Source organism: Rhizobium sp. AAP116 (assembly GCF_001295785.1).
Taxonomy (GTDB): domain Bacteria; phylum Pseudomonadota; class Alphaproteobacteria; order Rhizobiales; family Rhizobiaceae; genus Allorhizobium.
In genome coordinates this window covers 57,170-114,701 of the sequence record NZ_LJIB01000027.1, presented here as the reverse complement: position 1 = coordinate 114,701, position 57,532 = coordinate 57,170, and the positions used below count along the sequence as shown (strand labels likewise).

The 57,532-nt window shown below is 61.9% G+C and carries 48 protein-coding genes and 1 tRNA gene (1 of these 49 only partly in view); 22 read left to right on the top strand and 27 right to left on the bottom strand.

Annotated features, from left to right (window positions below):
- From zwf to IP85_RS16715, 3 genes are all read right to left on the bottom strand, one after another.
- A protein-coding gene (gene zwf, locus IP85_RS16725; protein WP_054150813.1) for a glucose-6-phosphate dehydrogenase crosses the window boundary here: on the bottom strand, nt 1-1,107 show its 5' portion. The gene continues 366 nt to the left of window position 1, outside the view; 1,107 of the gene's 1,473 nt are visible here — the first part of the coding sequence; its start codon is at nt 1,105-1,107; its stop codon lies off the left edge, out of view.
- A gap of 184 nt (nt 1,108-1,291) precedes the next feature.
- On the bottom strand, nt 1,292-2,578 hold the full coding sequence (locus tag IP85_RS16720; RefSeq protein WP_054150812.1) for an FAD-binding oxidoreductase: 1,287 nt from the start codon (nt 2,576-2,578) through the stop codon (nt 1,292-1,294).
- Between the two features lie 13 nt (nt 2,579-2,591).
- Entirely contained in the window at nt 2,592-4,028 is a 1,437-nt protein-coding gene (locus tag IP85_RS16715; RefSeq protein ID WP_054150811.1) for a glutamine synthetase family protein, read from the bottom strand.
- 122 nt (nt 4,029-4,150) lie between these two features.
- Here IP85_RS16715 and IP85_RS16710 point away from each other — a divergent pair, with 122 nt between their 5' ends.
- The 3 genes from IP85_RS16710 to IP85_RS16705 all read left to right on the top strand — a co-directional run bounded on the left by IP85_RS16710 (nt 4,151) and on the right by IP85_RS16705 (nt 8,467).
- Nucleotides 4,151-5,332: an NAD(P)/FAD-dependent oxidoreductase gene (locus tag IP85_RS16710; protein WP_156322943.1), complete on the top strand. Its 1,182-nt coding sequence runs from the start codon at nt 4,151-4,153 to the stop codon at nt 5,330-5,332.
- A gap of 175 nt (nt 5,333-5,507) precedes the next feature.
- Nucleotides 5,508-5,657 carry a hypothetical protein gene (locus IP85_RS22235; protein ID WP_153761431.1) on the top strand — a complete coding sequence of 50 codons (150 nt, stop codon included), beginning with the start codon at nt 5,508-5,510 and terminating at the stop codon, nt 5,655-5,657.
- Between the two features lie 281 nt (nt 5,658-5,938).
- A complete protein-coding gene (locus tag IP85_RS16705; RefSeq protein ID WP_054150809.1) occupies nt 5,939-8,467 on the top strand; it encodes a HAMP domain-containing methyl-accepting chemotaxis protein in 2,529 nt (842 codons plus the stop codon).
- Between the two features lie 54 nt (nt 8,468-8,521).
- On the opposite strand, the gene IP85_RS16700 is transcribed toward IP85_RS16705, so the two are convergent.
- Nucleotides 8,522-8,746 (bottom strand): hypothetical protein, encoded by a 225-nt coding sequence (locus IP85_RS16700; RefSeq protein ID WP_054150808.1) that lies wholly within the window; start codon nt 8,744-8,746, stop codon nt 8,522-8,524.
- A gap of 89 nt (nt 8,747-8,835) precedes the next feature.
- Between IP85_RS16700 and IP85_RS16695 the strand changes: the two genes are divergently transcribed.
- Nucleotides 8,836-9,711, top strand: a complete 876-nt coding sequence (locus IP85_RS16695; protein ID WP_054150925.1) for a LysR family transcriptional regulator — start codon at nt 8,836-8,838, stop codon at nt 9,709-9,711.
- A gap of 126 nt (nt 9,712-9,837) precedes the next feature.
- Here the strand turns inward: IP85_RS16695 and IP85_RS16690 are convergent, their stop codons facing one another.
- A complete protein-coding gene (locus tag IP85_RS16690) occupies nt 9,838-10,086 on the bottom strand; it encodes a hypothetical protein (protein ID WP_054150807.1) in 249 nt (82 codons plus the stop codon).
- Between the two features lie 100 nt (nt 10,087-10,186).
- On the bottom strand, nt 10,187-11,476 hold the full coding sequence (aceA, locus tag IP85_RS16685) for an isocitrate lyase (protein ID WP_054150806.1): 1,290 nt from the start codon (nt 11,474-11,476) through the stop codon (nt 10,187-10,189).
- 241 nt (nt 11,477-11,717) lie between these two features.
- Here aceA and IP85_RS16680 point away from each other — a divergent pair, with 241 nt between their 5' ends.
- The 5 genes from IP85_RS16680 (at nt 11,718) to IP85_RS16660 (ending at nt 17,374) form a co-directional block, all read left to right on the top strand.
- A complete protein-coding gene (locus tag IP85_RS16680; protein ID WP_054150805.1) occupies nt 11,718-13,145 on the top strand; it encodes a helix-turn-helix domain-containing protein in 1,428 nt (475 codons plus the stop codon).
- Nucleotides 13,146-13,283: 138 nt separating this feature from the next.
- On the top strand, nt 13,284-14,384 hold the full coding sequence (locus IP85_RS16675) for a polyamine ABC transporter substrate-binding protein (protein ID WP_054150804.1): 1,101 nt from the start codon (nt 13,284-13,286) through the stop codon (nt 14,382-14,384).
- A gap of 87 nt (nt 14,385-14,471) precedes the next feature.
- Complete coding sequence (locus IP85_RS16670; RefSeq protein ID WP_054150803.1) at nt 14,472-15,626, top strand: ABC transporter ATP-binding protein; 1,155 nt, start codon at nt 14,472-14,474, stop codon at nt 15,624-15,626.
- Between the two features lie 10 nt (nt 15,627-15,636).
- Nucleotides 15,637-16,542: an ABC transporter permease subunit gene (locus tag IP85_RS16665; protein ID WP_054150802.1), complete on the top strand. Its 906-nt coding sequence runs from the start codon at nt 15,637-15,639 to the stop codon at nt 16,540-16,542.
- A 10-nt stretch (nt 16,543-16,552) separates the two neighbouring features.
- A complete protein-coding gene (locus IP85_RS16660; protein WP_054150801.1) occupies nt 16,553-17,374 on the top strand; it encodes an ABC transporter permease subunit in 822 nt (273 codons plus the stop codon).
- Between the two features lie 19 nt (nt 17,375-17,393).
- Here IP85_RS16660 and IP85_RS16655 read toward each other — a convergent pair whose 3' ends face one another.
- Nucleotides 17,394-17,627, bottom strand: coding sequence for a DUF6460 domain-containing protein (locus tag IP85_RS16655; RefSeq protein ID WP_054150800.1), 234 nt, complete (start codon nt 17,625-17,627; stop codon nt 17,394-17,396).
- A 91-nt stretch (nt 17,628-17,718) separates the two neighbouring features.
- A complete protein-coding gene (locus IP85_RS16650; protein ID WP_054150799.1) occupies nt 17,719-19,530 on the bottom strand; it encodes an AsmA-like C-terminal region-containing protein in 1,812 nt (603 codons plus the stop codon).
- 225 nt (nt 19,531-19,755) lie between these two features.
- Between IP85_RS16650 and IP85_RS16645 the strand changes: the two genes are divergently transcribed.
- Complete coding sequence (locus IP85_RS16645) at nt 19,756-21,708, top strand: acetoacetate--CoA ligase (protein ID WP_054150798.1); 1,953 nt, start codon at nt 19,756-19,758, stop codon at nt 21,706-21,708.
- 250 nt (nt 21,709-21,958) lie between these two features.
- On the opposite strand, the gene IP85_RS16640 is transcribed toward IP85_RS16645, so the two are convergent.
- From IP85_RS16640 to IP85_RS16630, 3 genes are all read right to left on the bottom strand, one after another.
- Nucleotides 21,959-23,581: an iron ABC transporter permease gene (locus tag IP85_RS16640; RefSeq protein WP_054150797.1), complete on the bottom strand. Its 1,623-nt coding sequence runs from the start codon at nt 23,579-23,581 to the stop codon at nt 21,959-21,961.
- Nucleotides 23,582-23,735: 154 nt separating this feature from the next.
- The gene (locus tag IP85_RS16635; RefSeq protein ID WP_054150796.1) at nt 23,736-24,377 is read right to left on the bottom strand and encodes a LysE family transporter; all 642 of its coding nucleotides are present in this window, start codon (nt 24,375-24,377) and stop codon (nt 23,736-23,738) included.
- A gap of 35 nt (nt 24,378-24,412) precedes the next feature.
- Entirely contained in the window at nt 24,413-28,138 is a 3,726-nt protein-coding gene (locus IP85_RS16630) for an ATP-binding protein (protein WP_054150795.1), read from the bottom strand.
- A 247-nt stretch (nt 28,139-28,385) separates the two neighbouring features.
- On the opposite strand from IP85_RS16630, the gene IP85_RS16625 reads away from it, so the two are divergent.
- The 3 genes from IP85_RS16625 to IP85_RS16615 all read left to right on the top strand — a co-directional run bounded on the left by IP85_RS16625 (nt 28,386) and on the right by IP85_RS16615 (nt 29,558).
- Complete coding sequence (locus IP85_RS16625) at nt 28,386-28,826, top strand: phasin (RefSeq protein ID WP_054150794.1); 441 nt, start codon at nt 28,386-28,388, stop codon at nt 28,824-28,826.
- 164 nt (nt 28,827-28,990) lie between these two features.
- Nucleotides 28,991-29,067, top strand: a tRNA-His gene (locus IP85_RS16620).
- A 188-nt stretch (nt 29,068-29,255) separates the two neighbouring features.
- The gene (locus IP85_RS16615) at nt 29,256-29,558 is read left to right on the top strand and encodes a PilZ domain-containing protein (RefSeq protein ID WP_054150793.1); all 303 of its coding nucleotides are present in this window, start codon (nt 29,256-29,258) and stop codon (nt 29,556-29,558) included.
- A gap of 34 nt (nt 29,559-29,592) precedes the next feature.
- On the opposite strand, the gene IP85_RS16610 is transcribed toward IP85_RS16615, so the two are convergent.
- From IP85_RS16610 to IP85_RS16595, 4 genes are all read right to left on the bottom strand, one after another.
- A complete protein-coding gene (locus IP85_RS16610; RefSeq protein WP_156322941.1) occupies nt 29,593-30,456 on the bottom strand; it encodes a DUF6671 family protein in 864 nt (287 codons plus the stop codon).
- A gap of 166 nt (nt 30,457-30,622) precedes the next feature.
- Nucleotides 30,623-31,726: a branched-chain amino acid aminotransferase gene (locus tag IP85_RS16605; RefSeq protein WP_082347778.1), complete on the bottom strand. Its 1,104-nt coding sequence runs from the start codon at nt 31,724-31,726 to the stop codon at nt 30,623-30,625.
- A 159-nt stretch (nt 31,727-31,885) separates the two neighbouring features.
- Nucleotides 31,886-32,491: a HupE/UreJ family protein gene (locus tag IP85_RS16600; protein WP_054150791.1), complete on the bottom strand. Its 606-nt coding sequence runs from the start codon at nt 32,489-32,491 to the stop codon at nt 31,886-31,888.
- A gap of 97 nt (nt 32,492-32,588) precedes the next feature.
- Nucleotides 32,589-33,470: a LysR family transcriptional regulator gene (locus tag IP85_RS16595; protein WP_054150790.1), complete on the bottom strand. Its 882-nt coding sequence runs from the start codon at nt 33,468-33,470 to the stop codon at nt 32,589-32,591.
- A gap of 375 nt (nt 33,471-33,845) precedes the next feature.
- Between IP85_RS16595 and IP85_RS16590 the strand changes: the two genes are divergently transcribed.
- The 4 genes from IP85_RS16590 to IP85_RS16575 all read left to right on the top strand — a co-directional run bounded on the left by IP85_RS16590 (nt 33,846) and on the right by IP85_RS16575 (nt 38,080).
- Nucleotides 33,846-35,342, top strand: a complete 1,497-nt coding sequence (locus IP85_RS16590) for a CoA-acylating methylmalonate-semialdehyde dehydrogenase (protein WP_054150789.1) — start codon at nt 33,846-33,848, stop codon at nt 35,340-35,342.
- Between the two features lie 105 nt (nt 35,343-35,447).
- On the top strand, nt 35,448-35,840 hold the full coding sequence (locus IP85_RS16585; RefSeq protein ID WP_054150788.1) for a GFA family protein: 393 nt from the start codon (nt 35,448-35,450) through the stop codon (nt 35,838-35,840).
- A gap of 124 nt (nt 35,841-35,964) precedes the next feature.
- Nucleotides 35,965-37,032 carry a DUF898 family protein gene (locus IP85_RS16580; protein WP_054150787.1) on the top strand — a complete coding sequence of 356 codons (1,068 nt, stop codon included), beginning with the start codon at nt 35,965-35,967 and terminating at the stop codon, nt 37,030-37,032.
- On the top strand, nt 37,022-38,080 hold the full coding sequence (locus IP85_RS16575) for a M48 family metallopeptidase (RefSeq protein ID WP_054150786.1): 1,059 nt from the start codon (nt 37,022-37,024) through the stop codon (nt 38,078-38,080). Before IP85_RS16580 ends, IP85_RS16575 begins: the two co-directional genes overlap by 11 nt.
- Nucleotides 38,081-38,177: 97 nt before the next feature.
- Here the strand turns inward: IP85_RS16575 and IP85_RS16570 are convergent, their stop codons facing one another.
- Nucleotides 38,178-39,215, bottom strand: a complete 1,038-nt coding sequence (locus IP85_RS16570; RefSeq protein ID WP_054150785.1) for a Fe(3+) ABC transporter substrate-binding protein — start codon at nt 39,213-39,215, stop codon at nt 38,178-38,180.
- Nucleotides 39,216-39,387: 172 nt separating this feature from the next.
- Here IP85_RS16570 and rirA point away from each other — a divergent pair, with 172 nt between their 5' ends.
- From rirA to IP85_RS16555, 3 genes are all read left to right on the top strand, one after another.
- On the top strand, nt 39,388-39,876 hold the full coding sequence (rirA, locus tag IP85_RS16565; RefSeq protein WP_054150784.1) for an iron-responsive transcriptional regulator RirA: 489 nt from the start codon (nt 39,388-39,390) through the stop codon (nt 39,874-39,876).
- A 181-nt stretch (nt 39,877-40,057) separates the two neighbouring features.
- Nucleotides 40,058-41,725 (top strand): GMC family oxidoreductase N-terminal domain-containing protein, encoded by a 1,668-nt coding sequence (locus IP85_RS16560; protein ID WP_054150783.1) that lies wholly within the window; start codon nt 40,058-40,060, stop codon nt 41,723-41,725.
- Between the two features lie 50 nt (nt 41,726-41,775).
- The gene (locus IP85_RS16555; protein WP_054150782.1) at nt 41,776-42,309 is read left to right on the top strand and encodes a gluconokinase; all 534 of its coding nucleotides are present in this window, start codon (nt 41,776-41,778) and stop codon (nt 42,307-42,309) included.
- Nucleotides 42,310-42,312: 3 nt separating this feature from the next.
- Here IP85_RS16555 and aguB read toward each other — a convergent pair whose 3' ends face one another.
- The 4 genes from aguB to IP85_RS16535 form a co-directional block, all read right to left on the bottom strand.
- Nucleotides 42,313-43,182: an N-carbamoylputrescine amidase gene (aguB, locus tag IP85_RS16550; RefSeq protein WP_054150781.1), complete on the bottom strand. Its 870-nt coding sequence runs from the start codon at nt 43,180-43,182 to the stop codon at nt 42,313-42,315.
- 11 nt (nt 43,183-43,193) lie between these two features.
- On the bottom strand, nt 43,194-44,492 hold the full coding sequence (locus IP85_RS16545; RefSeq protein ID WP_054150780.1) for an FAD-binding oxidoreductase: 1,299 nt from the start codon (nt 44,490-44,492) through the stop codon (nt 43,194-43,196).
- A gap of 9 nt (nt 44,493-44,501) precedes the next feature.
- Complete coding sequence (locus IP85_RS16540; protein WP_054150779.1) at nt 44,502-45,860, bottom strand: glutamine synthetase family protein; 1,359 nt, start codon at nt 45,858-45,860, stop codon at nt 44,502-44,504.
- Between the two features lie 284 nt (nt 45,861-46,144).
- Nucleotides 46,145-47,398, bottom strand: coding sequence for an FAD-binding oxidoreductase (locus IP85_RS16535; RefSeq protein ID WP_054150778.1), 1,254 nt, complete (start codon nt 47,396-47,398; stop codon nt 46,145-46,147).
- A gap of 165 nt (nt 47,399-47,563) precedes the next feature.
- Here IP85_RS16535 and IP85_RS16530 point away from each other — a divergent pair, with 165 nt between their 5' ends.
- On the top strand, nt 47,564-47,926 hold the full coding sequence (locus tag IP85_RS16530) for a YbaN family protein (RefSeq protein ID WP_054150777.1): 363 nt from the start codon (nt 47,564-47,566) through the stop codon (nt 47,924-47,926).
- Here IP85_RS16530 and IP85_RS16525 read toward each other — a convergent pair.
- The gene (locus IP85_RS16525; RefSeq protein WP_054150776.1) at nt 47,901-50,735 is read right to left on the bottom strand and encodes an EAL domain-containing protein; all 2,835 of its coding nucleotides are present in this window, start codon (nt 50,733-50,735) and stop codon (nt 47,901-47,903) included. The genes IP85_RS16530 and IP85_RS16525 overlap by 26 nt on opposite strands.
- Nucleotides 50,736-50,774: 39 nt before the next feature.
- Nucleotides 50,775-51,704: a FecR domain-containing protein gene (locus tag IP85_RS16520; protein WP_054150775.1), complete on the bottom strand. Its 930-nt coding sequence runs from the start codon at nt 51,702-51,704 to the stop codon at nt 50,775-50,777.
- A gap of 272 nt (nt 51,705-51,976) precedes the next feature.
- Between IP85_RS16520 and IP85_RS16515 the strand changes: the two genes are divergently transcribed.
- Nucleotides 51,977-52,309, top strand: a complete 333-nt coding sequence (locus IP85_RS16515) for a helix-turn-helix transcriptional regulator (RefSeq protein WP_150127448.1) — start codon at nt 51,977-51,979, stop codon at nt 52,307-52,309.
- Nucleotides 52,310-52,322: 13 nt separating this feature from the next.
- On the opposite strand, the gene IP85_RS16510 is transcribed toward IP85_RS16515, so the two are convergent.
- From IP85_RS16510 to IP85_RS16490, 5 genes are all read right to left on the bottom strand, one after another.
- Nucleotides 52,323-53,375 (bottom strand): siderophore-interacting protein, encoded by a 1,053-nt coding sequence (locus IP85_RS16510; protein ID WP_054150773.1) that lies wholly within the window; start codon nt 53,373-53,375, stop codon nt 52,323-52,325.
- Nucleotides 53,372-54,202, bottom strand: a complete 831-nt coding sequence (locus tag IP85_RS16505) for an ABC transporter ATP-binding protein (protein ID WP_054150772.1) — start codon at nt 54,200-54,202, stop codon at nt 53,372-53,374. The genes IP85_RS16510 and IP85_RS16505 overlap by 4 nt, the downstream gene beginning before the upstream one ends.
- A complete protein-coding gene (locus tag IP85_RS16500) occupies nt 54,199-55,212 on the bottom strand; it encodes an iron ABC transporter permease (RefSeq protein WP_054150923.1) in 1,014 nt (337 codons plus the stop codon). The genes IP85_RS16505 and IP85_RS16500 overlap by 4 nt, the downstream gene beginning before the upstream one ends.
- Nucleotides 55,213-55,244: 32 nt before the next feature.
- The gene (locus tag IP85_RS16495; protein ID WP_156322939.1) at nt 55,245-56,222 is read right to left on the bottom strand and encodes an iron ABC transporter permease; all 978 of its coding nucleotides are present in this window, start codon (nt 56,220-56,222) and stop codon (nt 55,245-55,247) included.
- Between the two features lie 62 nt (nt 56,223-56,284).
- Complete coding sequence (locus IP85_RS16490; RefSeq protein ID WP_054150770.1) at nt 56,285-57,280, bottom strand: iron-siderophore ABC transporter substrate-binding protein; 996 nt, start codon at nt 57,278-57,280, stop codon at nt 56,285-56,287.
- Nucleotides 57,281-57,532 lie beyond the last annotated feature (252 nt).

Below are 57,532 nucleotides of genomic sequence, written 5' to 3'. Positions count from 1 at the left end.
CTCGATGCGGCCGGCTGCATCGCCGAAGATCGAATGCGGGATCGGCTTGAAGGCGATGACGATCTCCGACATGCGAGTTGCCAGACGCTTGCCGGTTCGCAGGTAGAAGGGCACGCCCGCCCAGCGCCAGTTGTTGATCTCCGCCTTGATGGCGACGAAGGTTTCCGTGTCGGACACGGAGCCCAGCTCTTCCTGGTAACCATTGACGGCACCACCGGCGGAAGCGCCAGCGCGATATTGGCCGCGAACCGTCTGCTTCTCGACATTGGCCGGCGTAATCGGCTTCAGCGAGCGCAGCACTTTGAGCTTCTCGTCGCGCACGGCCTCGGCGTCGAGCGAGGAGGGCGCTTCCATGGCCACAAGGCAAAGCAGCTGCAGGATATGGTTCTGCACCATGTCACGCAGCGCGCCGGCCTTGTCGTAATAGGTGACGCGGCCCTCGAGGCCGACGGATTCCGCCACCGTGATCTGCACATGGTCGATATGGGCCGAATTCCACAGCGGCTCGTAGAGCGCGTTGGCGAAGCGCAACGCCATCAGGTTCTGCACCGTCTCCTTGCCGAGATAGTGGTCGATGCGGAAGATCTGCTCTTCCTTGAACACCTTGCCGATCGTGTCGTTCAGGATCTGCGCCGAGGCGAGATCACGGCCGATCGGCTTTTCGACGACGATGCGGGTCGACTTGGTGATCAGCTTGTGGTCGCGGATCTTGTCGGCAATGTCGCCAAAGATCGACGGGGACACGGCGAGATAGAAGGCCCGAACGATATCTTTGCCCTGGTCGAGCAGCTTCTTCAGATCTTCCCAGCCCTGGTCCGACTTGGCATCGACAGATACGTAATGGACGCGATCGAGAAACTTAGCGACTTCGCTCTCTTCCAGCTCCTCGGCCTTCAGGTGCTCATGAAGCGCGTCGAGCGTGAACCTGCGATACTCTTCATGCGTCATCGCCGTGCGTGAAGCACCGATGATACGGGTCGGCTCCGTCAACTGACCCGCGAGCTGGCGGTGGAACAGAGCCGGCAGAAGCTTGCGCTCGGCCAAGTCGCCGGTGCCGCCGAAGACGACGTAGTCAAAGGGTTCAACGGGGATGATCTGGCTGCTCATGCGCATCTCTCGTTCGGCAAATTCGTTGGACAGGTTCTAATCTAATCGATTTAAAAAAGCCACCCCGACCGGGTGGAAATTGTCTTTGGATGGCGCTGGAAGGATGAACAAAGTGTGTTCTGCGACAATCAAACACACCTGCCAGCGCCCAGTGTGAGCGGCTCCGGCAGGTGGCACTCACGTATCAGAAACGGTCCCGGAGCGCATACCAGGTGAGCGCGAGGAACAGCAGCGGCTTGCGCAGGCTGGCACCTCCTGGGAAGGGCGGGATCTTCAGGTCCTTGAGCACGTCCAGCTCTCGGGCATTGCCGGCCACCATGTCGGCATACATCTTGCCGCAATAGTTGGAGAGCATCACGCCGTGTCCCGAATAACCCGCAAGTGAGGTTACGCCGGGCATCACATCCCGGGCAAAAGGCTTGCGCGGCAGGGTAATGCCAACCGATCCGCCCCAGCCATGGGTGATCTCGATGGTCTTGAGATCGGGATAGATCTCGGCGATTTGCCGGCGGATATGGGTCGAGATATCGCGGGGGCTATCGGCGGTATAGGCCTCGCGCCCGCCGAACAGAAGCCGCCCATCGCGACTCTTGCGAAAGTAGCGCACCACGAACCGGCTGTCGGCAACGGCCTCCGAGCCCTTGAGCACCTGCGGGAACATGTCCAGCGGTTCCGTCGCCCCGATGAAGGAGCGGATCGGCATCACATGGGCCGCCGTCACCGGCTCCAGATTGCCGATATAGGCATTGGTCGCGATCAGCAGACGGTCGGCAGTGATCGTGCCACGCGGCGTGTCGATTAAGGTCTTGCCGCCTTCCTGACGAATGGCGTTCGCGGGCGTCATCTCGTGGATGCGAGCGCCGGCCGCCGCCGCGACCCTTGCCAGACCAACCAGCAGCTTCAGCGGATGGATGTGCCCCGTGCCGGTATCGCGCACGCCGTAGTGATAACGCGTCGAGCCGACACGCTCATGGGTTTCTTCCCGGTCCATGAAGGAAATATGCGGATAGCCATAGCGAACGGCCATGATCTCGGCCTCGTGCCGATATTCCTCTTCCCCACCGCGCTTGTGCGAGACATTCATCTGCCCCGGAAGATATTCAATATCGATGCCGTGCTGTTCGGCGAAGTCCAGCAGGTAATGCTTGGCGTTCTCCGCCATCTCGAACAGCGCCTTTGACCGCTCGAAGCCGAGTTCGGTCTCCAGTTCTGCCGGAGATGCGCGCTGGCCGGTGCCGAGTTGGCCGCCATTGCGACCCGAGGCGCCGTCACCGAAGCGGCCCCCCTCGATCAGCACGACCGAGACGCCGAGGCGGGCAAGGTTGAATGCGGCCTGCAGGCCGGTAAAGCCGCCGCCGATGATGGCGACGTCTGCAGAGGTGGAACCGTCGAGGGCCGGGTATTCCGGCCGCTCGCCAACACTCGCCTGATACCACGAAATCCCCGGCGCGATCGGGCTTTGCCATGTCATGGGGGCGCCTCCCTCACACGTTGAGCAGGAGGAATTCGCGTTCCCACGGGCTGATCACCTGCATGAAGGTCTCGAACTCGCCGCGCTTCACGCCGGCATAGAGGCCGACGAATTCCGAACCGAAGACCTCGTGGAAGTCGGTTTCACCCTCGAGCAAGGCAACGGCTTCCAGCAGGCCGCGTGGCAGATCGACGGATCCCTCGTTCGCCGACCCTTCCGCCGCTGCCGTCGGTTCGATTTCCTTGACGATGCCGAGATAACCACAGGCGAGCGAAGCCGCGAGCGCAAGATAAGGATTGGCATCCGAACTCGGCAGGCGGTTTTCGACGCGCCGTGCGGCGGAATCCGAGACCGGCACGCGGAAGGCCGTCGTGCGGTTGTCGTAACCCCAGGCATTGTTGACGGGTGCGGCCATGTCCGGCGTCAGGCGACGGTAGGAATTCACGTAAGGCGCCAGCATCACCAGCGAGCTTGGTACATATTTCTGCATGCCGCCGATGAAGTGGAAGAATTCCGGCGAGGCAGAGCCGTCTGGATTGGAGAAGATATTCTTGCCTGTTTTGGCATCGACGACCGACTGGTGGATGTGCATCGCGGATCCCGGCTGCCCCTGCATCGGCTTGGCCATGAAGGTCGCATAGATCCCGTGCTTCAGCGCCGCTTCGCGGATCGTGCGCTTGAACATGAAGACCTGGTCGGCAAGTTCGATCGGATTGCCGTGGCGCAGGTTGATTTCGAGCTGGGCCGGCCCCTCCTCGTGGATCAGGGTGTCGATCTCCAGCCCCTGCTTTTCCGAGAAATGGTAGATGTCGTCGATCAGCTCGTCGAACTCGTTGATGGCCGCGATCGAATAGCCCTGGCCGCCGATGATCGAGCGACCGGAGCGGCCCTTCGGCGGATGCAGCGGATAGTCCGGGTCGTCGTTCATGGCGACGAGATAGAACTCGATTTCCGGCGCGACCACCGGCTTCCAGCCCTTTTCGTCATAAAGGCGCAGCACGTTCTTCAACACATTGCGCGGCGTGTAGGAGACGTTCTCCCCGTCCACATTGACGATGTCGCAGATCACCTGCGCGGTCGGATCGGTCTCCCACGGCACGACCGAAAGCGTCGAAAGATCCGGCAAGAGCTTCAGATCGCTGTCGCGCGGCTCGTAGCGGAAATTCTCCGTCTCGTCAGGATATTCGCCCGAGATCGTGTGACGGTAGAGCGCCGAGGGAAGCGCCAGCGACGTGTTGGACGTGAACTTCGACGACGGCATCATCTTGCCGCGCGGCACGCCGGCAAGGTCAGGCGTAATGCACTCGATATCCTCGATGCCGCGCGCCCGGAGCCAGGTGGCCGCTTCCTTCCAGTTCGAGACGCCGCGCTTGGATCCGGGATCCGGCGGGATCACCGCCTTCTTGGAGGGAGCGTTGTGGGATCTCATCATGGATTTCTTCGCGGGCATGTCTCACCGGTTGGTTGTTAATGCAGGTCATCATAGCCAGACTTTGGCCTTTGGCCAGCCGGACGCGTTGACTTTGATCATAAGTTTGTCGAGACAGGCGGCAGATCCCCGGGAGCAGCAGCATGGCCAGGAAGTACGACGTCGCGATCATCGGAGCCGGTGCCGCCGGCATGATGGCGGCCTTTACCGCCGGCCGGCGTGGCAAATCCGTCATCGTCCTCGACCACGCCAAGGCCCCGGGTGAGAAGATCCGCATCTCAGGCGGCGGGCGATGCAACTTCACCAATATCCATGCCACGCCGAAGAACTACATCTCTGAGAACCCGCATTTCGCCAAGTCGGCGCTCGCCCGCTACACACCGTCAGACTTCATCGCCATGGTCGACCGCCACAAGATCGCCTGGCACGAAAAGACCCTCGGCCAGCTCTTTTGCGATGACAGCGCGAAAGACATCATTCGCATGCTTCTAGAGGAGATGCGCGCGGTGCATGTCGACCTGAAACTCTCCTGCGAGATCTCCGAACTGGAGAAGGGACCGGACGGTTTCCGCCTCACCACCAGCGAAGGCCCGATTGCCGCGGACAGCCTGGTGGTTGCCTGCGGCGGCAAGTCGATCCCCAAGATGGGCGCGACCGGCTTTGCCTATCGCATCGCCGAGCAGTTTGGACTGCCCGTCACCGAAACACGACCCGCTCTCGTGCCACTCACGCTCGAACCCAATCTGCTCGGCGAATTGTCGGAGCTCTCGGGTGTTGCCGTCGATGCGGACGTCTCCTGCGGCAAGACCCGCTTCCACGAGGCGCTTCTCTTCACCCATCGCGGACTGTCCGGTCCGTCCATCCTGCAGATCTCAAGCTATTGGCGGGAAGGGGACGAGATTCTGCTTTCTCTGCAGCCCGAGACGGATTTTGCGGAGCTCCTGAAGGCGGCAAAGCGCGAAAACGGGCGCCAGCAGGTTCAGACGGTGCTTGCCCAGCATTTGCCCAAGCGCCTTTCGCAATATCTGGCCGAGACCGCGAAGCTGGAACGGCCGCTCGCCGACCTGCCAGACAAGGCGCTTGGCTCGCTCGCCGACCGCATTCGTCGCTGGCCGATCAAGCCGGCGGGGTCGGAAGGCTACCGTACGGCGGAAGTAACGCTCGGCGGTGTCGATACCGACACGCTCGACAGCCGGACCATGCAGGCGAAAACCGTGCCCGGGCTCTTCTTCATCGGAGAGTGTGTTGACGTGACCGGCTGGCTCGGGGGCTATAATTTCCAGTGGGCCTGGGCGTCTGGCCATGCGGTTGGCGAGTCGGTCTGAGCAAAGTCTCACGCTCCGGACAAGCTTATATCTGTAATTCAGGGCTTGTTAACATGCGTCGGTCATCCTGCCCGAATGCCGGTGCGATATCGTCTGATATCGCGACATGAGGTTTGGCCGGCTTAAGGCCCCGCAAGGGCATGACCTTCCCTGGCTGCATCAAGGACCGCGCCCCATGAACCATGAGACCCGCAAGCCCCGTGCCATCGCCATTGCCGCCACCCGCACCCGTGACGCAGAGCGCGACCGGTTGCGTCATGTGAGTATCGTCTGCTTTTATGCCGCAAGCGCTGTCGCTGCACTTGCCTTTGGTCTCCTCGGCTAGGGCGTCTCGACGGTCCTCCCTGTCAGTGGCAGCAAGTCGCTTTTCAGCGGTTTGACTACAGCCACTCTTTGACACCCCGACCCTTTGGCGGTGCTAGCTTTTCCTCGATCAACGATCTCTGTCCCGCTTCGGGATGTCAGTCTTTGGCCTTAACTCCGTCTTGAGACTTTTACTGCAACTGTTTTGGCTGGTAGGAGCAAAGACGGCGAAGACGACAGTCAGAGCCGCCACTTTTTTAAGGTTGCGGCGCAGCTTTGATGCCGTTTTCGTTTGGAGGAACAATGTTGATCGATCAAATACTGTCGCGCTTTTCGATATCGACCAAGGTCATTGCCTTTGTGCTGCCCTTCGTCCTGTCGATCACCGCAGTCGGTCTCATGGGCCTCTACGCATCCGGCCTCCTGCAGCAGCGCATGGAAATTTCCAACGGCACGATGCGTTCGCTGAACGGCTTCCGGAACGTCAACGCCGCCATGACCCACTTCCTCGATCAGACCTCGGAAGAAACGCGCAGCACCGTCTTGAACCAGCTTGCGTCCCAGCAGTCGACGCTCACGCAGAACATCTCGGAAATCGGCGCCGACGGCATGGGGCGCAACTTCCTCGATGAGGCGATTGCCGGCACGGGTGCCGTCAACGAGAAGATCGATGCGCTCTGGCAGTTGCACGAGGCGGAGGTGAAGCTGGCCACTTCCATCCAGAACCATCTGACGGGCCTGATGGCGCAGCAGATCCGCGTGTCGGATGAGGCGCAGAAACTGCAGCGCGCCGTCGTCGGTGGTGAAAATGATGCGAAGGGTGCCTTGAAGGAAGCCGAGCGCCTGTCTTCCGGTGCCAAGCACCTCTCGGAAGTCTTCCAGGGCTTCTTCTCCGCAGGAACCCCTGAAGAGCAATTCCCCTACCTGCAGAAACAATTGCCTGAACTGGTCAAGACCCAGCGCAAGATTGCCAATGCCCTGCCGGCCGAAAACAGGGACATGGGCAAGGCCCTCCTGGCTGCGATCAACGAGATCAAGGCGAAGGTCGCGACCGGCGACATGAGCCTTGAGAACGCCCGTGCCGTTGGCTCGATCATCTCGCGTTTCCGCGGCTTCGAAGCGACGCTCAGCGCCGGTGCCGCCGTCAAATATGCCGAGTCCGTGCAGAAGTTCGCCGCTGTCGAGACCGGCGCCGTACAGGCGGCCGATGTTCTCGTCGGCAGCCGCACCCTGATCGCCGATGTCTATGATCTGCGCATCATGACCGCCACTTTCCTGAACGTAAAGGATGACAAGACCCGCGAGCCGATCCTTCGCCAGATCAAGCTGATCGGCGACAACCTTGCGGTTCTCGGCGGCAGTATCGCCGACAAGGCCTTCTACGACAGCCTGACGGCAGCCATCACACCGCTGCTGGTCTCGCTGACGATCGATACCGAAGCCCTCGTGAAGACCAGCGCCGAACGCATCGCGAGCTTCGATCAGGCGAGCCGCACGATGGATGCCATCTGGGCCTCGCTGACCTCCTTTGCCGATCTGCAGAAGGATGTCGCCGGCACGGAGCGCCAGGAAGCAAACCGCCTGTCGATCGGCACAATGATCGCCGGTGTCCTCCTCGCCGTCATCGGCGGTATCGCGCTGGTCCTGACCCTGCAGCGGCCGATCACCCGCATCACCACAAGCATGCAGCGCCTTGCTGAAGGTGATCTCGAAGCCGGCATTGCCGGCGACAAGCGCGGTGACGAGATCGGCGCCATGGCCCGCGCACTCGCCGTCTTCAAGACGAACGCCCGCACCAAGCTCGAGATCGAATCCGAGCGGCAGCGCGAGCAGATGGAAGCGGAAGCCGAGCGTCGCCGCAACGACGAGGAAAAGCAGGCGCTCGACCGGGAGATCGAACATGCCGTCGGCAAGCTCGCCCAGGCGCTGGAGCGTCTTGCCAATGGCGATATTTCCTTCGAGATCGAAGGCCGCTTCCACGGACGCCTGGAACAGCTCCGCAACGACTTCAACCTGTCGCTGTCGCGTCTGCGCGACACGATGCATCAGATCTCCGGCAACGTCGACCAGATCCAGAACAATGGCCGCCAGATGGCGCAGTCTGCACTCGATCTCGCCCGCCGCACCGAGCAGCAGGCAGCCTCGCTTGAGGAGACCGCTGCCGCGGTCGATGAGATCACCGCAGCCGTCCGCTCGTCCTCGGAGCGCGCCGAGATGGTGAATGGCGTCGTCCGCGAGGCGAAACAGAACGCCGACGAATCCGCTGTCGTCGTCGGCAGCGCGATTTCGGCCATGGGCCGCATCGAGGAAGCCTCGCGTCAGATCTCCAACATCATCGGCGTCATCGACGAGATCGCCTTCCAGACCAACCTGCTCGCTCTGAACGCTGGCGTCGAAGCCGCCCGCGCCGGGGAGGCCGGCAAGGGCTTCGCCGTCGTTGCCCAGGAAGTGCGTGAACTGGCCCAGCGCTCGGCCGGTGCCGCAAAGGAAATCAAGGCGCTCATCAACCGTTCTGCCGAAGAGGTGGCGAACGGCTCCACCCACGTTCAGCAGACGGGAACCGTGCTCTCGCGCATCGGCGGCCAGATCGCGATGATCAGCGAGCATATCGAGAAGATTGCCGAGACGAGCAGCGAGCAGTCCGGCGCGCTGCAGGAGGTCAATGGTGCCGTCGGTCGCATGGACCAGATGACCCAGCAGAATGCTGCGATGGTTGAGGAAGCGACCGCCGCCACACAGGATCTCTCGGCCCAGACCGATGCCCTGCGGGATCTGCTCCAGCAGTTCCGCATCGAGGCCGGTCGTTCGCGGTCTGTCGATCGCGCCGCCTGAGGTTCCACCTTCGCCAAACGGAAAAGCCCGGTCATCGCACCGGGCTTTTTTGTATCAAGCCTCAGCCAGACGACAAGATCTGCCCGGATCGGTCTCGCAATCGACCTCCGCATCTCGTCTGCGAACCTGTCTTTCGCGCATGGTGCGGATGAAGCGCCGCAGACGGGCCCAGGGCACTTCGCTATACTGTGCGTAGAATTCCTCTTCGGACAGTCGGGCCTTCTGCCCTTGTTCTTGGTTTAGCGCGGCAATGGCGAGGGCTGCATAAACTTCGTGCATGACGGATCTCCTGCTGTTGAAGCCGTCTTCCCTTTTATCCATCATTTTTGGATGCAGGTATGCTCAAGATCGTGCTATGCATTTCATCTATGAAAGACATATCGTGGGACGCCTATCAACTCTTCCTCGCCGTTGCGCGGCAAGGCGGCCTGTCGGCTGCCGCTGAGACCACCGGTCTCAGTGCCGCCACCCTTGGCCGACGCATGGTCGAACTTGAGCAGGCGCTGGGCCGCGAGCTCTTCCTGCGCAGCCAGACCGGTTATCGCCTCACCCGCGACGGCAGCCAGTTGCTGGAGCATCTGGTTGAATTGGAAGCCGGAAGCAGGAGGGTGGAGGAATGGCGACGTGGCAAGGCGGGTCAGTCCCTGGTGCGCATCAGCCTTGGTACCTGGATCGCCTGGCTCCTCTGCCAGAACACGTCGACGATCCGCACCCCCCGCGACGCCTTCCGCATCGACCTGCACGTCGCCGAGAAACGTGCCAGGCTTGCGCATCGGGAGAGTGACATCGGCATCCGCGCCTTTGAACCAGAAGAGCCGAACCTCGCCGCGATCGCAGCAGGCGAAGTGGCCTATGCGGCCTACCGAGCCCGCAACAGGGAATGGATGGGGCCGGAGCCCTGGGTCGCGGTTGATGACGAGAATGCCGTCTCCGCCTATCTGCGCTGGCCGCGCCAACAGTCGGCGGAGCAGATCGTCGCGACGGTCAATCGCCCGAGGTCGCTGAGGGATCTCGTCAGGGCGGGAGCCGGTGTCGGCGTGCTTCCCTGCTTCGTTGGGGATCTCGATCCGACACTCGAGCGGGTCGGCGAGGAAATCCCGGAACTGCGCCATCGCCAGTGGATCGTCATCAACAATGACGATCGTCATCGAAGCGATATCCGCATGGTGGCCGATCGGGTTGCAAAACTGTTGAAGTCGCATCGGGATGTTCTGGCGGGCAAGCGCCCCAGCACGAGCAGCTGACGTCAAGCCCAAAATGAAAAACCCGCACGACGACCGGCACTCCTCCTCAGAGGCGATCATCGTGCGGGAACCGATCCGGAGGTCAGGTGCCGGACGGGGGATAGTGACGGGGGATAGTGATGTGGCTCAGGCGGCCTGGTGATTGCCCTGGGTCACGATGACGGGGATCAAGAGATCACCCCAGTTGCCGTCGCCACCATGATGGCGGGCGGAGCGGACGAGCTCGACCGAGACGCCGGCATCTACGGCCTTCATGATCGAATGGTTGAGACGGTGCAGGTCATTGGCCAGCATGCGGATCATCGCTTGCTGATCGGTGCTCATGGCCGAGGACTGTTCTTCGGCGCGTTCCTTGACTCGGGTCTGGGGTGTCATGGCATTTCTCCTCTTGGTGTTGGGGGTTCTTGAATGGTGGATCTCGTCTTCCTCTCCCCGCTTGCGGGGAGAGGGTAGGGTGAGGGGCAGTCGCCCAGGTCTATTCAGCTGCCGGCTTGAACTGCTCGGTTTCGGTCGATTCCTTCATCGCGGTCGTCGAAGACTGGCCGGCGGTGATGGCGAGCGAGACGGCGTCGAAGTAACCGGTGCCGACTTCGCGCTGGTGCTTGGTCGCGGTGTAGCCATTGACCTCGGCGGCGAATTCCGCCTCCTGCAGCTCCGAATAGGCCGCCATCTGGCGATCCTTGTAGCCGCGAGCCAGTTCGAACATGCCGTAGTTCAGCTGGTGGAAGCCGGCGAGCGTGATGAACTGGAACTTGTAGCCCATCGCACCCAGTTCGCGCTGGAACTTGGCAATCGTCGCGTCGTCGAGGTGCTTCTTCCAGTTGAAGGAAGGCGAGCAGTTGTAGGCGAGCTTCTTGCCCGGATGGACCTTGTGCACGGCTTCGGCGAACTTGCGGGCCTGTTCGAGATCCGGCTTGCCGGTCTCCATCCAGATCATGTCGCAGTAAGGAGCGTAGGCGATTGCGCGTGCAATGCAGGGCTCGATGCCGTTCTTGACCTGGTAGAAGCCTTCCGCAGTGCGACCCGCGTCATAGTCGACGAAGGGCTGGTCGCGCTCGTCGATGTCGGAGGTTAGAAGCTTTGCGGCTTCGGCATCAGTACGGGCGACGATCAGCGTGGGGACACCCATGATGTCGGCAGCCAGACGGGCAGCCGTCAGGTTGCGGATATGGGCGGCCGTCGGGATCAGAACCTTGCCGCCGAGATGGCCGCACTTCTTTTCAGACGCCAGCTGGTCCTCGAAGTGAACGCCAGCAGCACCCGCCTCGATGAAGGCCTTCATGATCTCAAACGCGTTGAGCGGTCCGCCAAAACCGGCTTCAGCGTCTGCAACGATCGGGGCGAACCAGGTATCGACCGAAAGGCCCTTGCCTTCCTGGGTTTCGATCTGGTCGGCACGCTGAAGTGTGCGGTTGATGCGCTTGGCAAGCTCCGGTGCGGCATTGGCCGGATAGAGCGACTGGTCGGGATACATGGCGGAGGCCGTGTTGGCGTCAGCTGCGACCTGCCAGCCGGAGAGGTAGATGGCCTTGAGGCCGGCGCGGACCATCTGCATGGCCTGGTTGCCGGAAAGCGCGCCGAGCGCGTTGACGAAGGACTCTTCGTTGATCAGCTTCCACAGGCGATTGGCGCCCATTTCGGCGAGCGTATACTTGATCTCGACCGAGCCGCGCAGGCGCTTCACGTCTGCTGCAGTGTAGGGACGATCGATGCCGTCATAGCGGCCCTTGGGGGCATTCGGAACGAGATTGTAAAATTCAGTCATATCGGGTCTCCCTGTTCACTGCAGGAAGCGGGATCAGCCGGAGTTCTTGGAGCTGTTTGGCCGCTTCTGATGTGACTAGATTTACACCGCACTGCAAAAGACGACCAGAAAATTCGATAAAACAAAGAGATGAAAGAGGTTAGGCTGTCTTGCCTTTGACAGAAGTCCCGTGTAAATTTGTAAAAACAGTCACAACGCAAGGGCCGATCGTGCCGGTCTAATCTTGTAAAGGAGCTGTAAATTGGCAGAGCGCAAGATTTTCGCGGGCCCCCGCGTCCGCCGCATCAGAAACGGCCTCGGCCTCACCCAGACGGCCATGGCCGAGGCGCTCGAAATCTCGCCGTCCTATCTCAATCTCATTGAGCGCAATCAGCGGCCGCTCACGGTCCAGCTGCTCTTGAAGCTTGCCTCCGTTTACAAGGTCGATCTCGATGAGCTGCAGGGTGAGGCCGGTGGATCGACGAGCCAGCTGCGTGAGGTCTTCGCAGATCCCCTGCTTTTAGGCGAGCTGCCAGGCGATCAGGAGCTGATCGAGGTGGCGGAAGCCGCCCCCAATGCCGCGAGTGGCATCGTCAAGCTCTACAGGGCCTACCGCGAGCAGGCTGCCCGGCTCTCCGATCTCGCCGATCTCCTGGCCCGCGAGGGGCACGAAACCTCTCTGTCAGGCGCGCGTCTGCCGATCGATGAGGTCCGCGAAGTCTTCGAGCGTCGACCGAATTATTTCGCCCGGCTCGACGAGGCAGCCGAGACATTTCATGCGGGCTTGAACCTCGCGCCCGGTGATGATCTCACCGTCGCGCTCAAGGCCTGGCTGCGCTCCACCCATGGCATTGTTGTTCGCGCCTTGCCGGTGCAGACCATGCCGTCGCTGCGCCGCCGATACGACCGCCATTCCATGCGCCTGTTCCTTTCCGAGCGCTTGTCGCCCTTCGATCAGTTGCGCGAGGTGGCCATGGAGGTGGTGCTTCTGGCGCTCGGCGAACATGTCCAGGCCGAACTGGATGCGTTGGGGCTGTCGTCCGGCGAGGCGCGCCGCATCGCCCGCTTCGAGCTCGCCCGTTACACAGCCCATGCCCTGATGATGCCCTACGGCGCCTTTCTCTCGGCTGCGATCCGCGCCCGCTACGACATCGACGTGTTGCGTGCCCGTTTCAATGTTTCCTTCGAACAGGCCGCCAACCGTCTGACCATGATGCAGCGCCCGGGTGCTACGGGCGTGCCCTTCTTCATGATGGAGATCGACAATGCCGGAAACCGCTTCCGCCGGGCGGGCGCCACCGGTTTCCCACATTCGAAGTTCGGTGGCGGCTGTCCCAAGCTCAATGTCCATGCAGCGTTTGCCCAGCCGGGTCAGGTGTTGGTCGAGCAGGTTGAGATGCCGGATGGCAGCGGCTTCGTGACGATCTCGCGGACCCTCGAAGGTCCGCAGGCCGGTTTCGGCGAGCGTATCAGGCGCACGGCCCTTCTGGTCGGCTGCGACGCCGTGAGCCGCGAAGAGGTGGCCTATGCCGCCGCTTTGCCCGATCGATCGCAGCCGGCAATCGCCATCGGCCCCGCCTGCCGGCTGTGCGAAAGATCTGGCTGTCTGGCGCGCGCCGAGCCGCCGCTGACCCGCCCGCTCGGCCTCGACGAGATGGTCACGGGCCTTTCGGCGTTCGATTTCCAATGAAGCAGATACACCCGATAAAGCATTCGCGACTGCGAAGAATTTCGCTTGTCGCCCGTCCAATTCCTTTCTAGTCTCTTAAAAAATAACGGGAATGGCATCGGGGGCTCTCCGCTCCCCAAGGCTGGAACAGGAGAAAAAATGAAGGCTCATTTCATCCGTACGGCGTCGGTAGCCCTGGCGACGATCTTCATCGCATCGGCTGTCCAGGCGCAGGAACGCGTCGTCAACGTCTACAACTGGTCGGACTATATCGACGAATCCGTCCTTGAGGATTTCACCAAGGAAACCGGAATCAAGGTTGTCTACGACGTATTTGATTCCAACGAACTGCTCGAAACCAAGCTGCTGGCTGGCGGCTCGGGCTATGACGTCGTCGTGCCGACGGCACCCTTCCTGGCGCGCCAGATCCAGGCCGGCGTCTTCCAGAAGCTCGACAAATCCAAGCTCACCAATCTGCCGAACCTCTGGCCGATGGTGTCCGAGCGCCTGGCGAAATATGACCCAGGCAACGAATATGCCGTCAATTACATGTGGGGCACGACCGGCATCGGTTACAACGTTGCCAAGGTCAAGGAAGCACTGGGTGCCGATTTCACTGTCGACAGCTGGGATGCGATCTTCAAGCCTGAAAATGCCGAGAAGCTGAAGTCCTGTGGCATCAACATCCTCGACGCTTCGGACGAGACCTTCGCGATCGCGATGAACTATATCGGCAAGGACCCGGACAGCAAGGAATCGGCTGATCTGGAAGCCGGTGGCGAAGTCTATATGAAGATCCGCCCCTCGGTGCGCACCTTCAATTCCTCCGCCTATATCGACGATCTCGCGAACGGTGACGTCTGCATGACGATCGGTTGGTCGGGCGATATCCTCCAGGCGAAGGCACGAGCCGAGGAGGCCAATAACGGCGTCGAGATCAACTACGTGATCCCGAAGGAAGGCACCTACATGTGGTTCGACAACATGGCGATCCCCGCGGATGCCAAGAACGTCGCCGAAGCGCATGAGTTCATCAACTTCCTGATGCGCCCTGACGTGATCGCCAAGGCGTCCAACTACGTCCAGTATGCCAACGGCAACCTGGCGTCGAAGGAGATGCTCGCCCCCGAGGTTAAGGACAATCCGGCCGTTTATCCGCCGGAAGATGTCATGGCCAAGCTCTTCACCATTTCCCCTTATGGCCCGCGTGAACAACGCGTGTTGAACCGGGTCTGGACAACGATCAAGACCGGCAACTGATCAAACACTGAAATCGCCGGGCGCCACAAACGCCCGGCGAATTGCTTTAGGTGTAGGGGCAACAAGAAGAACGGCTGGGATCGGGTAATGGCGAAGACACTGGGGCCTGTTAAGCGTAAATTTTCTCCTTGGACCGATCCGGATGCCGTTCCATTCATCCGCTTCGAAAACGTCACCAAGCGCTTCGGCGATTTCGTCGCTGTCGACAATCTGAGCCTCGATATCTACGAGCGGGAATTCTTCTCGCTGCTTGGCCCCTCGGGCTGTGGCAAGACCACGCTGATGCGCATGCTGGCCGGCTTCGAGCGGCCGACATCCGGTCGAATTCTTCTGCAGGGCCAGGATCTCTCCGGCGTGCCGCCCTACAAGCGCCCGACCAACATGATGTTCCAGTCCTACGCGCTCTTCCCGCATATGACGGTCGAGAAGAACATCGCCTTTGGTCTGGAGCAGGACAATCTGCCGAAGGCCGAGATCGACGCGCGCGTCCAGGAAATGCTGAAGCTGGTCAAGCTCGATCAGTTCGCCAAGCGCAAGCCCAACCAACTCTCCGGTGGTCAGCGCCAGCGCGTGGCACTCGCTCGCTCGCTGGCCAAGCGTCCCAAGGTGCTGCTGCTCGACGAGCCGCTCGGCGCTCTGGATCGCAAGCTGCGCGAAGAAACACAGTTCGAGTTGATGGACATTCAGACCAAGCTCGGTCTGACCTTTCTGATCGTAACACATGACCAGGAAGAGGCGATGACCGTCTCGGATCGCATCGCGGTCATGGACAAGGGCATCCTCGTCCAGGTGGCGACGCCGGCGGAAATCTACGAGGCGCCCAACTCGCGTTACGTCGCAGACTTTATCGGTGACATCAACATTCTCGAAGCCAAGCTCGAATCCAAGGAAAGCCACGGGGCCGACGACCTTGTTCGCATCGACAGCGATGGTGTGAAGATCGTGGTCGAACAGGCCTGCGAGGCCCACAGCGGTGACACAGTCGCATTTGCAATCCGACCCGAAAAGGTGCGCATCTCCACCACCCAGCCGGAAGGCGAGACTGCAAACGCTCTGCATGGCGAGGTCTGGGACATCGGCTATCTCGGCGACTTCTCGGTCTTCATCGTCCGCCTTGACGATGGCCGCATGTTCCGCGCCGCCCAGGCCAATGTCTCGCGTCTCGTCGATCGCCCGATAACCTTCGGCGACATGGTCTGGCTGTCCTGGTCGGCCGATGCCGGCCTTGTTTTGACACGCTGAGGGGGCAAGAATGGCCGAAACCGTCGCTCCCTCGAAGCCAGGATTGGCCAAATGGCTGGTCGTCATCATTCCCTATCTGTGGATGGTGCTCTTCTTCCTGACGCCCTTCCTGATCATCGTGAAGATTTCGCTGTCCGACACGGCGATCGCCATGCCGCCCTACACGCCGGTGTTGGAAGGTTTCGCAGCGATCGGGGATTTCATCAGCCAGCTGGATTTCGAGAACTACGTCTTCCTTACGGAAGACTCTCTCTATTTCAACGCCTATGTTTCGTCGCTCCGCATCGCGCTAATCTCGACCTTTCTGCTGCTTCTGATCGGTTATCCCATGGCGCTTGCCATGGCGCGTGCTTCCGTCAGCATTCGCCCGACGCTTGTTATGCTGGTCATCCTGCCCTTCTGGACCTCGTTCCTGATCCGCGTCTATGCCTGGATCGGCATCCTGAAGCCGGAGGGGCTGCTGACCGTACTTCTGCAATCGCTCGGCCTGATGGACGAAGGCAGCCAGGTCCAGATCTTCCGCACTGAGATCGCCGTCTTCATCGGCATCGTCTATTCCTATCTGCCCTTCATGGTGCTGCCGCTCTATTCGGCTCTGGAGAAGATGGACGGCACCCTGCTGGAAGCCGCAAGCGACCTCGGCTGCCCGCCGTGGAAGGCCTTCTGGAAGATCACCTTCCCGCTGTCGATCCCGGGCGTGATCGCCGGCTCGATGATCTGCTTCATCCCGATCACCGGCGAATTTGTCATCCCCGATCTGCTTGGCGGTGCTGATACGCTGATGATCGGCAAGACACTCTGGACCGAATTCTTCGGCAACCGCGACTGGCCGCTGGCTTCCGCCGTCGCCGTCCTGCTTTTGCTCATTCTGGTCGTGCCCATCGCGATCTTCCAGAACCAGCAGCAGAAAGTGTGAGGGCGCGACGATGAAACCCGGAAAATTCGACGCGACCATCCTCACACTGAGCTTCGCCTTTCTCTACATCCCGATCCTGATCCTGGTGATCTATTCCTTCAACGAGTCGAAGCTGGTGACGGTCTGGGGTGGCTTTTCGCTCAAGTGGTACGGCGAGATGTGGCGCAATGCCGGCCTGATGAGCGCGGCCTGGGTCACGCTCCAGGTCGGTCTTTTGAGCGCCACGCTCGGCACGGTGCTCGGCACGCTCGCCGCTCTCACACTCGTTCGCTACACACGCTTCAAGGGACGCCTGCTGTTTTCCGGCATGGTCTATGCCCCACTGGTCATGCCTGAAGTCATCACCGGCCTGTCGCTGCTCTTGCTCTTCGTCGCCATCGGCGTCGATCGCGGCCTGATGACCGTCGTCATCGCCCACACGACCTTCACCATGTGTTACGTGGCGATCGTTGTGCAGTCGCGTCTCCTCACCTTCGATACAAGCCTGGAAGAGGCAGCGCAGGACCTGGGGTGCCCGCCGGTCAAGACCTTCTTCAAGGTGACCCTGCCGCTGATCCTGCCCGCCGTCATCTCCGGCTGGATGCTCGCCTTCACGCTCTCGCTGGACGATCTCGTTATCGCAAGCTTCACCACCGGTCCAGGTGCCACGACGCTGCCGATCAAGATCTACTCGCAGGTGCGCTTAGGGGTTACGCCCGAGATCAACGCCATCTGCACCATCCTCATCGGGATCGTGACCCTCGGCGTCATCATCGCCTCGATCGGTACCAAGCAGCGGGAACTTCAGCGGCAGCGAGACGAACATGTCGCCGCGCGAGGCACACTGGCCTGAACATGCAAAACGGGGTGTGTCAGCCCCTCGGCGGCATCAGGATATAGGCCACCAACCAAATCGGCAGGATGACCACGGCCCCCATCACCATGCGCGGTGCCGCCCAGGCGAAGGCCGAGATCATGCCATTGTGCAACTCCTCGGCCGTCACACCCAGGAAGTCCATGACCGATCTGGGCGTGATGCCGAAGATGGACAACAGGCTGCCGGCCAGCAACGATGCCAGAGCCAGTTTCAGAAAACCCGACAGCATTGTTTGCACCAGCCGTCCCCCAACCTGTGATTCGTCCATTCTAGTATTTGAGTTTTCGAATGGAACTGTCAGGCAGCGACGCTTCGGACCTTTATTGTCCAGGGACCGGCCGAGCGGGGATAGGCGAGATGACGGGATCGCTCCACGCGCCGCCAATGAAGAAGCTGAGCGGAAGCTGTGTCTGGTCGCCGTTGCTGGCCGCTGACAGTGCACCTGTCAGCGCCAGTGCCTGGCGGCTGTAGGGAATGATCCCCGCCAGGTCGAGCTTCTGTCGCTTACCGATGATGTCAGCTCGTTCGACTTCCGCCGACCCCTCCGAAAAACTGACGGCGATATCCAGCGTGCTGTAATCCAAGCCGTCGTTTCCGGTGGCGCTCAGCTGGAAGTAAGCCCGGTCGGCTGCGAGCCGCCGCAAGCCGTCCGGGCTGAAGCCGGTGACCTGCCCATTGTCCGACGCAATCGTCAATTTGCCGGACATGGCCTCGATGTTCTGCTGCCAGCCGGTCCCGACCAGTTTCGCATTGAAGCCGACTGATCCGGTCCCCTTGAGTGAAGGGCCCCCATCAAGTGAGAGGCGCGACATCAGATCTCCGAGATCGACGCGTGTCATTGTCACCGCGACGTCCGCGCCTTTGTCGAAACCTTCTCCCGTGCCGCTCAGCCGGGCAGCAATCGTCCCACCGAGGAAGCGCGTGTCGGCAATCACCAGGTTGAGCGCATCACCCCGACCGATAAGGCTTGCCCCGAGGTCACTCATGGGAAAGCCGCCGAAAGCGGCCGTGGCCGCCGAAAGGCGCAGGTCGATGTCGAGCCAACGGGTCAGGCCGGGCAGGCGAACATTCGCCCGGTCACCGACATTGATGGACAGGGCCTGAAGCATATCGTCCAGTTGAAGATGGTCGATTGCAAGCGTGCTGCTCAGGAGGGGGCGCTCGCCGGGACGATTTTTGAGCGCCAGGATGCCGTCACCGCGGCTATCGTTGATCTCGAAGTCGAGATCCTCGAAGCGCCATTCGTCCTCGGCATTCGTCACCCGCGCCTGGATGGCGGCGGTTCGCCAGCGTTCGGTTCCGGCAAGGCGAAGGCCGAGGGCCGCAGCGGTCTTGGGAACATCGGAGATGCGAATGTTGATATCGGTGTCTTCGGCGCTCGCCTGACGCAGGCTAACGGTTCCGCGAACTTCTGCGCTCAAATCCGCAATCGAGGCGGATGCATCAACCCGGCTCGCTGCTCCGCCGATCAGGACCAACGGCGTCGGCGTGTGGAGTTTGACCGAAACCGGAGTGTCGCCCAGCCGAAAACGTCCCTGGCCGGACAGGGGCGCTGCAAGACCTGGCCAATCGATATTTGCATTGACGCCGCTTGCAACGAAAGACGCGCCGCTGGCGACATCGGTTAGCGTGACCTCGCCATCGATGATCTCGACCGATCCGATTTCCGCATTGTCGGCGGCACCGTTTGTCTGAACATCAGGCGTGGCGGCTACTGCCGCGCGGACCGCATCGCTCAATACGCCTTGATCGCTCCAGTCGAGCCCACCATCGATACCGCGCCAGACCTGGATCCGCGGGCGCTCCAGTCGAAATGCGCTGAAGTCCGGCCGGCCGGCAAGCGCGGAGATCAGGCCGAACCGCGCAGACAGCCGATCAACCTCCCCAAGCGTCTCCAGTTCGCCATTGGAGATGCGCGTCACCTTGATGCCGGTCAACGTGATCTCCGGCTGCGGCCAGAAGCCGATATCGGCAACGTCGTCGATCGTCACCTCGTGTCCGACCCAGGCCGCAATCGACGAGGCGATGGCAGATCGCACCACGGAACTCGACACCAGATAAGGAGCGCTGAGCCGCAGGACGACCGATACGGCCACGATGACAGCGGCGATCAGCAAGGCGAGCTTGATCATGCCCCTGCGGCGGCCACGCGGCCAGCGGGAGGAGGGGCGTGAAGTATGATCGCCACGTCCTGGATTGCGCATGCCCTGATGAAGGTCCTGAGGTTTCGTGAACTTCTGCGCGGATATAGGAATTTGCCCTCTGGTGCAAATGTCAGACCATATTCCAAGCCGCACGCGTCTGTATATTGCATTGCCGCATGCTATAGAAAGACCATACGCTTGAGGAGGATCAGCATGACCGGACAAAAAGCCCTTTGGACACCGTCTGAAGATTTCAAGACGAAACAGCCGCTTACCCTGTTCATGCAGTGGTGCGGTGATCGCCTTGGCCGGAGCTTTGCGGATTATGATGATTTTCATCGCTGGTCGGTCGAGGACCGCGCTGCATTCTGGTCTGCTGTCTGGGACTATTGCGAGGTGATCGGCGAAAAGGGCGGTTTGGCGCTGTCTGACGGCGATGACATGCTCAAGGCGCGCTTCTTCCCCGAAGCGCGACTGAATTTCGCCGAGAACCTGCTCGCCCATGCAGGCGAGGGCGATGCGCTGATCTTCCGGGGCGAAAACAAGGTCGCCGATCGGTGGTCCTGGTCTCGACTGACTGCGACGGTATCCCGCCTGCAGCAGGCGCTTTCAGCCATGGGCATCGGTGAAGGTGACCGTGTGGCGGCCATGATGCCGAACATGCCGGAGACGGTGGCCCTGATGCTGGCCGTTACCTCGCTCGGCGCGATCTGGTCCTCCTGCTCGCCTGATTTCGGCGATCAGGGCGTGCTCGACCGTTTCGGCCAGATCGAACCGAAGCTTTTCGTTGCCTGTGACGGCTATTGGTATAACGGCAAGCGGCAGGACGTCTCCGACAAGATTGTCGCCGTCGCCGCCAAGCTCGATGTCCCGGTGCTCGTCGTTCCCTACGCAGGAGACACGGCGGCGCTGATCGAGCGCTTGCCGGATGGCCGCAGCTTCGAACAGTTCATCACCGATTTCTCGGTCAAGGACATCGAGTATCGCCGTCTGCCGTTCTCCCATCCGATCTACATCCTCTTCTCCTCCGGCACGACCGGCGTGCCAAAATGCATCGTGCATTCGGCCGGCGGCACCCTCTTGCAGCATCTGAAGGAGCACCGTTTCCATTGCGGGCTTGAGGCCGGAGAGCGGCTTTTCTACTTCACCACCTGCGGCTGGATGATGTGGAACTGGCTCGTCTCAGGCCTTGCCTGTGGCGCGACCCTCTGCCTCTACGATGGATCGCCCTTCTATCCCGACGGCAATGTCCTCTTCGACTATGCCGCGACCGAGAAGTTCGCCATCTTCGGCACATCGGCCAAATACATCGATGCCGTCCGAAAGGGCGGCCTCGTGCCGAAGAGCTCGCATGATCTATCGAGCCTGAGGCTGATGACGTCGACCGGCTCGCCGCTGTCGCCGGAAGGCTTCTCCTTCGTCTATGAGGGGATCAAGGACGATATCCAGCTTGCCTCCATTTCCGGCGGCACCGACATCGTGTCCTGCTTCGTGCTCGGCAATCCGTTGAAGCCCGTCTGGCGTGGCGAAATCCAGGGGCCGGGCCTCGGGCTTGCGGTTGAGGTCTGGGATGACGACGGCAAACCGGTCCGCGGCGAGAAGGGCGAACTGATCTGTGCCAAGGCCTTCCCGTCCATGCCGGTGATGTTCTGGAACGATCCCGACGGCGCCAAGTATCGCGCCGCTTACTTCGAACGCTTCGACAACACCTGGTGCCATGGCGACTTCGCCGAATGGACCGAGCATGACGGGATCGTCATCCACGGCCGTTCAGACGCGACCCTGAATCCTGGCGGGGTCCGGATCGGAACGGCCGAGATCTACAACCAGGTCGAAAAGCTCGATGAAGTGGTCGAGGCGATCTGCATCGGTCAGGACTGGGATGACGATGTCCGCGTTATCCTATTCGTGCGCCTCGCGCCGGGCCTGTCTCTGACCGAAGAGCTCGACAAAAAGATCAAGACGCAGATCCGCACCGGCGCCTCGCCGCGTCACGTCCCTGCCAAGATCATTCAGGTGGACGACATTCCCCGCACCAAGTCCGGCAAGATCGTCGAGCTTGCCGTGCGCGAGGTGGTGCACGGACGACCTGTCAAGAACAGGGAGGCGCTCGCCAATCCGGAAGCGCTCGCCCTCTTCGCCGATCTGCCACAGCTGCGCTCCTGACGAAAATGTGTCCCGAAACACAGCAATATCAGGGCAATACCTCAAATGTTGGGTAGCTGGCGGCGCCGACGGGTAAGGATCTCTTAACTGGCATTCGGCAAGACTGAGGGCAACTTGGAGACGCGCGATCAGACGCAGTGAGGCCTCGATTTAAGCCTCCGACAAAATGTCGATCGCTCGAGTACTCCGGTTCGACAGCATTGACTCAAGGGCGGCTTCGGCCGCCCTTTTTTTGTCGTGCGATGCCGGTTCAACGTCGTTCGTCGAGCGATCGGGAAACCAGGATCACGGGGATCAGGCCGGCAGCAATGATGATGATCGCCGCCACCGAGGCATCCTGTGCCATGCCCCGCGAGGCATCTTCATAGACCAGCGTCGCCAGCGTATTGAAGTTGAATGGTCTCAGCAGGATCGTGGCCGAGAGTTCCTTCAGCGTCTCGATGAAGACGAGCAGAGCCGCCGTCAGTACGGCAGGACGCAGGTTGGGAAGCAGCACCTGGCGCAATGTCTGCAGACCCGAGCGGCCGAGTGTCCTAGCCGCCATGTCGAGATGCGGGGATAGCTTCTGGAAACCGGCATCGATCGTGCCTTCCGCCATGGTCAGGAAGCGGACGGTGTAGGCATAGACGATCGCAAAACCTGTGCCCGACAGAAGAAGGCCGGTCGAAATGCCCAGGTTGGCACGCAGCCAACCGTCCAGGGCGTTGTCGAAGCTCGCAAGCGGGATCAGAACGCCAATCCCCAGCACCGTACCGGGAATCCCATAACCGAGTGCGGCAAGCCGTCCGGCGCCCTTCGCCAGACGCGAACGGTCTGTCCGCGCCGCATAGGAGAGCACGAAGGCCAGAAAGACCGTGATCAGGGCGGCGGCCGAGGACACGAGCGTCGAGTTCCAGAGGGCATCAAGCAGCCGCGGCTCGAGGAAATCTTCGAGACGACGCAATGCGAACCCGCCCAGCACGAAGACAGGCACGACGAAACCGACAAGGATCGGCAGAAGGCAGAAGATCGCCGCAAGCCATGCCTTCGGGCCCTTCAGCCTGAGCCGGATGGCATCGGGCACGATGGCCGTCGTCTTGTGGCTCGAGAAGCGCTGCTGTCTGCGAGCGATGCGCTCGATGACCAGAAGGCCGGCAACGATCACCAGCATCACGCAGGCGATCTGCGCTGCACCCGCCAGACTGCCGCGATTGAGCCAGGTGTCATAGACGGAGAAGGTCAGCGTTTGCACGCCCAGATACTCCACTGCCCCGATGTCGTTCAGCGTCTCCATCATCACAAGCGTCAGACCGATCATGATCGCCGGGCGCGCCATCGGGACCTGGATGCGGGCAAAGACCCTGAATGGGCTGGAACCGAGTGTGCGGGCGACATCGGCTGCTGCGCGCCCCTGCATCAGGAACATCGATCGGCAGGCGAGGTAGATGTAGGGATAGAGCACCGCCGACATGACCAGCACGGCGCCCGACAGCGATTTCACATCGAAGAAACTGTATTCGCGCGACGACGTGAAGCCGAAGATTGCCCTGTAGGTCGTCTGCACCGGTCCCGTGAAATCGAGAAACTCCCCGAAGGCATAGGCAGCCAGATATGAGGGAATGGCGAGCGGCAGAACAAGGGCTGGAGAGAGGAGGCGCCGCAGCGGAAACTCGCATGCCGTGACCAGCCATGCCGTGCCGACCCCGACCACAGCCGTCACGAGCCCGGTGAAGAGCAGCAGCCAGAAGGTCCTGACGCCAGCGCGCGGGATGACATTCGTCATCATGTGCTGCCAGTTGTCGGGCTCGGCCGAGAAGCCGATGACGAAGATCGCCACGATCGGCATGAAAACGACCGCCGCGGCAATCAGCGCAGCAAACGTTGCCGATCCCATGCGTCTGCTGGCATGCGTGCCCTTGGGCGAAACGGAGTGGGCTGTGCCCGTGCGCGGCAATGTGGACAAACGGTCGGCCCTTGCGAATGCGGGAATGGTTTTCCTCTAGCGGAAAGCGAGGGCGATGAAAACCGGCCCGACTGTCGCGGCGTGGTCAGCGCCGCAGATGTGCGAGACTTTCGCCGATCAATCGCAACCCAAGTGCACCGATGACAACGCCGGCGAGCCGGTCGACCCAAAGTTTCGCGCTGAGATAGGCGCGTTGCGAGCGCGGCACCGAGAAGGCGATCGCAACGATGGCATACCACCCGGCCTCGATGAGAAAGATCACCGGCGGCAGTGCAATAACCACCATGAGTGGCGGGTTTTGCGGCATCAGGGCCGCAAAGATGCTGGCATAAACCACGGCAGTCTTCGGATTGCTGATCTGCGTGACGAAGCCGAGCGCCAGGCAGCGCGGCAGCGAGTGCATGGTCCGCCCCTCTGCCGATCCGACCGAGATCGGCGCAGCTGCGCCGCGCCAGATCATCACACCGAGATAGACGAGATAGAGTCCGCCCGCGACCTTCAAAACCAGGTAGAGCCATTCAACCCGTTCGAGCAGAGCAATAAGACCAGCGAGCGCCAGAACCGCAAACAGAGCCCCACCAAGCCCCATCCCGATCGCTGCTGCAAGTCCATGCAATCGCGTATTGGCAACCGAAATCCGCGAAACAAGTACGAAGCTCGGCCCGGGGCTCATGGCACCGACCGCGATGGCGACGGCAATGCCGAGGAGAATGCTGAATGCCGTCATGCCGTTCTCCCCGTCCTCGCGATCATTCCGAGATGTCAGTCCGCCAATACCCTCGGCGAAGGAAAGGTCACCTCGACCAGCGTGCCTTCGTTCGGCGTCGACGAGATCGCAAACTGGGCCCGGTTCGCGTCAACCATGGCCTTGGTCAGCGGAAGGCCGAGACCGGTGCCGTCGCCGCGATTGCGTGGCGTGCCGGTCGAAACCTGGCGGAAGGGTTTCATCGCCTGCTCGAGTTCGCTGCGCGACATTCCAATGCCGGTATCCCGGATCCGGAGCGCCACGCTGCCATTCGCTTCATAAGCCGTCGACACGATGATCTGTCCGCCAGACGGCGTGAAGCGGATTGCATTCGCCAGGATGTTCAGCACGATCTGCTTGATCGAGCGCCCGTCGGCCACAACATTCGGCACGGCCTGCGACAGCGCGGTGCGGATGATCACCCGCTGGCCGTTCGCCTGCGGCTGCACGATCGACACCGCTGCCTGCACCATTTCGTTCAGTCCGACGGAGGAGAAATCGAGCTCCATCTCGCCCGCCTCGATCTTGGAAATGTCGAGGAGGTCGTTGACGATGTCGAGCACATGACGGCCAGAGCGCACGATGTCGTGCGCGTATTCGCCGTAGCGCGGATGACCGACCGGGCCGAAATGCTCGTTGGCCATCATGTCGGCAAAGCCGATGATCGCGTTCAGCGGTGTCCGGATCTCATGGCTGACGCGGGCAAGGAAGTCGGTCTTGTGGGCGTTGGCCGTTTCCGCCGCGCGCTTTGCGTTGCGCAGCTCTTCCTCGGTCCGCTTCCATTGCGTGATGTCGCGGATGACTGCGCAATAGCCGTTGGAGGAGTTGAGCCTGCCGATGGTCATGAACAGCGGCAGGAAGCCGCCGGAGGCCTCGCGACCGATCACTTCGCGACCGTCGTTCAGGACGCTAGCGACGCCATGACCGGCAAGTCCGCTCAGATAGTCGAGGATCGACTTCTGGCTCTCATGCGCAAACAGCATGACAAAGGGTTTCCCGCGCGTTTCCATGTCGTCGAAGTTGAAGAGCGCGCTTGCCGCCCGGTTCATCGAACGGATGTCACCGTCGGAATCGAGGATCACCACGCCGTCGGTCGCGGTTTCCAGGATCGAACGCAGCTCGTCCACTTCGACCTTCATGCGGGCGAGTTCCCCCGCCTGCGCCGGTGTCGCGGCCGGTGCAACCGTCACCGTCTCGGGCTCGGCCGGCATTTCCGGCCGGACCTGTTCCTCGGGCTGGGCAATCAGTGCCAGCATCAGGGCGGTGGTTTCCTCGAAGCGTACGGATTGCAGCCGTGCCGTAACCGGCAGCAGACGGTCGTCGGCGCAGAGGGCCACGACCTGGCCCGCCTCATCGCCGGGCTCTTCCAGATCACGACGCTGGATCAGCGTGTCGAGACCACCGACGTCGTCAAGTTCACCCAGCGTCTTGTATCCCGTGAGCGCGAAGAATTCCGGATTGGCGTGGATCAGCCGGTCGCCGACATGCACCAGGAGCGCGACCGGCATCAGGTCGATGATATCAGCAGTCAGGCTGCGCTCGCGTCTTCCGGCCGGCCGATCCGCCGATGGGCTCGGCAAATTGGCTTCGGCCGAAGGCTCGGCGACGGGCTCGGTCGGCGTGATCGCGCTGGCGGGCGGCGTCTGGGGCGCTTCCGGCGTCTTCGGTGACGGCGCGGCCGGCTCGTTTCGCAGCACGGGTGGCTCCGACGACGCCAGCGACTGCTCGACCTTTGCCCTGAGGCTGAGCGGATCGAGCTTGCGTGCGATCTCCTGGAATGCGGCCTGTTCGCCGGGTGTCAGGCTGTCGCGCTGGCGGACACGATGATCCTGCAGCTGCACGACCTTGTCTGGCAGGCTCGGTTTGCGCGGCTCCATGATCCGCAGCACCGGTGGCTCGAAGTCGACCGGGCGCGACGGCGCAAGATCGTTTGCGCTTTCGGCTTCCACGCTCGGCTCAGCGGCGTCAACCGCGTCGTTGTCGTCATCCGCCTCGATGTGGGTGTCGAGAACCTGTTCGCCTGCCTCGGAGATCTGCTCTTCGAGATAATCTTCCGGGGGATGGCTCTCGCCTTCGCTGAGTTCGCTCAAGAACTCCGCGAGTTCCTCGTCCCGGTCGCTGTGCATACCGGTCGGCAGTTCGTCCGGCGCATCAGCGGTGGGGCGCTGCTCAACAAAGGTCATGCCGATCGCGTCTGGATCGTCCTGTGCGTCCGCGACCCTGACGATCCCGAAACCGCGGAAGCCGTCGAATTCGCGGTTGCGCGTATAGGTTGGCAGGGCCGCCAGATCGACGGGCACTACCAGCCGTGTTCCTTCGACGGGCCAGTAGATCGTCTTGCCGGACCAGGTGTCGCGTTTCTTCAGGAGTTCGCTGATCTTGCCGTCCGGATCGAGATTGAAAAGGGCCGCGAGATCGGAGAAGGCAACGCCCTCGATATCGGCCGCACGCGGGCCGACGGCCTGGGCAAACTCCGCCGAAACCTCGCTGAACCGGCCCTCGGCATCGATCTTCCAGACAAAGCGTGTGGCGCGCCGATCCTGATGAAACGTGAAACCTTCGGTGTCGGGGCCATGGCCCGCGAGCCTGGTTGTCGGCGCGACGGTCGCTGCAGCGGCGGTCTCAACGGTCTCCACGATCTGATTGGTAGCGGGCACGTCCGCTTCCGTGACAACAGGCGGTTCGTCGAAATGATCGGCCGCTTCCGACGACAAGGGCTCATCCGGCTCGTTGGCAAACGTGTCGTCAGTCTCGTCCGGGATCGCTTCGACCTCTGCCTCAGCCGACTCGACCACCAGCACATCAACGTCTGCATCGGTCGTTTCGTCCTGCGCGTCGAAAGCGTCGGTGTCCGGCTCGATTTCTTCAATGTCTCCGAGGGCAGCAATCACGCTCTCAAAGGGCGCAGCAGGCGAGGGGAGCTCGGCCGATTCTGCCATTGTCTCATCCGCGGAGATTGCGAAGTCTTCGGTCTCGGTCTCGGTCTCGTCTTCGACCGTATCGTCGGCCCGGACAGGCTCGGCGATTGCGGTCGGCAGATCCTCGTCTTCTGCAAAGTCGTCGCTCGGGTCCATCTGGCCGAGGATCGTCTCGACCGCGAACAGAAGATGGAGCGCCGGCGCGTCAGAAATCTTGCCGATGGCGGCGGGGAGATATCCCCGGCCTGTCGGGATCGGCCGCTTGACGAGCCTGTCTGCATCCGCCTCGACGAGATTGATCAGCATGCGCGCCGTCTGCGGCGTGATGCCGAGGCCCGGGAAGCCGTCGGAGCTCGCGACGAGGCCGCCCTCGCCATCGAGCACGGCCATATGCGTGTCCGGATCGTCGAAGCCGCTCATCAGTTCCTGGGCGAGCTGCTTATCCCCGGTCGCGCGCTTGACGGCCGGCAGCGAGAGCAGGATCACCGGCTCCCCCTTGCGGATCTCGATGCAGTCGGCAGATGCCGTGATCGGCAGCTTCTGGAAGCCCGAGGTTATGCGCAGCATCAGATTGCGGCTGTCGCCCGGCGATGACAATTGGCGGGCAACCGTTTCGAGCTGCCGAAAGGTGATGTCGCCGCGGTTAGGGCCTTCCTCGAGAAAGTCGTAGATCGAGTCGGCGCCGAAGAAGCGCGCGCCGGCGCCGTTGCACCAGAGTACCCGCCCCAGCCCCGGCGCGAACAGCACGAGCGCCTCGCCCCGCGCCAGACGCGGTCGGATGAGGTCGTGCACGGCGACGTCGATGAATGGGTATTGAGCGGGCATTTTCGGACCTGTCGCTTCATGGCCTGCGAGTAAATTAACAGATTTTTAATAGCTAGGCAGTGCCTTTGGGTCCAGAAAGTCGGGACCCTTTCGATTGGTAAGGTTAATCCGCCCCGGTTTTCAACATGCAGAAAATCTAATTGTGCAGCGCACAATAATATTGCAATGCACAATATCAGGTGCTATATAGGGTTCATGAATGAAACATGAGGGGTCGCCGAGATCCCCCGACAAGAGGAAATGCACCATGAACACCAATGATATCTTCTCTTTCTCCTCCTTCGACCCTTCGAAGATGCAGGAAAGCTTCCGTGACTTCGCCGAAAAGGGCGCAGTCCAGTCGAAGGAAGCCTATGCCAAGATGAAGTCCGCCACGGAAGAAGCCACGAAGACCGTGGAAGCGACCGTCCAGACGGCCCAGGCCGGCACCGTCGAACTCGGCCTCAAGGCGATCGACGCCATGCGCACCAATGCCGATCTCTCGCTCTCGCACATGGAAGCGCTGCTCGGCGTCAAGTCCATGGCTGAACTGGTCGAACTCCAGACCGCCTTCATCCGCAAGCAGGCTGAAGTGACGATCGAACAGGCCAAGGCGATCCAGGAAACCGCCAAGAAGGTTGCCGAAACGATGACCAAGCCTGGCAAGGAAGCTGCCGAAAAGGTCATGTCCTCGCTCAAGGTCGCCTGATCGACTGCGATTGCTGAAAAATCCTCCCAAGGATCTTGGGCCGGGCATAGCGCCCGGCCTTTTTCATAACCCCAAGCCTTTTCGCCTGATGCGCAGAAAGGGCTTGAAAAAAAATCCATCTGCTCGTATGTGACCCCTCGACGGCGTCAGCGACGCGGTCATGTGCGGTTGTAGCTCAGTTGGTTAGAGCGCAGGTTTGTGGCACCTGAGGTCGGAGGTTCGAGACCCCCCAACCGTACCATTTTCTCCCTGGTTGATACTGAAGCAATCTGGAACGCCCGCTTGGCGCGGCCCGTGTGTGTGTCCGCATGCTCTTCAATGCCTAAAATGCGATCGTTTGCATTAACCTGAAAACAAGGCTTCGGACAGTTCCGGCTTTGAACCTCGACCTTTTGGTGCTCTCACTTGAACCAGACGAGCGGAGGTCCAATGGAACGTCGCAACGAGATAAGACACCGCTGCGAACTGGATTCGCTGGTCCTGATGTTCGGCTGCCATGTCCGGGGACGGATTTCCGACTGCAGCCCCAAGGGGCTGGGTCTGGTGCTCTCCGAAGGCGTAGAACTCGCGGATCATGAGCCGCTTGTCCTTTATTGCGATCTGTTCGGTGTTCTGCATGCCGAGATCATCTGGAAGCAGGACGAGAAGATCGGAGCGCGGATACGCAACTGGAAGACGGCGGCGGTCAGCAGCCGGATCCGGCCCTACCTCCTGCAGCCATCGAGGATCTGATGATTGCGGTCTTCAGACTGCCGCGTCGTTGTCGTCACGGATTGCAGAGCGCGCAGTAGGTCGGGTCCGCAACGGCGCCGGGGGCTTGCTCATGGCGCTCCTCCACGCCACAGGAAACACAGCCGAACACATCATGCCGCGGCAGCGATGTCGGACAGCCACAGAGACTGCAGGGCAGACCATATTCGGTTCTGACCTTGCCCCAGCCCGGATGGCGGCAATGCGTGCAAGGTGTCGACAGACGCGCTGCCATCTGCCGTCCAACCTCGCCAATCACCACCATTCGCCGGGGATTCATGAAGGCCCGCATGTCGGTCTCGATATGCGCTCGTCCGGTCGGGGAAAGCCCGGCCGCGGTCCCGATCGCGATTTCCAGATCCGCAACAGTGCGAATGCCCTTGGCCACCGGTGCGTTCAACCGACCTACGGGCGCGACGACCAGGCCCTGCTCCGGGAAGCCGATCCGCTCGAGAAAGGCGTCTGCATCCCCGACCGAAACGGCAGGGCAGTGACCGAATGTTGGCTGCTCGTCGATCCTTATCTCCGCGATTTCGAAGCCCTGTGCCGCGTCCACGTAGAGCAGCAGCTCGCGACCGACCGCGAGCAATGGAATGGTCGGATGGGGGCCATAGGCGCCCTCGCTGGCAAGCGCTGCCTGCAGACCAGTTTCCTGCATGGCGGCTTGTGCCTTGGCCCGTGCCGCCTCCAGCATCGTCCCGGATCGCGGCCGATCCCGGGTGAAGGTCCCGAATTGATCGGTATCGAGGGCCGATGGCAGCACCAGGTCGATACCGATGGCTGCGAACGACGCGGAGAGAGCGCGCTCCTTTCCGTGAATCGTCGCCATGGCCATCCGTCGCGGCAGCACGAAGTCCGAGGCGGACCGACCGTTCGTCATGTCGTCTTCCTGCATCTGTTCCGGGCCGCAGATGTGCCGCCGTCTCTTTTGTTTCGGACCTTCATTGCTTGCGCCGGTCCGTTCCGGTGTCCAAGGCGTCCGCCCAAACGAAATACCCCGCCATGTTGCCATGACGGGGGTTCAAAGCGTGTGACTGTGCCTGTCGTCAGGCGCGCGTCACTTCCTTCACCCAGCCATGTGTATCCGCCACGGATCCGCGCTGGATGCCGGTCAGCTGGTTGCGCAGCGTTTCCGTTTCCATGCCCGTGCCGGCATTGCCGATGACGAATTCGCCGCCGGGATGGCGCACCGTGCCGATCGCTGCAACAACGGCAGCCGTGCCGCAGGCGAAGGCCTCGCGCAGCTTGCCGCTCTTGGCGTCCGCCATCCATTCATCGAAGGAATAGGGGCGCTCGATGACATCAAGGCCGTTGTCTCCGGCAAGCTTGATGATCGAGTTGCGGGTGATGCCCGGCAGGATCGTGCCCGAGAGCGGTGGCGTGACCACGGTGTTGTCGTCCATGACGAAGAAGACGTTCATGCCGCCCAATTCTTCGATCCATTTGTGCTCGGCGGCATCCAGGAAGACGACCTGGTCGCAGCCGCGGCTTGCCGCTTCCTTCTGGGCGAGAAGGCTCGCCGCATAGTTGCCGCCGCACTTGGCAGCGCCCGTGCCGCCAGGAGCCGCACGCGTGTAATGTTCGCTGACCCAGAGCGTGACCGGCTTGCTGCCGCCCTTGAAATAGGGGCCGACGGGCGAAGCGATGACGCAGAACACGTATTCGCGCGAAGGACGAACGCCGAGGAAAGCTTCGCTTGCAAACATGAAGGGACGCAGATAAAGGCTGCCTTCGCCTTCCGGAACCCATTTGGCATCGATCTTGACCAGCTCTTCGACCGCCTTGAGGAATAGCTCCTCCGGTACGTCGGGCATGGCCATGCGCTCGGCCGACCTGTTGAAGCGGCGGGCATTCTCTTCCGGGCGGAAGAGCGTGATGCGGCCATCGGCAGCCTTGTAGGCCTTCATGCCCTCGAAGATCTCCTGCGCATAGTGCAACACGCTTGCCGCCGGATCGATCTGGAAGGGTTTGCGCGCCGAGACTTCCGGGCTGTGCCAGCCCTTGTCGACGTGCCAATGTACCACCGCCATGTGGTCGGTGAACAGCGTTCCGAAGCCCAGGTTTTCGAAAGCCGCGAGCCGCTCGGCTTCCGGCATGGGCGAGGCATTCGGAACGATCTGGAAGTCGAGGAGTGCGGTATTCGTGGTCATGGAGAGCCTGTGTCTGAGCTGTTCACGGTTGCGCTGGCCGCGCCGATGGAGACGGTCGCGACCGGTGCCGTCGTTTGTGCGGTTTGATCGCGGTTTGTCAACAGAAACCATGCTATCGCGATGCAGCAAAACGCTTGGTCTGCAGGGCCGAGAGCCGGCTTAGCCCATCGCGAGCCTGAACAGGAACCAGAAGCCGGCGAGCGAGATGACCGCCCCCAGCGCCTGCACCAGCCGGCCGCCGCCGATCGGCTTCAGGGCAGCACCGATTGCGATCCCGATCACATGGATCACGCCAGTGGAGACCACGAAGCCCACGGTAAAGGCTGCGGGGTCGCTGGCGCGCGGCGCGAGCACACCATGCGGATAGCCATGCATGAGCGCAAAGGCTGCAATCAGCACCAGCGCCGCCCATTCCGGCGCCCGCCACGCGGCCGCAATCGCACCGCCGAGAACGATGACAGAAACGGCAATCCCGTATTCGATCGGCTGGTCGGGCAGAAGGCCGGTCATGCCGATGATCCCGCCCACGCACATGATCATCGGGAAAGTCGCGGGCAGCGTCCAGACCGATCGGCCACCCATCTGCGCGCCCCAGAGCCCGACGGCGAGCATGGCAAGCAGATGGTCTAAGCCAGCCAGCGGATGGCCGAAGCCCGAGCCGAACCCGCCGAGCGGTCCGTCCATCACATGCGCATGGGCGGGAAGTGCCGAGAGGAGTGCAAACAGAAAGGCCGGAAGGCCGAGATGAAGCAAGGGCTGGCGCATGTCAGTATCCATGGGTGATCAGATCGTCGCAGTCTATCTGCGTCGCTCATGACGGAAAAGCGTCCTCAAAACGCACTCCGGTCATCGGCCAACCGCGTCAGCTGAAGATCGCGCGATCTTCGTCCACCGCATCCTGCAGGAATTGCACCACCGCCCGAACGCGCACGAGTTCCCGCGCACTTTCGTGGAAGGTCGTCCAATAGGCACGCCGGATGGTGACCTCGGGTAGTACGCGAACGAGGTGGTCATGCTGCCGGGCGATATAGCTGTGCAGGATACCGATGCCCGCACCCGCCAGAACTGCCTCCGTCTGGCCGATCGCAGACGAGATCTCGAAGCCGGCATTCCAGTCGCGCATCACCTCGCCGGTGAAATTCAGCGACGGCGTGAAGATCAGGTCCTCGACATAGCCGATCCGGCGATGGGCCTTGAGACCTTCGGCGGTCGTCGGGAGACCGTTCGTTTCGGCATAACCCTTCGATGCATAGAGCCCGAGCGTGTAGTCGACAAGCTTCGACGAGACGAGCCGACCCTGATCCGGTCGCTCCAAGGTCACGGCAATATCCGCCTCGCGCTGCGACAGCGAAAACGATCGCGGCACCGGCACCAGCTGGATCTTCAGTTCCGGATGCCGCTCGATGAGCGCGCCGAGCCGCGAGGCCAGAAAGAACACGCCGAAACCATCGGGCGCGCCGATCCGCACCGTGCCCGCCACCTGCGTGTCCGTGCGCCCGAGGCGTGCCTGCACCTCTAGCATCTCGGTTTCCATCCTCTCGGCGGAGCCGAGAAAGGCCTCGCCCTCGGCGGTCAGTTCGCAGCCATTGGTGCGGCGGATGAAGAGCCGTGTCTTGAGCGCCGTCTCCAGCGCCGTCAGCCGACGCGAAAGCGTGGCGTGGTTCAGGCCCAGACGTCTGGAGGCGGCGAGGATCTGGCCCGTGCGCGCCACGGCCAGAAAGATGCGAACGTCATCCCAGTTCATCGGTGGCCCCCTCTGCTCCCGGAATGCGGGTTACCCCCCTCTGGCCTGCCGGCCATCTCCCCACATGGGGCAAGAACTGATGAGCTGCCGGCCGGTCGCCCGCCTTTGGAGCTTGATGAACCGAGCAGCAAACGCGGCGCCCCGCTCTCCCCCCTTGCGGGGGAGATGTCACGCAGCGACAGAGGCGGGTATTCATATGCGATAGCCCTGCCCGTGTGGGGGAGATGCCTGGCAGGGCAGAGGGGGGTGGCACACGAAAGACCGATCAACGATGTCACCTAACATTAATTTTCGCACAACAGATGCGTAAATGATCGCGTTGATTTGTGCAAATCAAAGCGCATACTGCCTCCACAACAATCCAGGAGGACACCCATGTATCAGGTTGGTCATTTCATCGGCGGCAAGCATGTCGCCGGCACGTCGGGCCGCAAGCAGCCGATCTACAACCCGGCCACCGGCGAAGTGCAGGGCGAGGTCTCGCTCGCAAGCGCTGAAGAGCTGAACGCGGCGGTCGAGAACGCCAAGTCGGCCCAGGCCAAGTGGGCCGCCACCAATCCGCAGCGCCGCGCCCGCGTCTTCATGAAGTTCGTTCAGCTCCTGAACGACAATATGGATTCACTCGCCGAGACTCTCTCGCGCGAACACGGCAAGACCATCGAAGACGCCAAGGGCGACATCGTCCGTGGCCTGGAAGTCTGCGAATTCGTCATCGGCATCCCGCATCTGTCGAAGAGCGAGTTCACCGAAGGCGCTGGCCCGAACATCGACATGTATTCAATTCGGCAAGCGGTCGGCATCGGCGCCGGCATCACGCCGTTCAACTTCCCGGCCATGATCCCGATGTGGATGTTCGCGCCTGCGATTGCCTGCGGCAACGCCTTCATCCTGAAGCCGTCCGAGCGTGACCCGTCCGTTCCGATCCGCCTGGCTGAACTGATGATCGAGGCAGGGCTTCCCGCCGGCATCCTCAACGTCGTCAATGGTGACAAGTCCGCCGTCGACGGCATCCTGACGCATCCGGACATCTCGGCCGTCTCCTTCGTCGGCTCGACCCCGATTGCCCGTTACGTCTATGGAACGGCTGCGATGAACGGCAAGCGCGCTCAGTGCTTCGGCGGCGCCAAGAACCACATGATCATCATGCCGGATGCCGACCTCGACCAGGCCGCTCAGGCGCTGATGGGTGCCGGCTACGGCTCTGCCGGCGAACGCTGCATGGCAATCTCGGTCGCTGTTCCAGTCGGTGAAGATACGGCAAACCGCCTGATCGAAAAGCTGACCCCGATGGTCGAAAGCCTGCGCATCGGCCCCTATACCGATGACAAGGCCGATCTCGGCCCCGTCATCACCAAGGAAGCACAGGCGCGCATCAAGGGCCTGATCGACAGTGGCGTCGAAGCCGGCGCCAAGCTCGTCGTCGATGGCCGCGACTTCAAGCTTCAGGGCTACGAGAACGGCTATTTCGTCGGTGGTTGCCTGTTCGACAACGTCACGCCTGATATGGACATCTACAAGACCGAAATCTTCGGGCCGGTCCTCTCGGTCGTTCGCGCCAAGACCTATGAAGAAGCCCTCGACCTGCCGATGAAGCATGAATACGGCAACGGCGTCGCGATCTACACCCGCGACGGTGATGCCGCCCGCGACTTCGCCTCGCGCATCAACATCGGCATGGTTGGCATCAACGTGCCGATACCGGTTCCGCTCGCCTACCACTCCTTCGGTGGCTGGAAGTCCTCGTCTTTCGGCGATCTCAACCAGCACGGCACGGACTCCATCAAGTTCTGGACCCGCACCAAGACGGTCACAAGCCGCTGGCCGTCGGGCATCAAGGACGGTGCCGAGTTCGTCATGCCGACGATGAAGTAAGAGAAGCAACGTCGTTCACAATTGCGCCACCCCGTCGAAAGGCAGGGTGGCGTTCTCTTGCCAGCATGAAATCGGCTGATAGCTTCTCCGGCGGGAGGGCGGATCATGCCGAAAAAGAAGAACCATACCGGCGGCTGTCTTTGCGGGGCAGTGCGCTTCGAGGCCGATGCGCCGGCCGCCAAGCCACACACCTGTTCCTGCAAGATGTGCCAGCGCCATACGGGCAGTCTCACCGCCACCTGGGTCGAATTTCCGCGCGAGGCCGTGCGCTGGGTTGGCCCTGCAGGCATCCCCGCCACATGGCGCTCCTCCGACTTTTCGTCACGTGCATTCTGCGACACCTGTGGCTCTTCGATCGGCGCCATCGACGATCAGCCGACGGTGGCGCTCCTGCTCGGAGCCTTCGATCGCACCAGCGCCGCCGATCTCAGGCCCGCCTATCATTCCTACAAGGGTGGCCGGCCGAAATGGTGGTGCATCGAGATCTGCGAGACCTGAACGGTGCAACGGGCGCCCGAAGTGTCCGAGCGCACTTGAGTGCGTGGTGCTCTCATGGTCAATGTTCAGGCGCGCGTTGCGGGGGATAGCGACGTGCAGGTTTTGATTTCATGAGGGACATTTCATGCAAGAGGCAGTCTTCGGCCGCGCCGACGCTTTGCGCCGCGGCGAGTTTCGCGGCAGCGCCGGTGAGTATTTCGGTATCTGGATCGTCAACATTCTCCTGACGATCGTCACGGTCGGCATCTACTCCGCCTGGGCCAAGGTTCGGCGCAACCGCTATTTCTACGGAAACTCATTCATTGACGGTCACTCCTTCGACTACCACGCCAAGGGGCTACAGATCTTCATCGGTCGTGCCATCGTTTTCGGCTACATCATTGGCTACAACATTCTCCTGACCTTCAGCCCGATCGCGGGCGGTATCCTGGCGTTGCTGATGTTCGTGCTGCTTCCCTGGATCGTCATGCGCAGCCTTCGCTTCAACGCCCGCGTCACGAGCTATCGCAACATCCGTTTCGACTTCGTCGGAAAGACCTGGGGCGCCTTCGTCGCGATCATCTTCGGCGGCCTCATCGCCTTCTTCTCGCTTGGCATCCTCGCGCCTTTCGCCAGCCGCTGGCTCTATCGCTACATCTTCAACAACCTGCGTTACGGCGACCGGGCCTTCGAGACAGATCCGAAGATCGGTGCGCTCTACCGCGTCTGGCTGCCAGCCTTCCTGCTGATGCTTGTCGGTGCGGCAGTCGGAGGGGCTCTCTTTGTCCTGATCTATTATGGTGCGGTGGCCAGCGCCGACTCGGGCATGGATGGCGAGGCCCTGCTCGTTCTCGGCATCTATGGAACGGTGATCCCGGTCTTGTTGCTTTGGGGCGTCGCGGCGATTTTCTATCGCATCGGCGTTCGCAACGTGGTGATGAATTCAGCCCGCTTCGATACCCGTCATTCCCTTTTTTCGGATCTGGGCCGCCTGCGTTATTTCTGGATCGTCGTCTCAAATCTGGTCGTCACCATCCTCACCCTCAGCCTGATGCGCCCCTGGGCAGCGGTCCGCGAGCACCGCTATGTGGTCGAGCATTCCGGCATCGTGGTCGATGGTGAACTCGGTGATGTGGTATCGTCGATGCACGCCTCCGGCTCCGCCCTGACGGCGGAATATCTCGATCTTGAAGGGTTCGACTTTGGCTTCTGACGACAAGCGCATCGCCTCCGGCCGCTGGCATCCTCCCGCCTCGAGCCGGTCGGCGCCGGCGGTCCTTCTGGCGGAGGGCAAGACCCTTTTTGTCCGGCTAGACGCCGGAGGCGATCCGGTGTCTCTGGGAGACCTGGCACGGACGGAGATATCGGCCCGCGTCGGTCGCATTCCCCGCCGGGTCACCTTCGCCGATAGCTCGCTCTTCGAGACCGATGACAACGACGCCGTCGACCTGTGGCTGAGCAAGCATGGCAAGAAGGGCGTCGTTCACGAACTGGAGCGGTTTCACCCGCGTCTGGTCGCCTTCGTCTTCGCTGTTGTCGTGCTTGCGGGCCTGATCTACCGCTATGCAGTTCCGGCGCTGGTCGAAGTGGCTGTTCTGGTGACACCGCCGGCGGTCACCGAGTGGATGGCAAGCGGTACGCTTCTGTCGCTCGACCAGGCGGTGTTCAGCGAAAGCCGACTGCCCGAAGCCCGTCAGACGGAGATCCTGAAGGCCTTCAATCAGGTCGCAGTCCTCTCGTCCCGGGGTGTTGCCGGCTACAATCTCAATTTCCGTCAGGGTGGCCCGATTGGCCCGAACGCGTTTGCCCTTCCCGATGGAACGCTTGTCATCACCGACGAACTGATCGATCTTGCTGACGGCGACATGGACATGATCATCGGGGTCCTTGCCCACGAAATCGGCCATGTCGAGGAGGAGCACTCGCTCCGCCAGCTCTATCGCGCAGCCGGCATGGCCGGTCTAATCATGCTGATCGCAGGCGATGTCGGTGCGGCCGGCGAGGACATTCTGACCAATGGCGCTGCCCTGATGTCACTCTCCCATTCGCGTGACGCGGAAAACGAGGCCGACCGTATCTCGGTGGAGCTGATGGCCAAGGCCGGCCGTGATCCGCGCGCTATCGGCCGCTTCTTCGCTCGGCTGGAAGAAAAACTCGGTCTCGATGGAGACTCCTCCTTCCTGTCCACCCATCCGGGCACCAGTGAGCGGCGGGAGGCAATCGACGATCACGCGAAGACTGTCGAAGCTGGTGGCATCTGAGGGGGAGGCCAGGCGGGAGGCGGACTATGGCACATGCCGAAATGCAAGAAGGGGCGGTCTGAGACCGCCCCTTCTGCTTTCAAGTATACGCGGAAGATTACTGCGTTGCGCCGTCGTTCAGGCCGACCTTGTCGACCAGTTCGGAAGCGGTCTTGCGGTTGGCAGCGATGTCGGCGAGCGGCAGCGGATCAGCCTTGATCGCGCCGAAGCTGGCAACCATCTCGGAAACCTTGGCATTGGGGCCGACAGGATATTCGAAGACCTGCTCGGCATAGATGGTCTGCGCTTCGTCGGAAGCCAGGAATTCCATCAGCTTGACGGCATTGTCCTTGTTCGGTGCGTTCTTTGTCAGTGCCATGCCGGAAATGTTGACATGCGTGCCACGGTCAGCGGCGTTCGGGAAGAGAACCTTGACCGAAGCGGCCCAGTCCTTTTCTTCCGGATCCTTCTCGTTGGTCTTCATCAGACCGAGGTAGTAGGTGTTGGCAAGGCCGAGATCGCATTCGCCGGCATGGATTGCCTTCGCCTGGGCGCGGTCGTTGCCGTCAGGCTTCTTGACCAGGTTCTGCTTAAGGCCTGCGAGCCATGTTTCCGTGTATTCGGCGCCATGGTGGGCGACCATCGAGGCGAACAGGCCGACATTGTAGGCGTGCTGACCGTCGCGCATGCAAATGCGGCCCTTCCACTTGGGATCGGCGAGTTCTTCATAGGTGATCGCATCTTCGGAGACGCGGTCCTTGGAAGCATAGAGAACGCGGCCACGGGTGGTCAGGCCGAACCAATTGCCTTCCGGATCACGATACTGCGCCGGGATCTGGCTGTTGATGTTCTCGTCGACGAGCGGCTGGGTCACGCCGCCATCCTTGGCTTCCGTGAGGCGCGCGATGTCGACCGTCAGAATGACGTCGGCCGGCGAGTTTGCACCTTCTGCCGTGATGCGCTCAACGAGGCCCTTGTCGAGGAAAAGCACATTGGTCTTGATGCCCGTTTCCTTGGTGAAGGCGTCCATCAGCGGCTGGATCAGTTCCGGCTGACGATAGGAATAGATGTTGACTTCGCCGTCTGCCAGTGCCGAGCCGGCCGAAAGGGCCAGAACGGAAACTGCACCGAGTGCGATGGTACGGATGGATGTCATGGTAGGCCTCCCTCTTTGCGGATTGTTGAGGCGCATATTCATGAAATAGGATAAGCTGTCAATTGTAGTCCAGTTTAATCACCAACACGTGAGTCTAGAACTTGAGTATTTTGGAATTGTTCAAAACTGCAAAAGGCGCTATATAAGCCGCAAGAAAACAGAGGAATCGTGCATGCGTTTGACAAAACAGACAAATTACGCCGTGCGCATGCTGATGTATTGCGCAGCCAACAGCGACCAGTTGAGCCGGATCCCGGAGATCGCCAAGGCCTATGGCGTGTCGGAGCTCTTCCTGTTCAAGATTCTGCAGCCGCTGAACAAGGCCGGTTTGGTCGAGACCGTCCGCGGTCGTAACGGTGGCGTGCGCCTCGGCCGTCCGGCCGAAAAGATCACGCTGTTCGATGTCGTGAAGGTCACGGAAGACAGCTTCGCCATGGCGGAATGCTTCGAGGACGACGGTGACGTCGAATGCCCGCTGATCGACAGCTGTGGCCTGAACTCTGCGCTGCGCAAGGCGCTGAACGCCTTCTTCGACGTGCTTTCCGAATACACGATCGACGACCTCGTCAAGGCACGCCCGCAGATCAACTTCCTGCTCGGCATCGACGACCTGCAGCCGCGCCGTGTGGCCGCCGCTCCAGCTGCCGCACCGGCCGCCTGAAAATCGTCGAATATTCACTTGATCAAACCCGCCGAAAGGCGGGTTTTTTCGTTGCAGGGCAGTGCCTTTACGCCCGCCTTGCTTCCTTCCGGCACTCTGCTACGTTTACGTTCACGGCAGTTAAGATCTGCCGGTTGGGGCGGCTTGAAACGGGTCGCTGGTGCAGGTCTCTGGGGGGAGCATGTACGACTATGTCATCATCGGTGGCGGATCGGCCGGCTCGGTCCTTGCGGCGCGGCTGAGCGAGGACCCGTCGGTTACCGTCTGCCTGCTGGAAGCCGGCGGTCGGGGTGACGGCATCTTCGCCCGCGTGCCGATGGCGTCAGCGGCTGTTGTGCCGGGTCATGTGAAGAGCGGAAACTGGCGTTTTTCGACGGTGCCGCAGGAGGGCCTCAACGGACGTCGGGGTTACCAGCCGCGCGGTCGCGGCCTTGGCGGATCGAGCCTGATCAATGCCATGCTCTATGTCCGCGGGCATACCGGCGATTACGATGAGTGGGCGTCTCTCGGCTGTGAAGGCTGGTCGTGGAAGGACGTCCTTCCCTGGTTCAAGAAGGCCGAGGACAACATCCGTGGGGCGGACGATTTGCATGGCCGCGGTGGCCCGCTTCAGGTCTGCGATCAGAACTGGGCGCGCCCGATCAACCAGGCCTTCCTGAAGGCCTGCGAACAGCGCGGTCACCGTCAGAACGACGATTTCAACGGGCCGATGCAGGAGGGGGCCGGCGTCTATCAGGCCACCCAGTTCTGGAACGGCCCAAAGCGCGGCGAGCGTTGCTCGGCGGCTGCCGCCTATCTCCACGACGTGATGACGCGGCGCAATCTCACCGTCATCACCGAAGCGCATGTATCGCGCATCCTGGTCGAACAGGGCAGGGCGGTCGGCGTCGCCTATCGCTTCGGCAAGGACGAGCAGCGGATCGTCCGCGCCGATCGCGAGGTGCTCTTGTCGGCAGGGGCGCTTCAATCACCGCAGATCCTGATGCTCTCGGGCATTGGCCCTGCAGACCATCTGACCTCCCTCGGCATTCCCGTCGTGCTGGACCGAACGGAAGTCGGCTCCAACCTCCAGGACCATCTCGACTACACCATGATCTTCCGCTCGCCGGATACCGACATGTTCGGCTTGGGTATCATGGCGACGCGCGATCTGATGCGCGCCGCAAACGAGTGGCGCACGGAGCGTATGGGTCACCTGCGATCGACCTGCGCGGAATCGGGTGCTTTTCTGAAGACCGATCCGTCGCTCGATCGTCCTGACATCCAGCTGCATTTCCTCGTTGCGATGGTCGACGACCACGTGCGCAAGATACATTGGGGCCACGGCTATTCCTGCCATGTCTGCGTCTTGCGCCCGCATTCGCGTGGCACGGTCCGGCTCGCGAGCACCGATCCGTCCGCTTCGCCGCTCATCGATCCCGCATTTCTCTCGGATCCGCGCGACTTGGAAACCCTGCGCAAGGGTGCCCGCATGATGGCCGAGATCATGGCAGCCCCCGCATTCAATCGCTATCGCGGACCTGAACTCTATCCGGCCGGAACGTCGGATGCGGAACTCGACGCGGCGATCCGTACCCGCGCCGACACGATCTATCACCCCGTCGGCACCTGCCGCATGGGCTCCGATGCCGATGCGGTGGTCGATCCCGATCTCAGGCTGAAGGGCATAGTGGGGCTGCGTGTCGTCGACGCCTCGGTCATGCCGCGTCTGATTGGCGGCAACACCAACGCCCCCGTCATCATGATGGCGGAAAAGATCGCCGCATCCATCCGGGCAGAGGCGAGAGCAGCCAGGGAACGGGCCACCGGCAGAAGCGCAAACAGTGAGAGCGGATTGCATTTCGCCTGAACCTTCCTATTGTCGCGGCCCTTGGATGAGGGCTGAGGAAGAGGAAGAGCATGCCGCAGGACAACAAGCTGGCCGCCCCGCAGGCGGTTATCGTCATGGGAGTCAGCGGCTGCGGAAAGTCCTCGGTCGGCGAGGCGCTCGCGGCCCGTCTCGGGCTTCCCTTCATCGAGGGGGATGTCCTGCACCCCGAAAGCAACGTCGCGAAGATGGCCGCCGGTACGCCGCTAACCGACGAGGATCGCTGGCCCTGGCTGACCGTGATCGGCGAGCGCATGGCGGACGCCTTGGCCCGCGGGGAGGGGATCATCGTGTCCTGCTCGGCGCTGAAGAAGATCTACCGCGAACACTTGCGTGCCGCGACCGGTGGCCGCCTCGCTTTCGTCTATCTCGATGGTTCACGGGAACTGCTCGGCCGCCGCATGGGCGCCCGCACCGGCCATTTCATGCCGCTTGGTCTGCTCGATAGCCAGCTCGCCACCCTGGAAGTCCCGACCGGCGAGCCGGGCGTTGTCACCGTCTCGATCGATCAGACCGTCGAGGGCATCGTCGCCGACGCGCTCGACGGTCTGAAAGCGGAAGCCTGAGCTTCAGCCCTCGTAACCCAGGAGCGGGCCGTAAAGCTCCGGCCGGCGGTCTCGGAACAGGCCCCAGCTGGCGCGCTGCCTTGCGATTCCATCGAGGTCGAAGGTCGCGGTCAACACCGTCTCAGTCTCCCGGTCGGCAGTTGCCACCATTGAACCGGTCTGGTCGCAGATGAAGGACGAGCCGTAGAAGGTAAGCGAGGTGCCCTTGCGACCATCTTCCTTGCCGATCCGATTCGACGCGATGACCGGCATGAGATTGGCCGCTGCATGCCCCTGCATCACCCGCTGCCAATGGCCGGAGCTGTCTAGACTCGCATCCTGCGGCTCCGAGCCGATCGCGGTCGGATAGAACAGAAGTTCGGCGCCCTGCAGCGCCATGGCACGGGCCGCCTCCGGGAACCACTGGTCCCAGCAGATGCCGACGCCGATCGCCGCATGCCGCGTCTCCCAGACTTCGAAACCGGTATCGCCGGGCGAGAAGTAGAACTTCTCGGTATATCCAGGACCATCAGGAATATGGCTCTTGCGATAGATGCCAAGCACGTCCCCGGTCGCGTCGACGATGGCCACGCTGTTGAAGAACGTCTGCCCGGCCTTTTCGAAGAAGCTGACGGGAATGACGACGTTGAGCTCTTCGGCAAGCGCTGCGAAGTGCTCGATCAGTGCATTGTCATGGGCCGGCTTGGCGAGATCGAAGAACTCGGCGATCTGGTCCTGGCAGAAATAAGGTGCCTCGAACAGCTCCTGGATCAGGACGATTTGTGCGCCCTTTGCGGCAGCCTCGCGCACGAGCTTTTCGGCCCGTACGATATTGCCGGGCAGATCCCATGTGCAGGCCATCTGGGTGGCGGCGACGGTGACGGTGCGGGTCATCTCTTCTTTCCTCAAACGCCGAGCCGATCACGCATGCCGTAATACCAGGCACCGAGTGCCGTGAACGGCACGCGGAACATGCGCCCGCCCGGGAACGGATAGGCCTGCAACGACGACCAGACATCGAAGCGGCTCATCTGGCCATGAACAGCCTCGCCAAGGATCTTGCCAAGCAGATGCGTCGTCGTCACGCCATGGCCGCTGTCGCCATGCGAGAAGTAGACCGTGTCCGACAGCTTGCCCATATGCGGGATGCGGGTCAGCGTGAGGGCAAAATTGCCGCTCCAGGCATAGTCGATCTTCACGTCCTTCAGCTGCGGGAAGGTTTTCAGCATGTTCGGCCGGATGACGCCCGTCAGGTTCTTAGGGTCCTGGCCGCCATAGCCGATGCCGCCGCCGTAAAGCAGGCGGTTGTCGGCGGTGCGGCGGTAATAGTCGAGCACGTAGTTTGCATCTTCGACGCAGTAATTGGAGGGCAGCAGTTCCTCGATCAGCTTGGCATCGAGCGGCTCCGTGGCCATCACCTGGCTGGAGACCGGCATCATCTTCTCGGTCACCTTCGGCGCGATGCCGGCCATATAGGCATTGCCGCAGACGAGAATGTGCTTGGCCCTGACAATGCCGCCCTCGGTGCAGACGAAGGGCTGCGGGCCGGTGTCGAGATGCACGACCTTGGAGTTTTCAAAGATCTTGGCGCCGAGGCTTTCGGCCGCTGCCGCCTCGCCGAGCACCAGATCGAGCGGATGGATATGGCCGCCGTGGCGATCGATCATGCCGCCGACATAGCGGTCGGTCTTGGCATACTTGGCGACCTCGGCCTTGGAGACCATCTCCAGCCCGTCATGCCCATGCTTCATCCAGTGGGCCCGGACGTCCGCCATCTCCTTCACCTGCTTGTCGGTGAAGGCTGCGAAGAACCCGCCGTCGACGAGATCGCATTCGATCCCGTATTTCGCCACGCGCTCGCGGATGATCCGACCACCCTCGAGCGACATCTCGCCGAGCCGATCCGCCTTTTCCTGCCCGTAGCGTTTTGCAATCGTTTCAAGATCACGGCTATAGCCGTTGACGATCTGACCGCCATTGCGACCCGAGGCGCCGAAGCCGATCCGATCGCCTTCGAGAACGATCACGGCATAGCCCTTTTCCGAAAGCTCAAGGGCTGCCGAAATGCCAGTAAAGCCGGCGCCGATGATGCAGATATCGGCGGTGTGCTGCCCGTCAAGCTTCGGGCGCACGCGCTTGTCGCGGGCAGAGGCTGCGTAATAGGTGGCCGCATGGCCGGGATTGGGTCCGATCGACTTCGTCATGGCTTCACCTCACACGGTCCGGATATAGGCGTCGTATTCGACGTCGGTCACACGCAGCGAGAACTCCGAGAGTTCCTGCTGCTTGCAGGCGGTATAAAGGCTGCGATATTTCGGCCCGAGCGCCGCATAGGCAAAGCTCGACTTGCCAAAGCGCTGAAGCGCATAGTCCCAGTTGGTCGGCAGCGGCTCGTGGTTGACGGCATGGTCGTCGCCGGAGATCGCCCCACCGGGCGAAAGCTTCTCCTTCATGCCGGCGAGCGCCGCCGACAGGATCATGGCGAGAACCAGATAGGGATTGGTGTCGGATCCGGCGACGCGATGCTCGATGCGAGTCGCAGGCTTCGATGCGGTGATGACGCGAACGGCAGCAGACCGGTTATCGAAGCCCCAGGACGCATAGGTCGGTGCATGTTCGGATGGGCGCAGGCGGCGATAGGAGTTCTGGTGCGGTGCAAAGATCGCCATGCTCTCGCCCATGCTTTCGAGAAGCCCGCCGACCGAATGGAAAAGGGCGTCCGAGGGTCCATCCTCGCCGACATAGATGTTCTCGCCCTTCTCGTTCAGGATCGAGAAATGCACATGCATGCCGCTACCGGCCTGGGTGCCATAGGGCTTGGCCATGAAGGTCGCGTCGAGATCGCTGGCGCGCGCCACGCCCTTGACGATGCGCTTGAGCAATACCGCGTAGTCCGCAGCCGCCAGCGCATCCGGCACGTGATTGAGGTTGATCTCGTACTGACCGGGACCGTTTTCGCGCAACGTCGTATCGGCCGGCACGTTCTGGGCGCGGGCGGCCGTCGAAATGCCGTGGAAGACCTCTTCGAAGTCCTGCAGTTCGGAGATCGACAGAACCTGCGTCTGGCCGGTATGCCAGCGACCGTCTCGCGTATTTGGCGGACGTACCGGATCGAGCGCCGAGCGCACCGGGTCGATCAGGTAGAATTCGAGTTCTGTGGCAACGACAGGCGTCAGTTTCGCCGCCGTGAAGCGCTTCATCACGTTGCCGAGCACCTGGCGCGGATCGGCGTAGAAGCTCTCGCCTTCCTGCGTGTGCATTTGCAAGAGCACCTGCGCCGTCGGGCGCGACAGCCAGGTCACGCGCGAGAGCGTTCCCGGAACCGGAAAGCAGATGCCATCAGGATCGCCGGTTCCCTCGGCAAGGCCCGCGGCATTCACGTCGCGGCCCCATACGTCGAGGGCATAGACCGAGCGCGGCATGGCCATGCCCTTGGTCAAGACGTCGATGGCCCGCTCGCGTGGGATCCACTTGCCGCGTGGCACGCCGTTCACGTCAATGACGAAGGCTTCAAGTACTTCAATATCGGGATTTGCCGCGAAGAATTCGCGTGCCTCTTCGGCCATGTCCATGGATCACCGTGTGGCTGATGTCGATCGGGTTCGAAACGCGCATAAGGGCGCGAACGTATGCTGGTCCGCTAACGATAGACGCTTTTCGCGTTATGGATCAAACACCGGCGCATGCCACTGTCCGTCTTTTCCTGATCCCCTCGACCGGCGGCGTTCTTGCGACGCGAGCTTCGTTCCGGCCTGTTTCCACCGGGAAACAATTTGATCAAATTATGAGGGATGACTACCACCTCGGCGCCAAAAAGGCTAGCCCCCTGAGAAGGGGGCTAGAAACGCGTTGTTTTTCAGGGGCGAAAACGCTCAGGGCTCCAGGCCTTTGCGTCGATGAATGTCTTCTCCCCGTCCATCATTTCCCCGATCAGACGGCCCGTGACCGGACCCAGCGTCAGGCCGTGATGCGCATGGCCAAACGCGAACCACATGCCCTCGTGGCGCGGCGCCTTGCCGATGACCGGCATCATGTCGGGCGTGCAGGGGCGGGCGCCCATCCAGGGTTCGGCGTCGAGCCTGTCGGCCAGCGGGAAGATTTCGCGCGCCACCTTTTCCGCCCGGGCGAGCTGGACGGGAGACTTGGGCGCATCGCGATTGGCAAATTCCGCACCCGTCGTCAGGCGAATGCCCTTTTCCATTGGCGCCAGGAAATAGCCGCGCTCGGCATCCATGGTCCAGTTGTTGAGGACAGCATTGCCCTCGGGCGCGTAGTGCATGTGGTAGCCGCGCTTGACCCCGAGCAGGAAGCGGTAGCCGAACTTTCGGGTGACTTCCTCCGACCAGGGGCCAAGTGCCAGCACCACATCGTCGCCATCGACCATCCCGTCATCGGTCTTTACGCGCCAGCCCTTGCCGGAAGCGCCCGTTTCCAGCGATGTCGCATCACCCTTGACGAAGCGTCCACCGAGCGACTGGAAATAGGTGAGATAGGCCTGCGTCAGGCCATGCGGATTGGTGACCGACCACGGATCGTTCCACTTCAGACCGCCGACGAAATCGCCGCGAATATGCGGCTCTTCCTTGGCCAGATCCTCGCGGCTGAGCGCCCTGTAGCTGACGTCATATTCGCGGGCGAGGCGAGCGGCCTCGGCAAGCTCGCCGTCGCGTTTGGCCGTCGTGCGGAAGATCTCCATCCAGCCATCCTTGCGGATCAGATGGTCGGCCTTTGCCGCCTGGATCAGGTCCTGATGCTCGGTGATCGAGTTTTCGATCAGTGGCGCATACGCTCGTGCAATCGCCTGATGGCGGCTCTTGTTCGAATGCCACCAGTAGCGGGACAGGAACGGCACGAGCTTCAGCATCGCACTTGCATGATAATGCGCGTCGATCCGGTTGTTGAAGCCGTAGCGGATCAGCATCCCGAGTTCCTGCGGGAAGCCATAGGGCACGACGCCCTCGCGCTGGATCAGGCCCGCATTGCCGAAAGAGGTTTCCTCACCGGCGCCCCGGCGGTCCACCAGCACCACCGAACGCCCGCGACGGGCGAGATGGATGGCTGTGGAAACGCCGATAATGCCGGCGCCGAGCACGAGGGTAACCTTGGACATGTCAGTTGAATTCCTGAAGGTGGGATTGCCGGGCAAGGATGCATTCCGGCCTGTTGCGGCGCAAACGAAAAATCGCCGCATTTGCCGCAATCCTCAAAATCCTTGTCGTTCCCGAATCATGCCATATCTCCAGTCGAAGCGACGGCAGCCAGCGAAGGGGACTTGATGCGCCTGCTCATTCTTGGCTGCGCCTGGCTGATGGTCGGGATCGGGGTCATCGGAATCTTCTTGCCGGTTCTGCCGACCACGCCTTTCATGATCCTCGCAGCCGCGCTCTTCGCCCGGTCTTCGCCGCGCTTCGAGCAATGGTTGCTCGACCACCCCCGCTATGGACAGCCGCTGATCGACTGGCGTCGTGAAGGCGCGATTTCGCAAAGGGCCAAGATTGCATCGGTGTCGTTGATGACGCTGAGCTACGGCATTGTTGTCTTCTTCGGGCCGCCGCAGCTTTGGCTGAAGCTGCTGATCGGCGTCATCCTCGTCGCCTGTGCAGCCTTTGTCCTCACCCGGCCTGCGCCAGGGCGCTGACAGAGGCTTCATGGCCGCCGGAAAGCAGCGAGTGGGCGGCCGACAGGGCCTGGATCTGGCGGGCCGACTGCGGCCGGCCGAAGAGATAGCCTTGCCCTTCTTCGCAGCCCATGGCCGTGAGCATTTCCGCCTGCAGCGCATTTTCGATACCCTCGCCGACCACCTTGAGGCCGAGGCCGTGGGCGAGCGTCATGACCGCCTGAACGATACTCTGGGCCGCGGGATCGCTGACCATGTCACGGACGAAGGACTGATCGATCTTCAGCTTGTCGAGCGGCAGGCTGGAGATGTAGCTGAGCGATGAATAACCTGTCCCGAAGTCGTCGAGGGCAATGGTCACGCCGAGATCACGCAGCGCATCCAGTTTGGTGAGAAGCTCCTCGGAGCGTTCGACGAAGATGGATTCGGTGATCTCGACATGCAGCCGATGTGGCTGAAGACCGCTGGCGTCGAGCGCCGCACGGATGTCGGAAAGCAGATCGCCGCGCAGAAACTGGACCGGGGAAATGTTGACCGCGACGCTGACATGCGAGGGCCAGTTCGTGGCGGCCTTGCAGGCCTCCCGGAACATGAACTGGCCGAGATCGCAGATGAAGCCATTGGCTTCCGAGATGCTGATGAATTCCGCCGGCGAAATCATGCCGAGCGTCGGATGCTGCCACCGCAAAAGCGCCTCGGCGCCCACGAGCCGCCCGGAGGTGAGGGCGACCTGGGGCTGAAAGAGCAGGAAAAACTGTCCCTGATCGAGCCCGGTGCGCAGCTCTGCTTCGAGCAGCCTTGAGCGGGCCCTGCGCAGCGTCGAGGCGGGGTCATACGCCCGCCAGCCACTTCCTCCGACCCGTTTGGCATCGATGAGCGCCAGTTCGGCTGCTTCGATCCATTTCCCCGGGCTGCCGAGGTTTTCCGAGCCACTGCAGGCGCCGATGCGGGCGTTGAGTTCGATCTTGATCCCGTCGATACCGAAGGGCGTGTCGAAGAGTGCGAGCAACTGCGCGGCACTTTCAGCGAGTGCATCCTCGCTCTCGATGCCGGCGGTCGCCAAGCAGAGAACGTCGCCAGCAAGCCGGGCCGTCAGGCCGTCTATCCCCGCATGGCGCCGAAGTCGGGCGGCGACGGCCTGAAGGACGCTGTCGCCTTTTTCCCGGCCGAGCATTTCATTCAGATGGCCGAAGCGATGCAGGTCGATGGCAAAGACGGAGAAGCCGCGTCCGGTGGCTGCCATCGCGTCGATCAGGCCGCGTCGGGTCAGGAGCCCGGTGAGGTCGTCGACCCGTGCCATCTCTTCGAGCTTGGTTTCGTAGAGGCGGCGGGCCGTCACGTCCCGCAGGCTGATGCAGGTCACATGTGAGCCTACCGGTGACAGCCCTTGGCCGCCACGGCTTTCGAAGGGCGAGATCGTGATCACGGCTTCGAGATGGCGCCGGCCCTTTCGGCCCGGAATGTCGAGTGCAACGGTCTGGCTGTGAATCTGCTGGGGCTCTGTGATGTGGATCGCTTCGAGCGCGAGCAGAGCCTCGGTGAGGGCAGGGGGCGCAAACACACTCAGATTGCTGCCGCGCACAACCGCTTCGTCGCGTTCGAGCACGCCGCTTAGGGTGTGGCTTGCATCGAGCAGGTTACGCTTCTGATCGAGCACGATGACCGGGTCGATGCTGTCATTGATGATGCGCTTCAGGACACGGCGAATGTCGCGATTCTCCGTTACCGCGAGCTCCGCCAGCCATCCGCTGAGCCCCACTTTTTCGGCCATCAGCATGAAAAAGCCGAAGGCGAACATCAGCCAAAGGCTGGCGGTGTGGAAGACCAGGGCCTCGTGCTTGTAGAGGAGGAAGGAGACCGCCTCGGCAATCGTCAGCAAGGCTGCGGACGCTGCGAGCGGCACGCCCAGCGACTGGCGATGGAATGTCAGCGTATAGGCGATGATCAAGGCCGCGAGCAGCAGGCCGATCGGCTCGGTGCGCAGTGGCCGGAGAATTCGCTCCTGGACCAGTGTCTCTGTTGCCAGCACATGCAGCATCGGCCCGCTGAGGATGCCATAGACGGGCACGGCAAAGAGGTCCTTCAGTTCCGTGGCATAGGCGCCGACCACCACCGACTTGCCATCGATGGCATCGCGTCCGACAGCGCCGGAGAGGATATCGGTGACCGAATAGGTGGGAACTGTTTCAGGCCGAATGGAGAAGTCGATCTCGAGCCGGCTGGTCCGTGCATCACTGTAGCCGGCAAGGACTGCGGGCGCCGATTGCGTCGGAATACCGTCGATGAGTTCCGTCACCGGGAAGGACCGCATCAAGCCATCGTCATCCAGCGCAACATCCACCAAAGCCGGCCAGGAATGCTCAGCAAAGATCGGCAGCGGCGCAGTCACAGTCAGCGGATCCGATGACCGGGCACCGAACTGCTGACGGAAAATCGGCAGGATGACACCGCCACCGGCCTCTTCAAGAGCTTTTGCAAGCCGGACATCATTTTCCGGCTGGGAGGGGGTGCTGAAGTCGATATCCAGGAAGATGTCCTGAGCGCCAGCCGCCACGAGCCTGTCGATCAGCTCGGCATGTACGGCGCGCGGCCAGGGCCAGGTGCCAACCTCGATCAGGCTTTTCTTGTCGATCGCGACGAATACGAAGTCGCCGCTGGCAGCACGGGGGGCCGCAGCGGCGCGAAAGGCGCTCAGATCGTTGTCGAGATGCTGTACGACCGAGATTGATGGCAAGATGAGCGGCAGCGCCATGATCACGGCGATCATGGCGACCCGAAACGAAACCAGCCTTGCGAGGAAGCCACGTGCAGGGCGAATGCTATCCGTCATGCGCGTATCCTGGCGGTGGTGTGACGAAAGCCATCATCATCAGCGGTCGCTTTTGCCGTTGCCATTTCCGCCGGCATTGCCGTTGCCGTTCCCGCCACCGTTGCCGTTGCCGCCGGCATTGCCGTTTCCGCCACCGTTGCCATTTCCGCCGGCATTGCCGTTGCCGTTCCCGCCACCGTTGCCGTTTCCGCCACCGTTGCCGTTTCCGCCACCGTTGCTGTTTCCGCCACCGTTGCCGTTGCCACCGCCGTTGCCGTTGCCACCAGCATTGCTGTTGCCAGCAACACTGCTTTTGGATTTGCCCGCGTCCATAGCGCCCTTGGCTTCATCCATCGTCGACGTCGCCTTGACGACGCTGCCTGCTGCCGGAACCTTGGCATTCGAGGGCGCCACACGCGTGATCTGCGGTTTTTCCGAAAGCCCAGCGACGGTCATGCCGGATGCATCCACCTGCGCACCCTGGCCGGCCCCCAAGTCGCTACGCTCACCACTGCTAAAGCTGGTCACTTGAACTAGGCCCCGTTCGACAGCGACCGCAGCATTGGCCTTGCCGACCTTGACGGTGAATTGCGTGCCCTTGACCACTGCCGCCAGGAACGGGGTCTGCACCGTCGTATGCGGACGCTGCCGTTTCTCGATTTCGAGGCTGATCTCGCCCACCTGCTGAACCACCTCGGTCTTGCGGCTGATATCCTGGCCCCGGGTAATGATCGCCGCCAGTGTATTCGGCTGAAAGGCGATGCTTTCCGTACCGCGCACCAGCTGCAACCGCCCCCGCGGCCCGGTCGAGATCCAGGCCTTGTTGGGAACCTGCATACCTCTCTGCAGCGGGACCCAGGTCTTCTTGTCGACGGTGTAGGCGACCTGTGCCGTCGCCTTAGCCGCCATCCATACCTCGCCCGCGGCCGATGCCGCACCGGCAAGGCAAGTCAGGAAAAGACAGAGGACGGTTGAAACGATGAAGCGCATGGTAGGTCTCCTTTGAGGTCCTAATTCAGCACGCGTTCCTTAAGATTCTTCTGAATTTGCTCTGCCGGTTTTATCAAATGCCTGTTTATTCGACGGAATATTCGCGAATCCTGGCGTATCTCGCTCGGGCGGACCCTTGAAAATTGCGCGGGCGGCCTCGACGTGTTCCGCTCAACGGGGTGACGAAAGCTTGATCAGCAGCCACGCGCTTCTAGTTAGCCTTACGGCGAGTGGTTTCGACGCTTGCGTCAAGCAAACCCGAAAGGACGTCCGTGACCACAGGAAAACAGGTTTCAGCAGCCAGAATGCTGCTCGGCATGACGCAGGCGCAGCTCGCCGACCGAGTTGGCCTTTCTGTCTCAACGCTCGAGCGACTGGAGAACGCTGACGAGGGCGCCGAGGATGAAGCAAGCGCGCGCGCTCAGATAAGCGCCGTTCTCGAAGAAGCGGGCATCACGTTCATCGATGAACGGGTGACAAGCGCTGCAGGCGGCTTTGGCGTGCGTCTGTCCGTCCCGGCTTCCCAGTCTGTCGACACCGGCAGCGACGAAACCGTTCAGTATCCTGAAATGGCGAGGAACGGCCCCTTTGGCGCCGGGGGCTGAAAAGATCGGGCTCTCAGCTCTCTTTCTCCCAATACCAGGCGACGTATTGGCGTCGTCGGTCGCGCGCCTTCTCGGCAAGATGACGCTTGATCGTCCGCACATCCGCCTTTTCGCCCGCGAACCAGACGAAGGTCTCGTCCTCCACGTCCTTGAGCGCCGTCTTGACCCGATCGACCAGAACATAGGCATCGCCGACCGAATAGGATGATCGGTGAAGCCATTCGACATGGACGGGAGACAGACCTCGCAATGGCTGTTCTTCACCGGCATCTTCGACCTCGATGATTGCCCGCATTGTCATGCTTGATGGCGCTTCCTCGACCATCCGGGCAATCGCTGGCAGCGCACTTTCGTCGCCGGCAAAGAAGATGTCCTGCGCAGCGGGCAAGCCGCCGCCGCCGGGTCCCATGATCGCCACCTGCTGGCCGATCTCAGAGTCCCGCGCGAAATCCGCGCCCGGTGTGGCGACACCTTCGGCCGGATGCTGAAGGATATCCAGGCTGATCTGGCGTGCTTCCGCGTCGACGTAACGGATCGTGTAGATCCGCACGAGCAACTCGTCGGGCCAGCCGATGCGTCCGTTCTCCTGAAGGTGAGGCCAGACAGGTGTCTGATCTTTCGGCGGCACGAGCAGCCGCACATGCATGTTGCGATCGAGAAAGGGCGTGACGTCGGCGACGGAGAGCGTCACCCGCCGCATCCTTGGCGTGACATCCTTGACGCCGACGACGGTCGCCTCGTGGAAACCGGGTGGTTTCACCTTCGCGGCTGGCTTTGACCACTCAAGCGAGAAGGGTTCATCCCCGGCGAAATAGAAGAGATGTTCGGCAAACATGGTCTGCGTGACGGCCAGCGCCTCTTCGCCCAAGGTGCTGATCTCGATCTGCAGCACGTCTTCGGCCGCCACGATGTGGATCGTCCAGTCCTGCGATTTGAGCGTGGCTACGCCATCAGCGTGAACCACGTCCGAGTGCTCGACGAAGTGTTCGCAGATTTCGGCGAGCATGGCGCCGACATCGGCTGGGCGGGCAATACCTGAAAGTTTTGTGGGTTGAAGTTCGCTCATGAATGCGCCAGTCGAGTGAGGGAGGACGAGGGTTGCATGTTGTGACGCCCGATCGGGAGCATCATCGGTCGGCCGGAGGTCGGATCGGTGAGGATCCGGGCCTCGAGATTGAACACCCGGCGCACCATGTCTTCGGTCAGGACGGTTTCCGGGCTGCCGCATTGGAAGGGGCTTCCATCCAGCATGGCGACGAGATGATCTCCATAGCGAGCCGCAAGGTTCAGGTCGTGCAAGACCATCACGATGGTCGTGCCGCGGCTGCGGTTGAGATCGGTCAGGAGATCCAGCACGTCGATCTGGTGGCTGATGTCGAGAAAGGTCGTCGGCTCGTCGAGCAGCAGGAACTCGGTCTCCTGGGCGAGTGCCATCGCGATCCAGACCCGTTGCCGCTGGCCACCCGACAGCTCGTCCACCGGCCTGTCTGCAAGGTCCGCCGTCTGCGTGGCCGCCAGGGCATCGGCGACCGCCTGGTCGTCGTCCCTGGTCCAGGATTGAAACAGGCCGTGATGCGGATGGCGACCACGGCTCACCAGATCCATGACCGTGATGCCATCAGGCGCGATCGGGGATTGTGGCAGAAGCCCCAGCCGGCGCGCGAGTTCGCGGGTCGGCAGCTTGTGGAGCGCCTTGCCGTCGAGCAGAACCTCGCCGGCCTTGGGCTCGATCAGCCGCGACAGCGCCTTGAGCAAGGTCGACTTGCCGCAGGCATTGGCGCCGACGATGGCGGTGATCTGGCCGGATGGAAGGCTGAGGTCGAGGTCCCGAAGGACGAGGCTTTCACCGTAACCGGCCGAAAGGTTTTTTGCTTCGAGGCGTTGATCGGTCATGTCGCAGCTCCCCGACGGTTGCTCCTGATGATCAGGGTGATGAGGTATGGCGCCCCGAGCGCCCCGGTCACCACGCCGACCGGGTAACGGCTCGGCAAGAGAAACTGGCCGACGAAATCTGCCGCGAGGACCAGCAAGGCGCCGACCACGGCGGCCGGCAGAATGATCGAACTGCGCCGCCCGAAGACACCGCTCGCGATCGGGCCTGCGAGAAAGGCGACGAAGGCGATAGGGCCCGTGACCGCGGTTGCGGTGGCGATCAGTCCGACGGCGCAGACGATGACCAGGAATTTGGTCGAGGCAACGTTTACACCGAGCGCGGTTGCCGTATCGTCGCCGGCCCGCATGACATCGAGATCGCGCGCCTTGGTCAGAAGCATGCTGCCCAGCACACAAAGCGCGACAATCAGCGGAAGGGCCTGATCCAGCTTGGCGCCGTTGAGGCTGCCGGTCAGCCAGCGCATCGCTTCCTGCAGGCTGAAGGCGGGAGCGCGCGACAGGATATAGGCAATCATGCTTTCGAGCATGGCAGAGACGCCGATCCCGATAAGGATCAGCCTCGGGCCGGCAACGCCGTTTTTCGAGGCGAGGCCATGCACCAGAAGCGCTATCGCAAGGCCCGCTCCTACGGCCAGAAGAGAGACGACAGGCCCGCTGATCGAAAGCACCACGATGGCAAACACCGCCGCCGCACTCGCGCCTGAGGTGATGCCGATGATGTCGGGGCTGGCGAGAGGATTGCGCAACAGCTTCTGGAAGGCCGCTCCCCCGAGGCCGAAACTCATGCCGGCCGCAATGGCGAGCACGGCACGCGGCAGGCGCAGCTGCCCCACCGTGAAATCCGCCCCGGTAACCTGTTCGCCGCTGAGGACGCGGATGACGTCTCCAAACGGCGTGAAGGTTCGGCCGGCCATCAGCGTCAGCGTGAAGCCGGCAAGAATGAGGGTCAAAATAAGGACCAGCATGACCAGCCGTCGGCGCGTTCGATGCTTGCGGTTTGTCGCGACCATTGCTGTCAGGGAAGCATCGGATCGAAGAAGGGTCACAGATCTCTCACCTTCTGCCGACGAACGATGAAGATGAAGACCGGCGCGCCGATAAGGGCGGTCACGACGCCGACCTCGAGTTCGGACGGGCGTGCCGCAAGGCGACCGAGAATATCACTCGCCGTCAGCAGGATGGCCCCGCCTATGGCCGAGAATGGCAGAAGCCAGCGATGATCCACGCCAACCAGCAGCCGGCAGGCATGCGGGACAACGAGGCCGACGAAACCGATTGGGCCGCAGACGGCTGTCGTCGCGCCACACAGCACGACGGCACCGAGCGTTGCCATGCCTCGTGCCACTGCCACGCGCTCGCCAAGCCCCGCGGCAAGTTCGTCACCGAGCGCCAGAGCATTCAGGCGTCGCGCTGAAAGCAGGCACAGCAGAAACCCGACCAGAAGAAACGGATAGATGTGCTCCATCCGCTCGAAGGTGGCGCCGCCGACGCCGCCGATCTGCCAGGAGCGGATGCCGCCGGCAATGTCTGCACGCGGCAAGACGACGGCAATCACCAGCGATGAAAAGGCGATCGTGGTTGCCGTACCGGCAAGGGCGAGCTTCAGCGGCGTTGCGCCACCGCGTCCCATCGAACCGATGACATAGACGAAGACGGCTGTGGCAGCGGCGCCCGCGATGGCAATCCAGATGAAGGCATCAGCCGAGCTGATGCCGAACCACGCCACCCCCACCACAACGGCAAGCGATGCGCCGACATTGACGCCGAGGATGCCGGGATCGGCGAGCGGATTGCGCGTCACGCCCTGCATGACGGCGCCGGCAAGGCCAAGGGCCGCACCGGCGAGCAGTGCCAGAACGGTGCGCGGCACACGGGTCGCAACCGCGGCGCGGTCAAGCGTCGAGACGTCCCCGGCCAGGGCCGCCAGCACCTCCGACAGCAGTACATCGCGGGTGCCGATGGTGAGGGACAGCAAGGCGACGCCGATGCTGACCCCGATTGCTGCGGCCAGCCAAACCAAGCTGCCCTTGGGAGTCTTCGCAAGAGACGGCCGATGGGCGGAGGAAAGGGAGCGAGCAGAAATCATTCCGTCTTTCGCGCCGCGTCCGCGAGCTTTTCCACATAGGCGGGCAACACCCAGGTGATCGACAGTGGGGTGGGATTGGCCGCAGTGCCCACGGGATCGCGGCCAAGCGTGACGATGGCGTCATGCTTCACGGCCGGCATATGGGACAGGAGAGGATTGGCCTTCATGGCCTCGATCAACGCCTGGTCGCCATAGGTCACGAGAATGTCGACGTCATCGAAGAGATCGATCTGCTCGGCGCTGATCGAGCCGGCGAAGCTGCCGGTCGTCGATGCCTGCATCACGCTTTTCGGCATCGAAAGCCCGAGATCGGCGAAGAACCGAACGCGGGTGTCCTGGGTCGTATAGAAATTGACGATGCTGAGGTCGGTCGCGTCGAGATGGGTGACGAACATCGCCCGCTTGCCGTTGAGTTCAGGATACTTGGCGACCTCGGCTGCGATCTTCTGCTCGATATCGGCAATCAGCGCTTCACCATCAGGCGCCATGCCCATGCCGGCGCTGTCAAAGCGGATCGTTTCACGCCAGTCCGTCGACCACGGGGCCTGCGGATAGGCGATAACGGGGGCGATCTGGCTCAAGGTGTCGTAGTCGGATTGGCTCAGTCCGGAATAGGCGGCAAGGATGACATCCGGTGCCGTCCCGGCAACCGCCTCGAAGTCGATGCCATCCCCCTCGTCGAACAGGACGGGCGCGTCGGCCCCAAGGGACTTCAGACGCTCCGAAACCCAGGGCAGCAGCCCGTCGCCATCATCATCACCGAAATTCGCAGCCGCCATGCCGACCGGAACGATGCCGAGGGCAAGCGGGACTTCGTGGTTGGCCCAAGCCACAGTTGCCACGCGATGCGGTTTTTCGGGAACGGTCGTCTGCCCGAGCGCATGGCTGATCTCGAGGGGAAAGCCAGCCTCCTCGGCAGCAACGACCGTCGAGCCGGAGAGGGACAGCAAGATGGCCGCAAGAGGCGCCAGGTGATGCAAATTGATCCGCATGGGTCCCAATCATCCCTTGGTTAAGTTGACTGTCCCTCTCAGCTTCAATTCCTGGGGTCAAGCAATTTGGACCGAGCTGACGACATCGGCTCTTGAATTTCCGGGGGATTTTACAAAAGAGAGAAATCTACAATACTGGATGAAAATTATCCAGTTAAAGGCGTGCAGACCGATCCGATCTCGGACTGCAGCGGCCGGGGCTCAGGGATAGGGCCACAGGAGACTGCAGAGCTGGATCCGGTGTCGGTCGGC

What these genes read in the sequence shown, in the direction of transcription:
- IP85_RS16625 (WP_054150794.1), top strand. Translation starts at nt 28,386, where the DNA reads ATGAACACCAATGATATCTTCTCTTTCTCCTCCTTCGACCCTTCGAAG.
- IP85_RS16655 (WP_054150800.1), bottom strand. Translation starts at nt 17,627, where the DNA reads ATGCTGTCGGGTTTTCTGAAACTGGCTCTGGCATCGTTGCTGGCCGGC.
- IP85_RS16585 (WP_054150788.1), top strand. Translation starts at nt 35,448, where the DNA reads ATGCCGAAAAAGAAGAACCATACCGGCGGCTGTCTTTGCGGGGCAGTG.
- IP85_RS16560 (WP_054150783.1), top strand. Translation starts at nt 40,058, where the DNA reads ATGTACGACTATGTCATCATCGGTGGCGGATCGGCCGGCTCGGTCCTT.
- IP85_RS16605 (WP_082347778.1), bottom strand. Translation starts at nt 31,726, where the DNA reads ATGACCACGAATACCGCACTCCTCGACTTCCAGATCGTTCCGAATGCC.
- IP85_RS16705 (WP_054150809.1), top strand. Translation starts at nt 5,939, where the DNA reads ATGTTGATCGATCAAATACTGTCGCGCTTTTCGATATCGACCAAGGTC.
- IP85_RS16675 (WP_054150804.1), top strand. Translation starts at nt 13,284, where the DNA reads ATGAAGGCTCATTTCATCCGTACGGCGTCGGTAGCCCTGGCGACGATC.
- IP85_RS16640 (WP_054150797.1), bottom strand. Translation starts at nt 23,581, where the DNA reads ATGGGATCGGCAACGTTTGCTGCGCTGATTGCCGCGGCGGTCGTTTTC.
- IP85_RS16710 (WP_156322943.1), top strand. Translation starts at nt 4,151, where the DNA reads ATGGCCAGGAAGTACGACGTCGCGATCATCGGAGCCGGTGCCGCCGGC.
- IP85_RS16720 (WP_054150812.1), bottom strand. Translation starts at nt 2,578, where the DNA reads ATGACATGGCAAAGCCCGATCGCGCCGGGGATTTCGTGGTATCAGGCG.
- IP85_RS16590 (WP_054150789.1), top strand. Translation starts at nt 33,846, where the DNA reads ATGTATCAGGTTGGTCATTTCATCGGCGGCAAGCATGTCGCCGGCACG.
- IP85_RS16610 (WP_156322941.1), bottom strand. Translation starts at nt 30,456, where the DNA reads ATGACGAACGGTCGGTCCGCCTCGGACTTCGTGCTGCCGCGACGGATG.
- IP85_RS22235 (WP_153761431.1), top strand. Translation starts at nt 5,508, where the DNA reads ATGAACCATGAGACCCGCAAGCCCCGTGCCATCGCCATTGCCGCCACC.
- IP85_RS16520 (WP_054150775.1), bottom strand. Translation starts at nt 51,704, where the DNA reads ATGCGCTTCATCGTTTCAACCGTCCTCTGTCTTTTCCTGACTTGCCTT.
- IP85_RS16595 (WP_054150790.1), bottom strand. Translation starts at nt 33,470, where the DNA reads ATGAACTGGGATGACGTTCGCATCTTTCTGGCCGTGGCGCGCACGGGC.
- IP85_RS16510 (WP_054150773.1), bottom strand. Translation starts at nt 53,375, where the DNA reads ATGAGCGAACTTCAACCCACAAAACTTTCAGGTATTGCCCGCCCAGCC.
- IP85_RS16525 (WP_054150776.1), bottom strand. Translation starts at nt 50,735, where the DNA reads ATGACGGATAGCATTCGCCCTGCACGTGGCTTCCTCGCAAGGCTGGTT.
- IP85_RS16600 (WP_054150791.1), bottom strand. Translation starts at nt 32,491, where the DNA reads ATGCGCCAGCCCTTGCTTCATCTCGGCCTTCCGGCCTTTCTGTTTGCA.
- IP85_RS16570 (WP_054150785.1), bottom strand. Translation starts at nt 39,215, where the DNA reads ATGACATCCATCCGTACCATCGCACTCGGTGCAGTTTCCGTTCTGGCC.
- IP85_RS16665 (WP_054150802.1), top strand. Translation starts at nt 15,637, where the DNA reads ATGGCCGAAACCGTCGCTCCCTCGAAGCCAGGATTGGCCAAATGGCTG.
- IP85_RS16650 (WP_054150799.1), bottom strand. Translation starts at nt 19,530, where the DNA reads ATGATCAAGCTCGCCTTGCTGATCGCCGCTGTCATCGTGGCCGTATCG.
- IP85_RS16615 (WP_054150793.1), top strand. Translation starts at nt 29,256, where the DNA reads ATGGAACGTCGCAACGAGATAAGACACCGCTGCGAACTGGATTCGCTG.
- IP85_RS16580 (WP_054150787.1), top strand. Translation starts at nt 35,965, where the DNA reads ATGCAAGAGGCAGTCTTCGGCCGCGCCGACGCTTTGCGCCGCGGCGAG.
- IP85_RS16540 (WP_054150779.1), bottom strand. Translation starts at nt 45,860, where the DNA reads ATGGACATGGCCGAAGAGGCACGCGAATTCTTCGCGGCAAATCCCGAT.
- IP85_RS16530 (WP_054150777.1), top strand. Translation starts at nt 47,564, where the DNA reads ATGCGCCTGCTCATTCTTGGCTGCGCCTGGCTGATGGTCGGGATCGGG.
- IP85_RS16670 (WP_054150803.1), top strand. Translation starts at nt 14,472, where the DNA reads ATGGCGAAGACACTGGGGCCTGTTAAGCGTAAATTTTCTCCTTGGACC.
- IP85_RS16635 (WP_054150796.1), bottom strand. Translation starts at nt 24,377, where the DNA reads ATGACGGCATTCAGCATTCTCCTCGGCATTGCCGTCGCCATCGCGGTC.
- IP85_RS16500 (WP_054150923.1), bottom strand. Translation starts at nt 55,212, where the DNA reads ATGGTCGCGACAAACCGCAAGCATCGAACGCGCCGACGGCTGGTCATG.
- IP85_RS16645 (WP_054150798.1), top strand. Translation starts at nt 19,756, where the DNA reads ATGACCGGACAAAAAGCCCTTTGGACACCGTCTGAAGATTTCAAGACG.
- rirA (WP_054150784.1), top strand. Translation starts at nt 39,388, where the DNA reads ATGCGTTTGACAAAACAGACAAATTACGCCGTGCGCATGCTGATGTAT.
- IP85_RS16535 (WP_054150778.1), bottom strand. Translation starts at nt 47,398, where the DNA reads ATGTCCAAGGTTACCCTCGTGCTCGGCGCCGGCATTATCGGCGTTTCC.
- IP85_RS16630 (WP_054150795.1), bottom strand. Translation starts at nt 28,138, where the DNA reads ATGCCCGCTCAATACCCATTCATCGACGTCGCCGTGCACGACCTCATC.
- aguB (WP_054150781.1), bottom strand. Translation starts at nt 43,182, where the DNA reads ATGACCCGCACCGTCACCGTCGCCGCCACCCAGATGGCCTGCACATGG.
- aceA (WP_054150806.1), bottom strand. Translation starts at nt 11,476, where the DNA reads ATGACTGAATTTTACAATCTCGTTCCGAATGCCCCCAAGGGCCGCTAT.
- IP85_RS16690 (WP_054150807.1), bottom strand. Translation starts at nt 10,086, where the DNA reads ATGACACCCCAGACCCGAGTCAAGGAACGCGCCGAAGAACAGTCCTCG.
- IP85_RS16715 (WP_054150811.1), bottom strand. Translation starts at nt 4,028, where the DNA reads ATGCCCGCGAAGAAATCCATGATGAGATCCCACAACGCTCCCTCCAAG.
- IP85_RS16695 (WP_054150925.1), top strand. Translation starts at nt 8,836, where the DNA reads ATGAAAGACATATCGTGGGACGCCTATCAACTCTTCCTCGCCGTTGCG.
- IP85_RS16490 (WP_054150770.1), bottom strand. Translation starts at nt 57,280, where the DNA reads ATGCGGATCAATTTGCATCACCTGGCGCCTCTTGCGGCCATCTTGCTG.
- IP85_RS16545 (WP_054150780.1), bottom strand. Translation starts at nt 44,492, where the DNA reads ATGACGAAGTCGATCGGACCCAATCCCGGCCATGCGGCCACCTATTAC.
- IP85_RS16660 (WP_054150801.1), top strand. Translation starts at nt 16,553, where the DNA reads ATGAAACCCGGAAAATTCGACGCGACCATCCTCACACTGAGCTTCGCC.
- IP85_RS16700 (WP_054150808.1), bottom strand. Translation starts at nt 8,746, where the DNA reads ATGCACGAAGTTTATGCAGCCCTCGCCATTGCCGCGCTAAACCAAGAA.
- IP85_RS16555 (WP_054150782.1), top strand. Translation starts at nt 41,776, where the DNA reads ATGCCGCAGGACAACAAGCTGGCCGCCCCGCAGGCGGTTATCGTCATG.
- IP85_RS16505 (WP_054150772.1), bottom strand. Translation starts at nt 54,202, where the DNA reads ATGACCGATCAACGCCTCGAAGCAAAAAACCTTTCGGCCGGTTACGGT.